At 63.9% G+C, this 56,891-nt stretch carries 55 protein-coding genes and 1 tRNA gene (2 of these 56 only partly in view); 44 read left to right on the top strand and 12 right to left on the bottom strand.

Features of this window, described 5'->3' with window-relative positions; genetic code table 11:
* Both QYR03_RS02735 and QYR03_RS02730 read right to left on the bottom strand, forming a co-directional pair.
* Positions 1 to 685 carry the 5' portion of a DoxX family membrane protein gene (locus tag QYR03_RS02735; RefSeq protein WP_259851412.1) on the bottom strand. 335 nt of this gene lie to the left of the window's left edge, so only the first 685 of its 1,020 coding nucleotides appear in the window; its start codon is at positions 683 to 685; its stop codon lies off the left edge, out of view.
* A 90-nt stretch (positions 686 to 775) separates the two neighbouring features.
* Positions 776 to 1,375: an MBL fold metallo-hydrolase gene (locus QYR03_RS02730; RefSeq protein ID WP_301712927.1), complete on the bottom strand. Its 600-nt coding sequence runs from the start codon at positions 1,373 to 1,375 to the stop codon at positions 776 to 778.
* A gap of 69 nt (positions 1,376 to 1,444) precedes the next feature.
* Here QYR03_RS02730 and uvrA point away from each other — a divergent pair, with 69 nt between their 5' ends.
* Complete coding sequence (gene uvrA, locus QYR03_RS02725) at positions 1,445 to 4,294, top strand: excinuclease ABC subunit UvrA (RefSeq protein ID WP_301712928.1); 2,850 nt, start codon at positions 1,445 to 1,447, stop codon at positions 4,292 to 4,294.
* Here the strand turns inward: uvrA and QYR03_RS02720 are convergent.
* Positions 4,278 to 5,273, bottom strand: a complete 996-nt coding sequence (locus QYR03_RS02720) for a hypothetical protein (protein WP_301712929.1) — start codon at positions 5,271 to 5,273, stop codon at positions 4,278 to 4,280. The two genes, uvrA and QYR03_RS02720, sit on opposite strands and share 17 nt — an antisense overlap.
* A 378-nt stretch (positions 5,274 to 5,651) precedes the next feature.
* Here QYR03_RS02720 and infC point away from each other — a divergent pair, with 378 nt between their 5' ends.
* The 5 genes from infC (at position 5,652) to QYR03_RS02695 (ending at position 7,755) form a co-directional block, all read left to right on the top strand.
* A complete protein-coding gene (infC, locus tag QYR03_RS02715; protein ID WP_259851499.1) occupies positions 5,652 to 6,173 on the top strand; it encodes a translation initiation factor IF-3 in 522 nt (173 codons plus the stop codon).
* A 53-nt stretch (positions 6,174 to 6,226) separates the two neighbouring features.
* Complete coding sequence (rpmI, locus tag QYR03_RS02710) at positions 6,227 to 6,421, top strand: 50S ribosomal protein L35 (protein WP_259851416.1); 195 nt, start codon at positions 6,227 to 6,229, stop codon at positions 6,419 to 6,421.
* Between the two features lie 57 nt (positions 6,422 to 6,478).
* The gene (rplT, locus tag QYR03_RS02705) at positions 6,479 to 6,862 is read left to right on the top strand and encodes a 50S ribosomal protein L20 (RefSeq protein WP_259851417.1); all 384 of its coding nucleotides are present in this window, start codon (positions 6,479 to 6,481) and stop codon (positions 6,860 to 6,862) included.
* 102 nt (positions 6,863 to 6,964) lie between these two features.
* On the top strand, positions 6,965 to 7,345 hold the full coding sequence (locus QYR03_RS02700) for a hypothetical protein (RefSeq protein WP_301712930.1): 381 nt from the start codon (positions 6,965 to 6,967) through the stop codon (positions 7,343 to 7,345).
* The gene (locus tag QYR03_RS02695; RefSeq protein WP_301712931.1) at positions 7,342 to 7,755 is read left to right on the top strand and encodes a hypothetical protein; all 414 of its coding nucleotides are present in this window, start codon (positions 7,342 to 7,344) and stop codon (positions 7,753 to 7,755) included. Before QYR03_RS02700 ends, QYR03_RS02695 begins: the two co-directional genes overlap by 4 nt.
* A gap of 104 nt (positions 7,756 to 7,859) precedes the next feature.
* On the opposite strand, the gene QYR03_RS02690 is transcribed toward QYR03_RS02695, so the two are convergent.
* From QYR03_RS02690 to QYR03_RS02675, 4 genes are all read right to left on the bottom strand, one after another.
* Complete coding sequence (locus QYR03_RS02690; RefSeq protein WP_301712932.1) at positions 7,860 to 9,320, bottom strand: hypothetical protein; 1,461 nt, start codon at positions 9,318 to 9,320, stop codon at positions 7,860 to 7,862.
* Between the two features lie 234 nt (positions 9,321 to 9,554).
* On the bottom strand, positions 9,555 to 10,223 hold the full coding sequence (locus QYR03_RS02685) for a response regulator transcription factor (RefSeq protein WP_301712933.1): 669 nt from the start codon (positions 10,221 to 10,223) through the stop codon (positions 9,555 to 9,557).
* Positions 10,224 to 10,259: 36 nt separating this feature from the next.
* Complete coding sequence (locus tag QYR03_RS02680; RefSeq protein ID WP_301712934.1) at positions 10,260 to 10,490, bottom strand: hypothetical protein; 231 nt, start codon at positions 10,488 to 10,490, stop codon at positions 10,260 to 10,262.
* A 151-nt stretch (positions 10,491 to 10,641) separates the two neighbouring features.
* Positions 10,642 to 11,808 carry a sensor histidine kinase gene (locus QYR03_RS02675; protein WP_301712935.1) on the bottom strand — a complete coding sequence of 389 codons (1,167 nt, stop codon included), beginning with the start codon at positions 11,806 to 11,808 and terminating at the stop codon, positions 10,642 to 10,644.
* A 50-nt stretch (positions 11,809 to 11,858) separates the two neighbouring features.
* Between QYR03_RS02675 and QYR03_RS02670 the strand changes: the two genes are divergently transcribed.
* Positions 11,859 to 12,671, top strand: a complete 813-nt coding sequence (locus QYR03_RS02670; protein WP_301712936.1) for an RNA methyltransferase — start codon at positions 11,859 to 11,861, stop codon at positions 12,669 to 12,671.
* On the opposite strand, the gene QYR03_RS02665 is transcribed toward QYR03_RS02670, so the two are convergent.
* The gene (locus QYR03_RS02665; protein WP_301712976.1) at positions 12,668 to 13,687 is read right to left on the bottom strand and encodes an intradiol ring-cleavage dioxygenase; all 1,020 of its coding nucleotides are present in this window, start codon (positions 13,685 to 13,687) and stop codon (positions 12,668 to 12,670) included. The two genes, QYR03_RS02670 and QYR03_RS02665, sit on opposite strands and share 4 nt — an antisense overlap.
* Before the next feature lie 277 nt (positions 13,688 to 13,964).
* Here QYR03_RS02665 and pheS point away from each other — a divergent pair, with 277 nt between their 5' ends.
* The 30 genes from pheS to der all read left to right on the top strand — a co-directional run bounded on the left by pheS (position 13,965) and on the right by der (position 45,786).
* Positions 13,965 to 15,005: a phenylalanine--tRNA ligase subunit alpha gene (gene pheS / locus QYR03_RS02660; RefSeq protein ID WP_259851425.1), complete on the top strand. Its 1,041-nt coding sequence runs from the start codon at positions 13,965 to 13,967 to the stop codon at positions 15,003 to 15,005.
* Between the two features lie 26 nt (positions 15,006 to 15,031).
* On the top strand, positions 15,032 to 17,566 hold the full coding sequence (gene pheT, locus QYR03_RS02655) for a phenylalanine--tRNA ligase subunit beta (RefSeq protein ID WP_259851426.1): 2,535 nt from the start codon (positions 15,032 to 15,034) through the stop codon (positions 17,564 to 17,566).
* Positions 17,567 to 17,621: 55 nt separating this feature from the next.
* A complete protein-coding gene (gene argC, locus QYR03_RS02650; RefSeq protein ID WP_259851427.1) occupies positions 17,622 to 18,665 on the top strand; it encodes an N-acetyl-gamma-glutamyl-phosphate reductase in 1,044 nt (347 codons plus the stop codon).
* A gap of 27 nt (positions 18,666 to 18,692) precedes the next feature.
* Positions 18,693 to 19,853, top strand: coding sequence for a bifunctional glutamate N-acetyltransferase/amino-acid acetyltransferase ArgJ (gene argJ / locus QYR03_RS02645; protein WP_259851428.1), 1,161 nt, complete (start codon positions 18,693 to 18,695; stop codon positions 19,851 to 19,853).
* Positions 19,854 to 19,871: 18 nt separating this feature from the next.
* A complete protein-coding gene (gene argB / locus QYR03_RS02640) occupies positions 19,872 to 20,804 on the top strand; it encodes an acetylglutamate kinase (protein WP_259851429.1) in 933 nt (310 codons plus the stop codon).
* On the top strand, positions 20,804 to 21,991 hold the full coding sequence (locus QYR03_RS02635) for an acetylornithine transaminase (protein WP_259851430.1): 1,188 nt from the start codon (positions 20,804 to 20,806) through the stop codon (positions 21,989 to 21,991). The genes argB and QYR03_RS02635 overlap by 1 nt, the downstream gene beginning before the upstream one ends.
* Positions 21,988 to 22,491 carry an arginine repressor gene (locus QYR03_RS02630; RefSeq protein WP_259851431.1) on the top strand — a complete coding sequence of 168 codons (504 nt, stop codon included), beginning with the start codon at positions 21,988 to 21,990 and terminating at the stop codon, positions 22,489 to 22,491. Before QYR03_RS02635 ends, QYR03_RS02630 begins: the two co-directional genes overlap by 4 nt.
* A gap of 66 nt (positions 22,492 to 22,557) precedes the next feature.
* Positions 22,558 to 23,760: an argininosuccinate synthase gene (locus tag QYR03_RS02625; protein ID WP_259851432.1), complete on the top strand. Its 1,203-nt coding sequence runs from the start codon at positions 22,558 to 22,560 to the stop codon at positions 23,758 to 23,760.
* Between the two features lie 33 nt (positions 23,761 to 23,793).
* A complete protein-coding gene (argH, locus tag QYR03_RS02620; protein ID WP_259851433.1) occupies positions 23,794 to 25,230 on the top strand; it encodes an argininosuccinate lyase in 1,437 nt (478 codons plus the stop codon).
* A 96-nt stretch (positions 25,231 to 25,326) separates the two neighbouring features.
* A complete protein-coding gene (locus tag QYR03_RS02615; RefSeq protein ID WP_301712937.1) occupies positions 25,327 to 26,511 on the top strand; it encodes a hypothetical protein in 1,185 nt (394 codons plus the stop codon).
* Complete coding sequence (locus QYR03_RS02610; RefSeq protein WP_301712938.1) at positions 26,508 to 28,091, top strand: VWA domain-containing protein; 1,584 nt, start codon at positions 26,508 to 26,510, stop codon at positions 28,089 to 28,091. Before QYR03_RS02615 ends, QYR03_RS02610 begins: the two co-directional genes overlap by 4 nt.
* Positions 28,078 to 28,716: a hypothetical protein gene (locus QYR03_RS02605; RefSeq protein WP_301712939.1), complete on the top strand. Its 639-nt coding sequence runs from the start codon at positions 28,078 to 28,080 to the stop codon at positions 28,714 to 28,716. Before QYR03_RS02610 ends, QYR03_RS02605 begins: the two co-directional genes overlap by 14 nt.
* Positions 28,717 to 28,736: 20 nt before the next feature.
* On the top strand, positions 28,737 to 28,931 hold the full coding sequence (locus QYR03_RS02600; protein WP_259851437.1) for a Trm112 family protein: 195 nt from the start codon (positions 28,737 to 28,739) through the stop codon (positions 28,929 to 28,931).
* A gap of 73 nt (positions 28,932 to 29,004) precedes the next feature.
* Positions 29,005 to 30,279 carry a tyrosine--tRNA ligase gene (tyrS, locus tag QYR03_RS02595; protein ID WP_301712940.1) on the top strand — a complete coding sequence of 425 codons (1,275 nt, stop codon included), beginning with the start codon at positions 29,005 to 29,007 and terminating at the stop codon, positions 30,277 to 30,279.
* A gap of 36 nt (positions 30,280 to 30,315) precedes the next feature.
* Complete coding sequence (locus QYR03_RS02590) at positions 30,316 to 31,188, top strand: hypothetical protein (protein ID WP_301712977.1); 873 nt, start codon at positions 30,316 to 30,318, stop codon at positions 31,186 to 31,188.
* Positions 31,189 to 31,216: 28 nt separating this feature from the next.
* A complete protein-coding gene (locus QYR03_RS02585) occupies positions 31,217 to 32,227 on the top strand; it encodes an HAD-IIA family hydrolase (RefSeq protein ID WP_301712941.1) in 1,011 nt (336 codons plus the stop codon).
* Between the two features lie 5 nt (positions 32,228 to 32,232).
* Positions 32,233 to 32,418 carry a hypothetical protein gene (locus QYR03_RS02580; RefSeq protein ID WP_259851441.1) on the top strand — a complete coding sequence of 62 codons (186 nt, stop codon included), beginning with the start codon at positions 32,233 to 32,235 and terminating at the stop codon, positions 32,416 to 32,418.
* A 3-nt stretch (positions 32,419 to 32,421) separates the two neighbouring features.
* Complete coding sequence (locus QYR03_RS02575; protein ID WP_301712942.1) at positions 32,422 to 33,249, top strand: TlyA family RNA methyltransferase; 828 nt, start codon at positions 32,422 to 32,424, stop codon at positions 33,247 to 33,249.
* Positions 33,249 to 34,253: an NAD kinase gene (locus QYR03_RS02570; protein ID WP_301712943.1), complete on the top strand. Its 1,005-nt coding sequence runs from the start codon at positions 33,249 to 33,251 to the stop codon at positions 34,251 to 34,253. The genes QYR03_RS02575 and QYR03_RS02570 overlap by 1 nt, the downstream gene beginning before the upstream one ends.
* A gap of 8 nt (positions 34,254 to 34,261) precedes the next feature.
* The gene (gene recN / locus QYR03_RS02565) at positions 34,262 to 35,989 is read left to right on the top strand and encodes a DNA repair protein RecN (protein WP_301712945.1); all 1,728 of its coding nucleotides are present in this window, start codon (positions 34,262 to 34,264) and stop codon (positions 35,987 to 35,989) included.
* Between the two features lie 78 nt (positions 35,990 to 36,067).
* Positions 36,068 to 37,303 (top strand): putative cytokinetic ring protein SteA, encoded by a 1,236-nt coding sequence (gene steA / locus QYR03_RS02560; RefSeq protein WP_301712946.1) that lies wholly within the window; start codon positions 36,068 to 36,070, stop codon positions 37,301 to 37,303.
* Positions 37,304 to 37,344: 41 nt separating this feature from the next.
* The gene (locus QYR03_RS02555) at positions 37,345 to 38,364 is read left to right on the top strand and encodes a copper transporter (protein ID WP_301712947.1); all 1,020 of its coding nucleotides are present in this window, start codon (positions 37,345 to 37,347) and stop codon (positions 38,362 to 38,364) included.
* A 47-nt stretch (positions 38,365 to 38,411) separates the two neighbouring features.
* Positions 38,412 to 39,095, top strand: a complete 684-nt coding sequence (locus QYR03_RS02550) for an NUDIX hydrolase (RefSeq protein WP_301712948.1) — start codon at positions 38,412 to 38,414, stop codon at positions 39,093 to 39,095.
* 10 nt (positions 39,096 to 39,105) lie between these two features.
* Positions 39,106 to 40,011, top strand: a complete 906-nt coding sequence (gene xerD / locus QYR03_RS02545; protein ID WP_301712949.1) for a site-specific tyrosine recombinase XerD — start codon at positions 39,106 to 39,108, stop codon at positions 40,009 to 40,011.
* 112 nt (positions 40,012 to 40,123) lie between these two features.
* Positions 40,124 to 40,993 carry a ParA family protein gene (locus QYR03_RS02540; protein WP_259851448.1) on the top strand — a complete coding sequence of 290 codons (870 nt, stop codon included), beginning with the start codon at positions 40,124 to 40,126 and terminating at the stop codon, positions 40,991 to 40,993.
* 28 nt (positions 40,994 to 41,021) lie between these two features.
* Entirely contained in the window at positions 41,022 to 41,870 is an 849-nt protein-coding gene (locus tag QYR03_RS02535; RefSeq protein ID WP_301712950.1) for a ScpA family protein, read from the top strand.
* Between the two features lie 34 nt (positions 41,871 to 41,904).
* Positions 41,905 to 42,444, top strand: a complete 540-nt coding sequence (gene scpB, locus QYR03_RS02530; RefSeq protein WP_259851502.1) for an SMC-Scp complex subunit ScpB — start codon at positions 41,905 to 41,907, stop codon at positions 42,442 to 42,444.
* A gap of 11 nt (positions 42,445 to 42,455) precedes the next feature.
* On the top strand, positions 42,456 to 43,460 hold the full coding sequence (locus tag QYR03_RS02525; protein ID WP_259851450.1) for a pseudouridine synthase: 1,005 nt from the start codon (positions 42,456 to 42,458) through the stop codon (positions 43,458 to 43,460).
* Positions 43,460 to 44,170: a (d)CMP kinase gene (gene cmk / locus QYR03_RS02520; protein WP_259851451.1), complete on the top strand. Its 711-nt coding sequence runs from the start codon at positions 43,460 to 43,462 to the stop codon at positions 44,168 to 44,170. Before QYR03_RS02525 ends, cmk begins: the two co-directional genes overlap by 1 nt.
* Positions 44,167 to 45,786 (top strand): ribosome biogenesis GTPase Der, encoded by a 1,620-nt coding sequence (gene der / locus QYR03_RS02515; RefSeq protein ID WP_259851452.1) that lies wholly within the window; start codon positions 44,167 to 44,169, stop codon positions 45,784 to 45,786. Before cmk ends, der begins: the two co-directional genes overlap by 4 nt.
* A gap of 1 nt (position 45,787) precedes the next feature.
* On the opposite strand, the gene QYR03_RS02510 is transcribed toward der, so the two are convergent.
* A complete protein-coding gene (locus QYR03_RS02510; RefSeq protein WP_259851453.1) occupies positions 45,788 to 46,591 on the bottom strand; it encodes a class I SAM-dependent methyltransferase in 804 nt (267 codons plus the stop codon).
* Between the two features lie 143 nt (positions 46,592 to 46,734).
* On the opposite strand from QYR03_RS02510, the gene QYR03_RS02505 reads away from it, so the two are divergent.
* The gene (locus tag QYR03_RS02505) at positions 46,735 to 47,688 is read left to right on the top strand and encodes a PHB depolymerase family esterase (protein WP_259851454.1); all 954 of its coding nucleotides are present in this window, start codon (positions 46,735 to 46,737) and stop codon (positions 47,686 to 47,688) included.
* 71 nt (positions 47,689 to 47,759) lie between these two features.
* Entirely contained in the window at positions 47,760 to 48,470 is a 711-nt protein-coding gene (locus QYR03_RS02500) for a 3-hydroxyacyl-CoA dehydrogenase NAD-binding domain-containing protein (RefSeq protein ID WP_301978980.1), read from the top strand.
* Between the two features lie 543 nt (positions 48,471 to 49,013).
* Here the strand turns inward: QYR03_RS02500 and QYR03_RS02495 are convergent.
* A tRNA-Pro gene (locus QYR03_RS02495) sits at positions 49,014 to 49,090 on the bottom strand.
* 107 nt (positions 49,091 to 49,197) lie between these two features.
* Here QYR03_RS02495 and secA2 point away from each other — a divergent pair.
* From secA2 to QYR03_RS02470, 5 genes are all read left to right on the top strand, one after another.
* A complete protein-coding gene (gene secA2 / locus QYR03_RS02490; protein ID WP_301712951.1) occupies positions 49,198 to 51,495 on the top strand; it encodes an accessory Sec system translocase SecA2 in 2,298 nt (765 codons plus the stop codon).
* A gap of 109 nt (positions 51,496 to 51,604) precedes the next feature.
* Positions 51,605 to 52,036, top strand: coding sequence for an oxoglutarate dehydrogenase inhibitor Odhl (odhI, locus tag QYR03_RS02485; protein ID WP_301712952.1), 432 nt, complete (start codon positions 51,605 to 51,607; stop codon positions 52,034 to 52,036).
* A gap of 181 nt (positions 52,037 to 52,217) precedes the next feature.
* Positions 52,218 to 52,964, top strand: a complete 747-nt coding sequence (locus tag QYR03_RS02480; RefSeq protein WP_311197622.1) for a MerR family transcriptional regulator — start codon at positions 52,218 to 52,220, stop codon at positions 52,962 to 52,964.
* A 22-nt stretch (positions 52,965 to 52,986) separates the two neighbouring features.
* Positions 52,987 to 53,742: a bifunctional nuclease family protein gene (locus QYR03_RS02475; RefSeq protein ID WP_301712953.1), complete on the top strand. Its 756-nt coding sequence runs from the start codon at positions 52,987 to 52,989 to the stop codon at positions 53,740 to 53,742.
* Positions 53,743 to 53,873: 131 nt separating this feature from the next.
* Positions 53,874 to 54,446 (top strand): MerR family transcriptional regulator, encoded by a 573-nt coding sequence (locus tag QYR03_RS02470; protein ID WP_259851504.1) that lies wholly within the window; start codon positions 53,874 to 53,876, stop codon positions 54,444 to 54,446.
* A 205-nt stretch (positions 54,447 to 54,651) separates the two neighbouring features.
* Here QYR03_RS02470 and QYR03_RS02465 read toward each other — a convergent pair whose 3' ends face one another.
* Entirely contained in the window at positions 54,652 to 56,115 is a 1,464-nt protein-coding gene (locus tag QYR03_RS02465) for a VWA domain-containing protein (RefSeq protein ID WP_301712954.1), read from the bottom strand.
* 39 nt (positions 56,116 to 56,154) lie between these two features.
* On the bottom strand, positions 56,155 to 56,891 hold the 3' portion of the coding sequence (locus QYR03_RS02460; RefSeq protein WP_301712955.1) for a 3-methyladenine DNA glycosylase. It continues 127 nt past the right edge of the window; only the last 737 of its 864 coding nucleotides appear in the window; its start codon lies off the right edge, out of view; its stop codon occupies positions 56,155 to 56,157.

The following is a 56,891-nucleotide window of genomic DNA, read 5'->3' as shown; positions in this document are numbered from 1 at the left end:
AGTCGCTGGCGTCGTCGGCGAAAGTGGACGCAGTGTCCGCGGCCTTGTCGGCGAACTTGGTCGCGGTCTTCTTCCAGTCGTCCTTGTTGTCGTCGACGTAGTCGGTGACCTGGTCGGCCACTTGCTGGGCGCGCTCCGACACGGTCTCCGCGGTGTCCTGGAACCAGTCGCTGGCCTTCTTCTTGGCCTTGTCGGTCTCGGACTGAGTCGGGAGAGCCTGCTGGATGTTCTTGTTCGCGCGCTTCGCGGCGTCCTGCGCACGCCATGCCAGGCCCGGCTTGCCTTCGGTGTCGGCGCTAGCCAGAAGGACACCGCCGAGGAGGGCGACGTTAGTCATCGCGCCGTTGCGGCGGCGAGTCTTTTCGTCCTCGTTCTTGGCCTCCCAGAAGGCATTGCGGCCGAGCAGGGTGCCCACGGTGGAGGCGGCGAGCAGGCCAGCGGACAGGCGCGGAGCCTTGCCCAGGGCGAAGGTGCTGCCGGCACCGATCTTCAGGCCGCCGTTGATCTTTGCCACAGTCTCCGGGTCCGACGGGATGTACTGCGCATACTGGCTGGGCAGCACGGACTTAATGGTGTTGACGACGCGCTCGGCGTCGCCAGCGTACTCGGACGAGTTCGTCACCGTTTTGACGCCGTCTGCGATGTACACAGAGGCGAGCATCGGACGAGCAAGTTTGCGGATCATACTCACTTTTTCCTTACTTCAATCAGCGGATGTTCCATACCCACTGTAGACATGTGTGGGCCTTCGGCGGGCGGACCGAGGAGGAAATTTTCACCAGCGGCGATCCCACCACGCGTCCAAGTTCGGGCGCTCGGCCCCCAGGGTCGTGGGCTTGCCGTGGCCGGGGCGGACGATGGAGGAGTCGGGGTAGACGTCGAAAAGCCGCTGCTTCACGTCGTTGAACAGCCGCACGAAGTCGCCCTCGCTGTGGGTCTTGCCCACGCCGCCGGGAAAGAGGGAGTCCCCGACGAACAGATTGACCTCGCCGTCGATCTTCGCGGCGATGGCGGCACCGCCAGGGGTGTGGCCGCGCAGAATGTGGACGGGGAACTCATGGCCGGCGAAAGAAAGGGCGTCGCCCTCGTTCAGTTCCACATCGGGAGCGGCGGGCAGCGCCGGAGCATCAAGGTACGACGCCCAGTGCTTCGCTCCAGTCTGAGCGAGCACGTCCTCGAGCGCGCCGACATGGTCCCAGTGGCGGTGGGTCGTCAGCACGTCGGTGATTCGCACACCCGCGGTTTCGGCCATGGAGAGGAGGGTGGCGGGCTCGGCGGCGGCGTCGACAAGCAAGCCCTGGCCGCCGGCGCAGATGAGGTAGCAGTTGTTGTCCATGCTGGACACGGAAACGTGGTGGAGTGAGAGGGAATTCATAGCGCCCCAGAGTAGTTGTGTATGTGTTGGTAGGTTTGTTCGAAGGAATTGCCGTGGGAAGGGATGAACGTGGCTGAGAAATTGACGGTGCGCGGAGCGCGCGAGCACAACCTCAAAGGCGTCGACGTGGAACTGCCGCGCGACAAGATGGTCGTGTTCACGGGTTTGTCCGGGTCCGGCAAGTCGTCGCTGGCGTTCGACACGATCTTCGCAGAGGGACAGCGCCGCTACGTCGAGTCGCTGAGCTCGTATGCGCGCATGTTCCTCGGGCAGATGGACAAGCCGGACGTCGAGTACATCGACGGGCTGAGTCCAGCCGTGTCCATCGACCAGAAGTCGACGAACCGCAACCCGCGCTCGACAGTTGGCACGATCACGGAGATTTACGACTACCTCCGTCTCCTGTATTCGCGCGCCGGCACGCCGCACTGTCCGGTGTGCGACGCCGTGATCGAGCGCCAGACGCCGCAGCAGATCGTCGACCGCGTGATGGAGCGCCCGGAGCGCACGAAATTCCAGGTGCTCGCGCCGATCGTGCGCAAGCGCAAGGGTGAATTCGTCGACCTTTTCGCGGACTTGTCGGCGCAGGGCTACGCGCGCGTGACAGTTGACGGGGAGACGCACCAGCTTTCAGATCCGCCGAAGCTGGAGAAGCAGGTCAAGCACAACATCGACGTTGTCGTGGATCGCCTGACCGTCAAGGAGAGCCAGAAGCAGCGCCTCACCGACTCCGTGGAAACTGCCCTGAAGCTCGCCGACGGGCTGGTCGGCTTCGATTGGGTCGAGCTCGACCAGGACGATCCGGGGCGCGTGGAGATCTTCTCCGAGAAGACCGCCTGCCCGAACGGCCACAAGCTCAGCGTCGAGGAGTACGAGCCGCGCGCATTCTCCTTCAACTCGCCATTCGGCGCCTGCCCGGCCTGCGACGGTCTGGGCACCCGCTCCGAAATCGACGAAGACCTCGTCATTCCCGATCCCGACGCGCCAGCCGTCGATGCATTCCAGCCGTGGAATTCCTCGCCGAACAAGGGGTACTTCGAAAAGCTCGTGGTTGCGCTCGCCGACGCGGAGGGTTTCGACGCGCACGCGCCGCTGTCGTCCTTGAGCGCGAAGCACCGCAAGGCGCTTATCGACGGCTCCTCCACCAAAGTCTCCGTCCGTTACAAGAACCGCTACGGCCGCCAGCGCTCCTTCACTTCCGCCTTCGAGGGCGTGAAGGGCTACCTTCAGCGCAAGATCGAGCAGTCCGAATCCGAGCACGCCAAAGAGCGCTACCTGGCGTACACCCGCGAGGTGGCTTGCCCGACGTGCGGCGGCACGCGCCTAAAGCCGGAGATCCTCGCCGTGCGCCTGGATTCGACCACCCACGGTGAAAAATCCATTGCCGGGCTGACGGAACTGTCCATCGAGGACGCGTCGGAGTACCTCGACCACCTCGTGCTGGGTTACCGCGAGGAAATGATTGCCGGCGCGGTGCTGCGCGAGATCCAGGCGCGTCTGCACTTCCTGCTCGACGTCGGCCTGAATTACCTGACGCTGTCCCGTTCCGCGGGCACTCTGTCCGGTGGCGAGGCACAGCGCATCCGTCTCGCCACCCAGATCGGCTCCGGTCTCGCAGGCGTGCTCTACGTCCTCGACGAGCCGTCCATCGGACTGCACCAGCGCGACAACCAGCGGCTGATCTCCACGCTGCAGAAGCTGCGCGATATCGGCAACACTCTCGTCGTCGTCGAGCACGACGAGGACACCATCCGCGCCTCCGATTGGCTTGTCGACGTTGGCCCCCTCGCCGGTGAATATGGCGGCGAAATCGTCTATCAGGGTGAACCGGAGGGCATCCTGAAAGCGAAGAATTCTCTCACCGGCGACTACCTTTCGGGCCGGAAGGTGATTGAGGTGCCGGAGGAGCGGCGGGGCGTCGATAAGCAGCGGATGCTGAAGATCGTCGGTGCGCGCGAGAACAACCTCGACAACGTCTCGGTGAATGTGCCGCTCGGCGTGCTCACCGCTGTGACGGGCGTGTCCGGCTCGGGTAAGTCGACCCTGGTCAACCAGATTCTGGCGAAGACCCTGCAGAACCGTCTCAATGGTGCGCGCCAGGTGCCGGGACGCGTGAAGAAGGTCGAGGGACTCGAGCACCTGGACAAGCTCGTGCAGGTGGACCAGTCACCGATCGGTCGCACGCCGCGGTCGAACCCGGCGACGTACACCGGCGTGTTCGACAAGATCCGCAACCTATTCGCGGAGACCCAGGAAGCGAAAGTCCGGGGCTACAAGGCCGGGCGGTTCTCTTTCAACGTCAAGGGCGGCCGCTGCGAGGCGTGCCGCGGCGACGGAACCATCAAGATCGAGATGAACTTCCTTCCCGATGTCTATGTTCCGTGCGAGGTCTGCGGAGGTGCGCGCTACAACCGCGAAACCCTCGAGGTGCGCTACAAGGGCAAGAACATCGCCGAGGTCCTCGACATGCCGATCAGCGAGGCCACCGAGTTCTTCGAACCCATCACCTCGATTCACCGCTATCTGCAGACGCTGTGCGACGTCGGCCTGGGCTACGTCCGCCTCGGACAGTCCGCGACGACTCTCTCCGGCGGCGAGGCCCAGCGCGTGAAGTTGGCCGCGGAGCTGCAGAAGCGCTCCAACGGCCGCACCATCTACATCCTCGATGAGCCGACCACCGGCCTCCACTTCGAGGACATCCGGAAACTCATGCTCGTCCTCAACGGCCTTGTGGACAAGGGCAACTCAGTCCTCGTCATCGAGCACAACCTCGATGTGATCAAGTGCGCCGACTGGATCATCGACATGGGCCCCGAGGGTGGCTCCGGCGGCGGTACCGTCGTCGCTCAGGGAACCCCGGAGGATGTGGCGAAGGTGGACGGCTCTTTCACCGGCCAGTTCCTCACCGAGATCCTGTAGCCCTCATCGGGGCCGGGGCGCTGTCGGGCCCGGGCCGTGGGGTATTTCGTCGCGCTCCGAGGATCGCCGCGGCGGCAATCAGCAGGCTGAAGAGGATGAAGGCTGCCGTGCGCCAGGCGCCACCCAGCAGCGTCATGTCGATATGGACCAGTTTGCCTACCGCGACCACGGCAACTACCAGGCCTGCAACACGCGAAGTCGTGTAGTCACCGCTCTGGCCGGGGCGGCGGAGTAACAACCACGCAGCGAAAGCTAGCCACGTGACGGAGGAGACCATGTGTCCGATGTGGAAACCGACCGCGTAACCGTGCAGCCTCCGGTAGAAGGGCTCCTGCACCGACGGAAGCTGTGACGGGTCAGTCACAGTGACCGGGGCGATAAGATCGCCTGCTGCAGCGCAGGTGACCGTGATTCCGATGAGCGCGACGATCAATCCCACGCCGCCGAAGAAGATGCACGCTCCGGCATCCAGACTGCGCCACAAGGGCAGCTGGCCGAACAGAAAGAGGAGGAAGATGAGGATTGCGATGCCCTGTAGCACATCGAAAACCGAGAACGGGTGATTCCATCCCGCCCCAAACGGCACCGACACCAGATGCATGACGGCGAAAAAGAACGCCGCCGTCCAGGTGGCCAGCACTGGCACGGCGTGGAGCTTCCGGTAGCGCACGATCAAAACGGCTGCGGCGAACAGAACGAGGAAGATAATCGTCACAGCGGCCTGCTGGGGGTCCTCGTGCTTCCGGAGTACCCGCCTTGAGACGGCAAGCAGCAGGAATGCTCCGGCGGTAGCGATCAAACAACCGGTGAGTGCCCGGGAGTTGGCGTGTGGCGGATGCTCATCGCGCCGCGGTGACGAAACAAAGGCAGTGAACGCGGTCGCGGCGACAGCGACGGCGACGGGGATCCACAAAATGAGATCTGCGATATCAACAGGTATGTGCCTGAACTGGGCGGCAGTGTGGGCGTTGCTGGTCATTGCTCTCCTCAAGGCAGAAAGATGGTCAGCTATTAGACTGCGACGCAGCGCGAGCGGTTCCCGGCGCGGAAGAAAATCCCCGAAATTTTGCGTATTGGTTCCTGGGTGATACTCTTTAACGCACTACCGCCTGGCGCGCTAGAAAGCGTGCGGGTCGCAAGTGGAGTTTCTCCCACCTGATGCCGCCGGCCATACCGGAAGGCTAAGGGTCAAAAACAACGGTACGGCGCACACAACGGGTGTGCGGTGTCACGTGTTTGAGGACGAACTCCCACGCCACTGAGTAACGAGACAGTGAGCGTGGGTTTTTGTTTGGGCGAGCAACGCGAGCGATTCGGTAGCGAACAGCACACGTCTTTCTCACCACTAGGAGTTCTCATCAGCGCTGAAGCTCGGATCAACGATCGCATCCGTGTTCCCGAAGTTCGTCTCGTCGGCCCGTCCGGCGAGCAGGTTGGAATTGTCCGTACCGACGATGCACGCAAGCTCGCGTACGAAGCCGACCTTGACCTAGTCGAGGTGGCTCCGAACGCAAAGCCTCCGGTGTGCAAGATCATGGATTACGGCAAGTACAAGTACGAGCAGGCCCAGAAGGCCCGCGAGTCCCGTAAGAACCAGCAGCAGACCGTGGTCAAGGAGCAGAAGTTCCGGCCGAAGATTGATGAGCACGACTACCAGACGAAGAAGAGCAACGTCGAGCGCTTCTTGGAGAAGGGCAACAAGGTCAAGGTGACCATCATGTTCCGCGGCCGCGAACAGTCGCGTCCGGAGCTGGGCTACCGCCTGCTGGAGCGCCTCGCCGAGGACATCCAGGAGGTCGGCCAGGTCGAGTCCCGTCCGAAGCAGGACGGCCGCAACATGACCATGGTTCTTGGGCCTGTTCGCAAGGGTAAGAAGTAGAGTTCCGCGGGCATACGCCGGCGAAACGATAGAACGCTAAAGGAACTATCACTATGAAGCAGAAGACCCACAAGGGCACCGCAAAGCGCATCAAGGTTTCCGGCTCCGGCAAGCTGCGCCGCGAGCAGGCTGGTAAGCGCCACCTGAACGAGAAGCTGTCGGCTAAGCGCCGCCGCAAGCTCTCCGGCACCACCGACGTTGCTAAGAGCGACGTCAAGCGCACGAAGCGTCTCCTCGGCAAGGCTTAATCGAGCACCTGCCTTTCAGAAATAATCCGTTAAAACTCAAAGTAAGGAAGTATCACTGTGGCACGTGTCAAGCGCTCAGTTAACGCCAAGAAGAAGCGTCGCGCCATCCTCAAGTCCGCGAAGGGCTACCGTGGCCAGCGTTCCCGCCTGTACCGCAAGGCGAAGGAGCAGTGGCTGCACTCTCAGACCTACGCTTACCGCGACCGCCGCGCCCGCAAGTCTGAGTTCCGCAAGCTGTGGATTCAGCGCATCAACGCTGCAGCCCGCCAGAACGACATCACCTACAACCGTCTCATCCACGGCCTGAAGCTGGCTGAGGTCGAGGTGGACCGCAAGATCCTCGCCGACCTAGCTGTGAACGATTTCGCCGCGTTCTCCGCTATCTGCGAGGTCGCGAAGAACGCTCTGCCGGAGGATGTCAACGCTCCGAAGGCCGCCTAAGAGCCTTTCGCTTATCGACGCCCCGTTGTTCCCGGTTTCACCCCGGGACAGCGGGGCTTCGTGCTTGAATTGGTTGCATTCGTGTCCGCTCGGAGGTGACTGATGGTGTTGCGTGTGGGGAAACCGCCCTCGGCGGGTGCGTGGTTATTCTTCGATCGCGCTTTTGAGACTGCCTCGCAGGACCCGGATCGCTTCAGCCAGCCTAATCCGTTTGAGGATTCCCGGAGGTTCGAAGAAGAGCGCGCGAAGCGGATGCACCTAATGAAGTTCGATCTGGCTTTACTCGGCGCTTTCTGCGCTCTTATGTTGGTAGTGAATATCGTGGGCAGGATCGTTGTTGCGGGGTGGGGACGATGGCTGGTGCTGGGGCTAGGAATAGTGGCTGGGCTAGCGGCAGTCGGCTTTTTCTTTTGGTTCCGCTTCCGGTTGAGGAACAACCTCGCCCACTTAGCGGGAAATCTGGATGCCCTTACCCGCTGGTGAAGCAAGCTCAGCGCGGAACGTTCAACGGGCTTGATGCGTACCCTCACATGCGGACATTTGCGGAGGCAATTTACCGCCGACAGCAGATTGTTCTCGACCTGGAGAACGCGCTCCCGTTCGAGGTGCAGATCGCCCACGATATCGAAGTCCGGCCGGGAAGAGTGTCCTCATTGACGCGCGTGCGGGAAAATGAATTGCGGGCAGTCAAGCCGGTCATCTTCTCCGGTCTGGACTTTTCCACTCCTCAGGCGCAGGAGAGGAACCGTTTTCTGGGCTCGATGTTTGAACAATCCGAGAAGCGGAAGCCTTTGCCGGTGGGCGAGCTCATGCACTTGGACGCGAAGAAGACGGTGGTGCCTCCTGTCGGGATCGCCGAGATTCTCGAAAGGACGCCGGTAGACAGAAGCTAGGTCGTCGTTGAAATGCGGAACCCCGCCCACACAGTTCGAGTGTGAGCGGGGGTGTGTAGCGCTATCCCGTGGATCTACACCGCAAATCCATTTGATGATGGTGCTTAGAACAGACCGTCGTGCGGCTTGCCGAAGTCGTTGAGCGTCGCCTTGCGGGAGTCGACGTTCTGGTCGTTAGCCGTGGAGGTGTCTCCCTCGAGACGGCCGGTCTGGGTGACCGTCATGTAGTTGGTCAGGCGGCCTTCCTTGGTGTTGCCGTCGCCGAAGGAGAAGGCGCCGAGGAGGACATCGTCACCGGCATTGACCGGGTTGGACAGGGTGACCTCGAAGGTGCGCACGCCCTTGTCGTGGTTGTAGCCCAGATCGCGGATGTGTGCGCCGTTAGCCTTGGTGGTGGTGACCAGGCGGTCGACGCCCTCCGGGCCGTCCTCGGTGCGGACCTCGACGCGGAAGGTGATCGCTGGGAACTCGCCCCAGTAGCGGTCGGTGCCGCTGTTTTTGACGCGCAGAGCGACGGAGCCGGCGTAGCCCTTAGCCTTGGCGTCGGAGGTGGTGAAGTACGGCTCGAGGTCGAGCTTCGCGCCGTCGGACTTCTTCTCGGACGGGTCTGTGTCCGCGTCCTTGTTCTCAGCAGCGGCCGAGTCCTCGACGGTCTTGACTTCCTTCTTCTCAGCGGCATCCATCTTGTTGTCCGCCTCAGCCCTGTCGGCCTTCGGGGCGTTGAGGTCGATCTCCTTGTTGGTCACGGTGGCGGCCTCGGAGTCTGCGACCTTGTTGACGTCGTCAAGCGATTCGCCCTCGTTGAGCTTCTCGACGTCTGCGTTGTAGGACGGGTTCGGGTTCTCGACCGGCTTGGTGACCTGCGCGCCCTTGTTGGGTGCCCAGGAATCAGCAGGCGTGGAGTAATTCTTGACGCGGACCTCGTTCTTGACCGGCATGTTGGCCACCCATGCGGTCGGAGTGCCCCACGTGCCGTTCGGCTTGCAGTGCTGCTGCGTGCCCGTCATGGTGACGGTGCGGAAGCCGTAGGATGCCTCACCGGTGTTGCCGGCCGGGACCTTGTACGGGCCGATCTGCTGACCGACAGTCCAGCTCAAAGATCCGGAGACGTCCCAGCCGAGGGTCTTCGCGATGGAGTAGCCGATGTTGCCCTGCATTCCCTTCTTGGATGCTTGACCACCGAGCTCAAGTGTCTCTGTCTTGGAGCCGTTGACGCTCGCGGAGATTTCCTGCGTGCGGGACAGCTCCTGCTGCAGCGGGATCTCCTTGTCAGACAGGTTGGTGGTGGAGATGGTGCCCACCGGCAGGAAGTTGTCGGTCACCTTGTACACGACGGTGCGGAAGTCCTCGGCGGAGTTGCACACCGGGCGCGGGTTCAAGATGTTGGCCTTGAGGTGGTCGCTGCCGCGGTAGGTGTGGATGATCGGCAACTTGTCGTTGGTGGCTGGGGTCTCCGGTGCGGACTCCTCGAGAGTCTGTGCGGAGGCGGTGCCGGTGGTGGCGGCGGTCGCCGTGAGCAGAGCGGCGAGCGCCGCTGCTGCGGCACGGCGGCTGTAGCGGGTCATGGCAGGTCGTTCCTTTCTCGGGGTGAAAACTTCGGCAGCGCGCGCCGAGGAGGAATCCTCAGCTGTGAACGCTGATGAGACTCAACCTAGGGCCCATTTGGGGTGAAAAACAAGGAAAAACAAGCCTCTTGGCACCTAAGTTTGCAGGTCAGGGACGTTCGTGCATGGACGCCGGGAAACGACCTGTGAAAAGGAACGAAAGTAGAAAGCGTGTCAGCAACCCGACTACCGCGACTATTTTCCGTTGAGGACAGTGACGACGAGATCCAAACGCGAAGAAACGCCGTAGAGGGTCAAAAGGCGCGAGACGTGTTTCTTCACCGTGGATTCGGAATAGCTCAACCGGCGGGCGATGTCGGCGTTGCTCAGCCCTTCGCAGAGGAGCTCCAGTACATCGATCTCGCCGTCGGTGATCCCTTCGGGGTACGTGCGCTGTGGCATGGCTGCTGCAGCCGGCTTCTCAGACGGGGAAAGGTAGCGCACCAGGTTGGTCATCGCGGTAGGGGAGACAACTGTGCCGCCTGTAACAGCCTGGCGCACGGACAAGATGATCTCCTCGGGCGGCTGGCTCTTCAGGATGTAGCCGCGCCCCCCAAGGGCCAGCACATCCAGCATTTTCTTGTCGTTTTCCAGCGAGGTGATCGCCAGGAACGCCGGTGTGCCCGGGCGTTCGTTGAGGTGCGCGAGGAGAGTCGGCCCGTCCATCTCCGGCATGTACACGTCCGAGAGGACAAGATCTGTCTCCGCCGGGTCAATGAGCTCGAGGGCTTCCGGCCCGCTCGAGGCCGTGCCGACGACGTCAATGTCTTCGGCCGACGTGAGGTAGCGGTTCAGCACATCGCGCACCAGCGGGTCGTCGTCGACCAAGAAAACCCGGATGTGCTGGTTGGTGCCGCTAGTCATGGGTGCCTGAACGTGAAATTGGTCAGTGCGGGATGTTTATTTCTTGCACCAAAGCTGAGCGATGGTGCCTCCGCAATTGAGCATGTCGCCCATGGCGCCGGTGTAGAAAGTCAGCGTCGGGGCCGCATCGTCTTCGGCCGTCGTTGTGGCGGATGCTTGCGTGTCAGCGTTCGAAAGCGGGGCTTCCGTAGATGCATTCGCGGTCGGCGCAACGGTAACGGCAGCGGCGGCAAGGATGGTGGCGCTCAGGGCAGAGATTTTCTTCACGGGTTGTCCTTTCGGGAAAGACAGGGGCGCAGAGGATAAGGCTTATATTGGTTGCTTCAACGATTATGAATCTCCAGTCACCGGAGAACAAGTTTATGGGCAGCGTTTTTGAAAGACGGTACGAAAGTAGATTGACGTGGCCTGGGGAAAGCTACTTTCGTGCATTCCGTTGGTCCAGTTTTGCGAGCGGAAACGCTAGTTCGGTTCGCCAGGTGGATTCGGCCTTGGTGAAAGTCAAGGTTCCTCCGTCGCTTTTGACCAGACTCATCGCGTCGTTGAGTCCAATTTCGGTGGTCATATTCAGGTCAGGGGAGCTTGTGGCGATGGTGTTCTGAATCGCGATAGTCACAGAGTCTTCGTCGCGAACCGCAGCTACGATGATGGGTTCAGACTGGTCAGCGTACTTGAGGATGTTCGTTTTAAGCTCTCGGGTCACCGCGTAACCGTGCCGCATTTGGATGCCTGACAACACTGTCTCATTAATTCCGGACTCGACGACGGTGAATCCATGGCTACGAATCTTCCCGATGATGGTGATCAGGTCATTGAGCAATTCTGTCGGCCCTTGAAAATTGTCTAAGGCGAAGTCTGATTTGTCGCTAGTTTTCATGAAGTGGATAAGTTCGCGGACCTCGCGCATAGCGCGTCGCGCATCTTCTGCGATGAGCAGTGATTCCCGGCGCGTTTTTTCGGGCGCGTTCATTGCCATGGATTCGCTGCGAAGAACGACAGACGTGAGTGAAGCCGCCACGGATCCGTGCAGCGCTCTCACTGCACGCTCCCGTTCGTCTTCGATTTGCTGCTGAAATCTCTCCGATTCTCTTCTTCTGATTACCAACGTCTCGCGGATGGCGAGTGCGCCAGTCCAAACGAGGATGATGAATACGCCGAGTATCGCACTTGGCTCCGGGTCATCCGGGATTAATTCGCCAGCGACGACCTGTGTTAACGCGAGGTACCACAGTGAGAAAGCGCAGAGTGCGCTTATCGCCGGACGCAAACAAAGCGCGAGATTCGTCACAACAGCCAGCGTTCCGAAGAAGACGACGGGGCTTTCCAGCTCGGGGCGGGTCGCCACAATCTGGAGTAATACCGCGAAGGCGAAGGCCGACGGAAGGGGACTCAACAGCGCGCAAACTGCGACGATGGGCACGACGAAACGAAGAGTGGTTGCGATCGTACTATCGGGGATGCCAGCGGCGAGTAGCCCCACAACGACGCTGACCGCGCACACGACAAGGGCGCTCCCCGCGGCGAACCACCGGGGCGGAACCGGGGCTTCGGGGAACGCCTTGATCCACTGGCGTAACGATGTCACACGGTTAGCGTAATAGCGTGCCTGCTTTGGCGCTTATAGGCTGTGTCACTATGAGTCTCGATTTCTCCCAGCCTTTCACTGAACGCACTCCGCGGGTGGTCAACGCGGCGAAGTTGAACCGTGCGGCGGGGCGTCGTAAAGCGAAAGCTTTCTTGGCGGAAGGGGAGAACTCCGTTGAGGCGGCTGTGGCGACGGGCGCGGCGACGGACCTGTTCGTGACGGAGGCTGCGACTGACCGCTTCGCGGATATTGTGACCGCGGCGGGCTATATGGACGTGTTCACGCATGCGATCACGGACAAGGCGGCGCAATCGCTGACGGACACAGTGCACACGACCGGTATCTTCGCGGTGTGCAGGCCGGTGACGTGGACGCTGGGCGCGATTTTGAAGGGGCGCCCGAAGCTGGTCGCGGTGTGCGTGGAGACGAATGATCCGGGCAATGCCGGAACGATTATTCGCCTCGTCGACGCGCTTGGTGCCGATGCAGTCGTCTTCGCCGGCGACACCGTCGACCCGGAATCCCCGAAGGTCGTGCGCTCATCCGCTGGCTCGCTGTTCCACGTCCCGGTCGCCCGAGAGCGCGACATCAAGGGGGCGCTCGGGCAGCTGAGAGCAGCAGGCTTATCGACGTTCGCCACCACCATGCACGGCGAGCTCGACTTGGCAGCTCCCGGTGGTGCCTTGGACCAGCCCACCGCGTGGCTGTTCGGCAACGAAGCCCGCGGACTGCCCGAGGGTGTGCTGGAAGCTGCCGACCACACTGTCTCCATCCCGATCACCGGCTCCGCCGAATCGCTGAATCTGTCCACTGCGGCGTCGATCTGTTTGTGGGAGTCGGCGAAGGCGCTCGCAGAGGATTAGGCACTCGGCGGGACGGGGGCACCACTCGGCGCGGCACCACCAGATCCTGCCGGGCCACCGGGGCCACCGGGTCCACCGGGTCCACCGCCCATGCCGGGTGCAGCGCCGCCGGAATTCGGTGTCGTGGTGTCGATGGGGACATCGATGGTCGCGTTGTAACCAGACCGGACATCTCCGGATACCGCAGGGGTTTGCTGTTCCCAGCCGTCGCTGAAGATATTGTCGGTCTCCAGCGTGATTCGGGAATAGGGCGTTCCGGAGTCGGTGTAGTTGTCAGTTTCGTACACCGCGTCGCAGACCTCTTCCGGAATAGCGATCTGCGAAGTGAGAATCGCGTTCGTGCTGTCGGCGATATCGTCCACTGAGGGGAACACCTCGAAGTGGATATGAGGCCAGCGACCTTCGTAGCACCCCGGAACGATGGTCGTGAACTCTACGTATCCGTCATCGCCGGTGACTTGGACACCACGCAGGTACGTTTCGTCTTCCAGGCCGGATGAATACATGGAGTAGCGGCCGGCAGCGTCGCAATGCCAAATATAGACAGCGGCACCCACCATCGGGGAGTTGTTGTTGACCATGTCGACGATGTTCATCCGCAACTTCAGCGGTACACCACTTGCGGTTGCGCCGCCGCCGATTGAGCCGCGGATATCGCTGCGCTCAACACCGACCTTCTCTAGAACGTCTGGCCCGTTGGAGCCGTCGCCCGGATATGGCCCGGCCGTTTCGCTGTTCATCTCAGTGAGGTTTTCAGCTGTACTGGTGGGAGAAGCAGACGACGTACTTGTCGGGGAGGTCGTAGTCAAGGATGCGGTGTTCTCTTCGCCCGGGGCGCACGCCGCAAGGGCGACTGATCCGGCGCCTAGGCCGAAGATACTCAACAGTTTGCGCCGTGACAAGCGGTTTTCAATAGTGGCGATGTCGAAGATCAGACCTTGGTCTTCGGGATCCTCTGCTTGGTTTGGCAGTACGCGGCCCTCGAAAGTTCTCGGAACTTCATTGACGCCATTCACTGTGTTGTTTTCACGGGTGCCCAATTTCAATGTCCTTCTCTGTACTGGGCGGAGCCGGGGATGTCTTGTCCCTCGTGGGATACCGGCAAGAGCACTGTAAAAAACATTTCTGTGGTGGCACCCCTATTGATGTGTCAGGACGCGCAAAACATGGCCACAGTTAGGCAATGTTTCAACTGCGAGTTGGCTGTTCGAGATCACTGCGGGGTGCGCGGGACCGCGCAGGTATGCTTGTCACCGTTCTATATCGCTGCCGGGAAAGAAAGGTGCGGGTGTAGTGAGCACCGAAATTGAACTGACCGAGGACGCCCTGAACAAGGCTGCGGACGAGGCTATCGCTGCTTTTGAGGCGGCGCCGGACCTGGCGTCGCTGGAGGAAGCGAAGCGCGGGCACTTGGGCGAGCAGTCGCCGATCATGCAGGCGCGCAAGTCGCTCGGGTCGATTCCGAAGGAGCAGCGCAAGGACGCGGGCCGCTTCGTGAACATGGCGCGCGGACGCGCCGAGAAACGCTACGGGCAGCTCCACGCCGAGCGGGAAGCCGAGCACCGTGAGCAACAGCTGCGCGAGGAGAAGGTCGACGTCACGCTGCCGACGTCGCGTACGCAGGCGGGCGCGATGCACCCGATCACGACTCTGAGCGAGCAGATCGCCGACATCTTCGTTGGCATGGGCTGGGAGGTCGCAGAAGGCCCGGAAGTCGAGGCGGAGTACTTCAACTTCGACGCCCTGAACTTCATCCCGGACCACCCGGCGCGCACGCTGCAGGACACGTTCTACATCGGTGAGGAAGGCTCCCGCCAGGTCATGCGCACTCACACGTCGCCGGTGCAGGTGCGCACGATGCTCGAGCGCGATCTTCCTATTTACATCGCCTGCCCGGGCCGTGTGTTCCGTACAGACGAGCTCGATGCCACGCACACTCCGGTCTTCCACCAGGTGGAGGGTCTCGCCGTGGACAAAGGGCTCACCATGGCGCACTTGCGTGGCACGCTCGACCACTTAGCCAAGGTGCTGTTCGGCCCGGAGACGGAGACGCGTATCCGCACTAACTATTTCCCGTTCACTGAGCCGTCCGCGGAGGTGGATGTGTGGTTCCCGAACAAGAAGGGCGGCGCCGGCTGGATCGAGTGGGGCGGCTGCGGCATGGTCAACCCGAATGTTCTCCGCGCGATGGGGATCGACCCGGAGGAGTACTCCGGCTTCGCATTCGGCATGGGCATTGAGCGCACCCTGCAGTTCCGCAACGGGCTCACGGACATGCGCGACATGGTTGAGGGCGATGTGCGCTTCACGCTGCCGTTCGGTGTCCAGGCGTAAATAGGGAAGGTCTTAGGAGAAACAGAATGCTTATTTCCCAGAAGTGGTTGACGTCCCTGCTGAACAACGCCGGTAACCCCGGCTGGTCGGTGAGCCCAGAGGAGCTCGACGCCGGTTTTGTGCGCGTCGGCTTCGAAACGGAGGGCTACGAGCCGCTGCCGGAGGTCACCGGTCCGCTCGTCGTGGGGCGAGTCGAGGAGATCGAGGAGCTTACCGGGTTCAAGAAGCCGATCCGCTACTGCCAGGTCAACGTCGGCGACGCCAACGGCACGGGCGAGCTGCAGGGGATTATCTGCGGCGCCCGCAACTTCGCACTGAACGATCTCGTCGTCGTCTCCCTGCCGGGCGCAGTGCTGCCGGGCGGGTTCGAGATCTCCGCGCGCAAAACGTACGACCATATTTCCAACGGCATGATGGCCTCCGAGGCGGAGCTCGGCCTCACGACCAAGAGCGACGGCATCATCGTCCTGCCGGAGGGTGCGGGCGAGCCGGGCCAGGACGCGCGCGAGGTGCTCGGCGGCTTCGACGACACTGTTTTCGAGGTCAACGTCACTCCCGACCGCGGCTACGCGCTCTCGGCGCGCGGGCTCGGCAGGGAAGTGGCCTCCGCCTTCGGGCTGGAGTACAAGGACGTGGCGGAGGATGCGTCGATAAGCGGTGTCGATCTGTCTGCCGTGCCGGAGCCAACAGGCGACGTTCTGCCCGTGACGGTTGAGGAATCGACGAAAGCCGTGCGCTTCGGCGTGCGGAAGGTGGAAGGCATCGACCCGGCCGCGCCGACGCCGTTCTGGATGAAGCGCGCGCTGCTGCTCAGCGGAGTGCGTTCCGTCAACGCGGCGACGGATGTGACCAACTACGTCATGCTGCTGCTCGGCCAGCCGATGCACGCATTCGACGCTAAGAAGATTGCCGGCGGGCTGCGCATCCACAATGCTGATGGTGGCGAGGAATTCGAGACCCTCGACCACGTGAAGCGCACCCTCACCCCGGGCGACGTGGTCATTTCCGACGACAACGGTATTCAGTCGCTCGCAGCGATCATGGGCGGCACGACCTCCGAGATCGCCGATGACACGACCGAGGTCTATTTCGAGGCCGCGACGTGGGATGCGCTCACCGTCGCGCGCTCCGCACGCCACCACAAGCTCAGCTCCGAAGCTTCTCGACGCTTCGAGCGCGGCGTCGATCCCGCCCTCGTCGAGGTCGCCCTTGATATGGCATGCGCCCTGCTGGTCTCCATCGCCGGCGGCACCGTGGCGGACAAGCGGACGATCGTCGGCGAGACCCCGCAGCGTACGACAATCCGTCTGCGCGCGGCGCGGCCTTCCGAGTTGATCGGTGTGGATTACTCGCTCGAGACCGTGGTTGGTCGTCTCGAGGAGGTCGGCTGCCGTGTGGAGCAGAGCACGGAGGACGGAGAGACTGTGCTGTCCGTGACCCCGCCGACGTGGCGCACCGACCTGAACGAGCCCGTTGAGCTCATCGAGGAGATTGTGCGTCTTGAGGGCCTCGACGACATTCCCCTCGAGATGCCGACTCCCCGCGGCGGCCGCGGCCTGTCGCCCCTCCAGCGCCGCCGCCGTGCGGTGACGCACGCGCTGGCGTACTCCGGCTACGCCGAGGTCATCCCGACACCGTTCATGTCCAACACCGTGCTGGACACCTGGGGTCTGGACGCCGACGATGCACGCCGCAACGTAGTCTCCGTGCAGAACCCGCTCGACGCCGACTACTCCGTTCTGGCCACGACACTGCTTCCGGCAATGCTGGAGGCTGTCGGCCGCAACGTCGCACGCGGCCGCCACGACCTTTCCCTGTTCTCCGTGGCGCAGGTGGCGTTCAAGACTGCCGATACCTCCCCGATGCCGAGCGTCGCGCAGCGTCCTGAGGACGCGGTGGTCGAAGAGCTGATCGCGTCCCTGCCGGAGCAGAACCTGCACGCCGCGACTGTTGCAACCGGCAACACCGAGCTCACCGGTCCGTGGGGCGACGGCCGCGCGTACACGTGGGCCGATGCAGTGGAGGCGGCCCAGGTTGTCGCCCGTGCCGCGGGCGTGGACCTCGAGCTTTCCGCCGCGGAGGAGCTGCCGTGGCACCCGGGTCGCTGCGCTGCGCTGTCTGTCGCAGTTGAGGGAGAATCCCGTGTCGTCGGCTACGCAGGCGAATTGCACCCGCAGGTGCTCGAGGCACTGGGTCTGCCGGCGCGCACGTGCGCGATGGAAATCGACCTCACCGTGCTGCCGCTGGCGGAGAAGCTTCCGGCCCCGGTGCTGTCGTCCTTCCCCGCCCTGCACCAGGATGTCGCGCTCGTCGTCGACGAGGAGATCCCGGCAGAGGCCGTGCGGAAGACTCTGGAGGACAATGCCGGGGAGCTCATCGAAGAGGTCACGCTTTTCGACGTCTACCGTTCCGGTTCCCTCGGCGACGGCAAGAAGTCCCTCGCCTTCGGTCTTGTGTTCCGCGCTCCCGACCGGACCCTCACCGAGGATGAAGCATCCGAGGGTCGTCTGGCAGCCGCGAAGGCCGCGGAACAGAAGTTCGGCGCACAGATGCGCGCATAAAATGATTTGCGTGTAATAAATTGCAATCGGTGTCGGTGCTGTGTAGCCTGACGCTATGAGCTACTCAGTCGCTGTCGCAGGTGCCACCGGCTACGCAGGCGGGGAAATCCTCCGCCTGCTGGTCGGCCACCCCCGTTTCCTGGACGGAACGTTGGAAATCGGTGCGCTGACCGGAAATTCGAATGCCGGACAATCTGCCTCTGACGTGCTGCCGCACGTTCCCCAGCTCGCTGACCGCGTGATCGAGGAGACCACCGTCGAGGTGCTGGCGAAGCACGACGTGGTGTTCCTTGGCCTCCCGCACGGATTCTCCGCCGAGATCGGTGCCGCGCTGCCCCAAGAAGCGCTGGTGCTGGACTGCGCGGCCGATTTCCGCCTCCGCAACGCCGAGGACTGGACTGCATATTACGGATCCGATCACGCTGGTTCCTGGCCCTACGGAATACCCGAGATGCCTGGCCACCGAGAGGAGATCGCGGCCTCGCGGCGCATCGCCGTACCGGGGTGCTTTCCCACGGGCGCGACGCTCGCCGCTCTGCCTGCCGCGGCTAAGGGTCTGGTGGAACCGACCTTCAACGTCGTCTCCGTGACTGGTGTATCCGGTGCCGGTAAGAAGGCGAACGTGGACCTGCTCGGCGCGGAGACCATGGGCTCGTTGAAGGCCTACAGCACCGCCGGCAAGCACCGCCACACCCCGGAGATGGTGCAGAACCTTTCCGAGGTCGCCGAAGGGGACGTCTCGGTGGGCTTCACTCCGGTCCTGGCTCCGCTCACCCGCGGCATTCTCTCCACCGTCACCGCACCGGTGGCACCCGGTGTCACCGAAGAAATAGCGCGCGAGGCATACGAGGAGTTCTACGACCGCGAACCGTTCGTGCGTCTGCTCCCGCAGGGGCGCCAGCCCCAGACCCAGCACATCGTGGGCAGCAATATGTGCCTGATGCAGGTCGAGGTTGATGAAGCGGCGGGCGTTCTGCTGGCGACCTCGGTGATCGACAACCTGACGAAGGGAACCGGCGGGGCAGCGGTCCAGTGCATGAACCTCGCCCTCGGATTCGATGAAACCGAGGGACTGCCGCAAGCGGCGGTGGCCCCCTAAGCGTTTGAAGCAAAGGAAGACGAAGACATGTCTACGACAGGTGTGACAGCCCCAGCCGGGTTTTCCGCTGCTGGCGTCACGGCAGGAATCAAGCAGTCCGGTAAGCCGGACATGGCGCTGGTGGTCAACAACGGCCCGCGTTTCGACGCCGCTGCGGTGACCACCCGCAATAAAGTCGTCGCGGCCCCAGTGAAGGTCACCCGCCAGGCACTCAACAACGGTGCGTTGACGGCTGTGGTGTACAACTCTGGCAACGCGAATGCCTGCAACGGCAAGCAGGGCGATGTCGACGCCCAGGAGATGCAGGTCGCCACTGCCCGCGAGCTCGGCGTGGATCCGCAGGAGGTCGCGGTGTGCTCCACCGGGCTTATCGGGGACCTGCTGCCCATGGACGTGATCCGTGGCGGGATCACCAAGCTCGGCGCGAATCTGGGCGACAACGGTGCCGCAGCGGCCGAAGCCATTTTGACCACGGACCTGGTGGCTAAGGAAGCGGTCGTGGAGCGCGACGGCTGGAAGATCGGCGGCATGGCCAAGGGCGTCGGCATGATGGCGCCGTCACTGGCGACGATGCTGGTGTGCATCACCACCGATGCCGTGGTCAGTTCGGCGGTCCTGGATTCGGCGCTCCGTGAAGCCGCCGGGTCCACCTTCAACACCCTCGACATCGATGGCGCCACCTCCACCAACGACACGGTGATCGCCATGGCTTCAGGCGCATCCGGTGTACAGCCGGACGCACAGCAGTTCGCCGAGGCCGTCACCGAGCTGAGCGAAGAGCTGTCGCGCCAGCTGCAGGCGGACGCGGAGGGTGTGACCAAGCGCGTCGTCATCACGGTCGAAGGGACCGCCGACGACGTACAGGCCCTCAACGCAGCCCGCACGATCGGCCGAGACAACCTGGTCAAGTGCGCCATGTTCGGATCCGACCCGAACTGGGGCCGCGTGCTCGCCGCTGTGGGGATGGCAAACGCGGAGATGGACCCGGAGAAGATCACGGTGTCCTTCAACGGCACCCCGGTGTGCGTCGACAGCACGGGCACGCCAGGTGCGCGCGACGTGGACCTGAGCGGTGCCGACGTGGAGGTGCTCGTCGATCTGGGCACCGGTGGTCCGGGACGGGCGAGCGTCCGCACGACGGATCTGTCGTACTCCTACGTGGAAATCAACTCGGAATACTCGACCTAGGAACAGGGGGTACGTGAGATGAAACTGAGCAACCGGGACCGGGCGCACGTCCTTGCCGAGGCGCTGCCGTGGCTGCAGCACTACCGCGACAAGATCGTAGTGGTGAAGTACGGCGGCAACGCCATGATCGACGATGACTTGAAGTCCGCGTTCGCCGCGGACATGGTCTTCCTGCGCACCGTGGGCGCGAAGCCGGTCGTCGTGCACGGCGGCGGTCCGCAGATCACTGCGATGCTGGGCCAGCTGGGCCTCGACGGGGGCGAGTTCATCGGCGGTTTCCGTGTGACGACGCCGGAAATTCTCGACGTTGTCCGCATGGTGCTTTTCGGCCAGGTCGGCCGCGACCTGCTCGGCCGCATCAACTCCCACGGCCCCTATGCGGTGGGCACGTCGGGCGAGGATGCCGGGCTGTTCACCGCGCAGAAGCGCTACGTGGAGGTCGGCGGCGAGAAAAAGGACATCGGTCTCGTCGGCGAGATCGTCGATGTGAACCCGTCGGCAGTCATGGACATTATCGAGGCCGGGCGCATTCCGGTCGTCTCCAGCATCGCGCCCGGGACCGACGGCAACGTGTACAACGTCAACGCGGACTCGGCGGCTGGTGCGCTCGCGGCGGCGCTCAAAGCGGAGCGTCTCGTCGTGCTCACCAACGTGGAGGGCCTCTACACGGACTGGCCGAATAAGGACTCCCTGCTGTCCAAGATCACGTTGAGCCAACTCGAGCGCATAGTCCCGGGTTTGGATTCGGGCATGATCCCGAAAATGGAGGCCTGCATGACGGCGGTGCGCGGGGGAGTAAGCGCCTCGCACGTCATCGACGGCCGCATCCCGCACGCGGTGCTGCTCGAGCTGCTGACCATGGGCGGTGTGGGCACCATGGTGCTGCCGGACGATTATGAGAAAGAGAACTACCCCGAAGGAACCGTTTTCAGGAAGGATGATCCGCAGTGATGAGCAACCGTGATGCACTGGACCAGTGGTCGGACGTGTTCATGAACACGTACGGCACGCCGCAACTCCACCTCGTCAAAGGGGAGGGCGCGACGGTCACCGACGCGGACGGTGAAACGTACGTGGACATGCTCGCCGGTATCGCGGTCAACTCGTTGGGGCACGGGCACCCCGCGCTTGTCGACGCCGTCTCCTCCCAAGCCGCCACACTTGGACACATCTCGAATTTCTTCGGCTCCGCCCCGACGCTTCAGGCGGCATCCACGCTGCGGCAACGTTTCGGCGACCCCGAGGCGAAGGTCTTCTTCTGCAACTCCGGCGCAGAAGCCAACGAAGCCGCGTTCAAGCTCTCGCGCTTGACTGGCCGCTCGGTTGTGCTCGCTGCGGAGAACGGCTTCCACGGCCGGACGATGGGCGCGTTGTCGCTCACCGGCCAGCCGGGCAAACGGGAGCCCTTCGCGCCGCTCGTCCCGGGTGTCGAGTACTACCGTTACGGCGATATCGGGCATGTGCGGCAGCTCGTCGATAAGCATGCCGGTGATGTCGCCGCGATCTTCCTCGAGCCCATTCAAGGCGAGGTCGGAGTCGTCCCCGCGCCGGAGGGGTTCCTCGCAGAGCTCAGGCAGCTGTGCGATGCCCACGGCATCCTCATGGTCGTCGACGAAGTGCAGACAGGCGTGGGGCGCACCGGCACCTTCTTCGCGCACACGCAGTCGGGAGTGCGGCCGGATGTGGTCACTATGGCGAAAGGCCTGGCGGGCGGGATGCCGATCGGCGCTGTCATCGCAAACGCGAAAACCTCGGCTCTATTCACGCCCGGTGCCCACGGCACGACTTTCGGCGGGAACCCGCTCGTCTGCGCTGCCGCTAACGCGGTGCTGGACATCGTCGACGAAGAATTCTGTGCCGCGGTGAAGACTAAGGGCGAGGGGTTGGCGCGCGACGTCGGCAAGCTTGCCGGCGTCGACCACGTGCGCGGCCGCGGCCTGATGCTCGGAGTCGTGCTGACCAAGCCCGTGGCGAAGGAGGCGGTGCGCGTCGGCCTGGAGCACGGCGTGATCCTGAATGCGCCGACCGACACCGTGATCCGCCTGACCCCGCCGCTGGTGATCAGCGACGAGGAATTGTCAGGCGCTGTCGGTGCCATCAGGGCGACCCTCAACGAGTGCCTGGAGGAGAAGCGATGACCGCGCCCAATTCGCGCACTGTGCGCCAGGCGAAAATCCTGGCCATCCTCGACCACACCCGTGTGTCGTCGCAGGTGCAGCTGTCCGAGCTGTTGCTCGACGAAGGAATCGATATCACCCAGGCGACCTTATCCCGCGACCTGGACGAGCTCGGCGCGCGCAAGGTGCGTCCGTCCGGCGGCGGACGCTCGTACTACGCGGTGGGGGAGGAAGCGCAGTCCTTCCAGGCCTCGCCGAAGGGACCGCGCGACAAGCTGCGCCGCATGTTGGCGGAGCTCGTCGTGTCCATCGACCACACCGGCAACATTGCTGTGCTACGGACCCCTGCGGGCGCGGCGCAGTACTTGGCAAGCTACATTGACCGGGTGGCACTAGAAAAGGTCGTGGGCACGATCGCGGGAGACGACACAGTGTTCGTCCTCGCACGTGAACCGCTCACGGGAGCCGATCTCGCCGCGGAATTCATGGGCGAGGTGCAAAACGAGCCCCACGACGACTAGCTCGACAACTGAATTTTAGAAGACCTGACACTTTCAAACTGCTGATGTGAAGGAGCATTGCCTGTCATGACTAACCGTGTTGTTCTCGCGTATTCCGGTGGCCTGGACACCTCCGTGGCCATCCCGTACCTCGCCGAAATGACCGGCGGCGAGGTCGTCGCCGTCTCCCTCGACCTGGGCCAGGGCGGCGAAGACCTGGAGTCCGTGCGCCAGCGTGCGCTCGATTGCGGCGCTGTGGAATCCATCGTCGTGGATGCCCGCGACGAGTTCGCCGAGGAATACTGCCTGCCCACCATCAAGGCGAACGGCATGTACATGAAGCAGTACCCGCTGGTCTCCGCGATCTCCCGCCCGCTGATTGTCAAGCACCTCGTCGAAGCGGCGAAGGAGCACGGCGGTACCCACGTCGCGCACGGTTGCACCGGTAAGGGCAACGACCAGGTGCGCTTCGAGGTCGGTTTTGTCAACCAAGACCCGGACCTGGAGATCATTGCACCGGCCCGCGACTACGCGTGGACCCGCGACAAGGCGATCGAGTACGCGGAGGGCAAGGACTTGCCGATCGAGCAGTCCGCCTCATCGCCGTTCTCCATCGACCAGAACGTGTGGGGCCGCGCCGTCGAGACCGGCTTCCTCGAGGACCTGTGGAACCCGCCGACAAAGGACCTCTACGCCTACACCGAGGACCCGGCGCTGGGCAACGCCCCCGACGAGGTCATCATTTCCTTCGAGGGCGGCAAGCCGGTCGCGATCGACGGCCGCAAGGTCACCGTGCTCGAGGCCATCGAGGAGATGAACCGCCGCGCAGGTGCCCAGGGTATCGGCCGTCTGGACATGGTCGAAGACCGCCTGGTGGGCATCAAGTCCCGCGAAGTCTACGAGGCACCGGGCGCAGTCGCCCTGATCACCGCCCACGAGGCGCTGGAGGACGTCACGGTGGAGCGCGAACTCGCCCGCTACAAGCGCCTTATCGACGCCCGCTGGTCCGAGGAGGTCTACGACGGCCTCTGGTTCGCACCGCTGAAGCGCTCTCTGGACGCTTTCATCGAGTCCACCCAGGAGCACGTCACCGGCGATATTCGCATGGTGCTGCACGCAGGTTCCATCACCGTCAACGGCCGCCGCTCCAACCACTCCCTGTACGACTTCAACCTGGCCACCTACGACACGGGCGACACCTTCGACCAATCCCACGCCAAGGGCTTTGTCAAGCTTCACGGCCTGTCCTCGCAGATCGCCAACAAGCGCGACCGCGAGGCGGGCAAATAAGCCGCCAGGCTTATCGACGAAAGGACGGTTGGAATGGAACAGCACGGCACCAATGAGGGCGCACTGTGGGGCGGCCGCTTCTCCGGCGGCCCCTCGGAGGCGATGTTCGCGCTGAGCGTGTCCACTCACTTCGACTGGATTCTCGCGCCGTACGACGTGCTCGCCTCGAAGGCCCACGCGAAGGTCCTGAATCGGGCCGGTTTGCTCACGGACTCCGACCTTGAGGCAATGCTGGCCGGGCTCGACCAGCTCGGCCGTGATGTCGCCGACGGCTCTTTCGGGCCGCTGCCCACCGACGAGGACGTGCACGGCGCAATGGAGCGCGGCCTCATCGACCGCGTCGGCCCCGAGCTGGGCGGCCGGCTGCGTGCCGGGCGTTCCCGCAACGACCAGGTGGCCGCGATGTTCCGCATGTGGTTGCGCGATGCACTCCGCGATGTCTCGCAGGACCTCTGCGATCTCGTTGAGGCGCTGAGCAACCAGGCCGCGGCACACCCGGATGCGATCATGCCGGGCAAGACCCACTTCCAGGCCGCCCAGCCGATCCTGCTCGCGCACTCCCTGCTGGCACACGCCCAGCCTCTGTTGCGCGACCTGGAACGAATCCGCGACCTGGACAAGCGCGTGGCTGTCTCGCCATACGGCTCCGGCGCTTTGGCGGGCTCCTCGCTGCAGCTCGACCCGGAGGCAATCGCGGAGGAACTCGGCTTCGATTCCGCCGCCGATAATTCCCTGGACGGCACGTCCTCCCGCGACTTCGTCTCCGAGGGGGCGTTCGTGCTGGCGCAGATCGCCGTGGATATCTCCCGCCTATCGGAGGAGATCATCGCCTGGTCCACGCCGGAATTCGGCTACGTCACGCTCGATGACGCCTGGTCCACCGGCTCATCGATCATGCCCCAGAAGAAGAACCCGGACGTCCCGGAGCTGGCCCGCGGCAAAGCTGGCCGCCTGATCGGTAACCTGACCGGGCTGCTCGCCACCTTCAAGGCGCTTCCTCTGGCGTACAACCGTGACCTGCAGGAGGACAAGGAGCCGATCGTCGACTCCGTCAACCAGCTGCGCATCCTGCTGCCGGCCATGACCGGCCTGGTGTCCACGCTGACTTTCCACGAGGACCGCATGCGCGAACTCGCGCCAGCTGGCTTCACCCTGGCCACCGATCTCGCCGAGTGGATGGTCCGCCAAGGCGTTCCGTTCCGCGAAGCCCACGAGGCATCCGGCGCATGCGTCCGTATCGCCGAGGCCCGCGGAGTGGATCTGGTGGACTTGACGGATGAGGAGCTGGCGGGCGTCGATAAGCGGCTCACACCCGATGTGCGTGAGGTGCTCACGATCGATGGTGCCGTGGCCTCGCGCGCGACACGGGGCGGAACCGCCGGCGTGCGTGTCGCCGAGCAGCGCGCGCGTGTCGACGAAGCCAACGCAGCCGCGCGCACATGGGCGAAAACCCCGGTGCGCGGGGAGTGAACCCGCACCTGAACCGCAGATGAACACTGACTGTTCCAGCATTGCTGGGCAGCCAGTTTCACTGCGACGGTAGAGTTTGCGCCATAAACTTTGCCCATGACCGAACAACAGGCCACTAGCAGCTCCGGCAAAGGTACCCGCGGCTGCTCCGTCATCGTTGGTGTTGTTTTGGCGATCGTCGCCGTCGCCGCTGTCTTGATCGGACGGGGAGTCATTCCCGGCCTAGGCGGCGACGATTCCTTGGACGCGTTGAAGAGGGACATCGAGAACGCGAAATATATTCACGGCGTGATCGGTTCCGAGAAGCGCGAATACTTCGAAGACCACGAAGTTCAGCAACGGCTGATTGAACTCGGCTACGTCGTGGAGGTTTCCACCGCCGGCTCCCGGCGCATCGCCAGCGAAGTGGACCTGGAAAAGGAAGACTTCGTCTTCCCGTCGTCGAGTCCAGCTACGCAGAAAATCACCGACCAGGGGTCCGGATACTCCGTCGACTACCCGTTCTTCTCCCCGATGGCGGTGGCCACCTTCCAACCGATTGTCGACCTGCTCGAGCAAGCTGGTGCGGTGCGCAAGGACGGGGAGAGCTACATCTTGGACGTCAACGCGTTCATCGACATGACCAAGGAGGGGAAGCGTTGGCGCGACCTTGGCGATACCTTCCCTTCGCCGCGCAATGTGCAGATCTCAACGACGGATATTCGCACCTCCAACTCTGCGGCCATGTTCCTGTCCATCCTCGCGTGGCAGTTCGGCGAGCGGGAACCGGACAAGGCCGACGATGTGCAGTGGCTGACCGAGCAGATCTCTCCGTTTTTCACCGGGCAGGGCTACACGCAGTCGTCTTCCGCCGGCCCGTTCAGCGACTATTTGAGCCAGGGCATAGGATCCGCGCCCATGGTGCTGGTCTACGAGGCGCAGTTCCTGGGGGAGCAGATGAAGCCGAATTCCCGCATCAAGGACGACATGGTGCTGCTGCAACTCGAGCCAACCGTGCTGGCGAACCACGGGCTGGTGGGTATCAGCGACGCTGGCAAGGAGCTCGGCCGCTTGCTGTCCACCGACGAGCAACTGCAGAAGCTCGCCGCCGCGCATGGCTTCCGCCCGTCCAGCAACGACTACTTGACACAGACGCTGCAGGACAATGGCTTGCCCGCACCCTCCAACTACGTCAACTCGGTGGACCCGCCGAATTACGACAGGCTGGAGGCGCTTATCGACGGCGTCGGCATGCGCTACGGCACCGTCCCGCCCCGCAACCAGGAGGAGCAGGAGAAATGAGGAGACTACTAGCACTGCTGGTCACGCTGTTGACCGGCGCGGCACTCACCGCGTGCGGGGGCAACGGTGGTACCGGCGGCAACGGAAACGGGGGCGGGTCGAGTGACAGCGGCGGCCTGAACATCATGGCGGCCACCGAACTCAAGGATTTGGAACCGCTCGTCGAACAGGCCTCGAAGGAACTCGGTTTTCCGATCACCCTGGAATTTCCCGGCGGAACTCTGCAGAACTCCCAGGACCTGAAGCACGGGAAGCTGGATAACCAGATTGACGCGACCTGGCTGGCCACGAACCGCTACGTCGACCTGATCGGTGCCCGCGGCAAGCTCGACGACGAGACAAAGATCGCCACCAGCCCCGTCGCCTTCGGCGTGCAGGAGGCGAAGGCGCGCGAGCTCGGCTGGGACACCAAGCAGCCAACGTGGGGCGAATTCGCCGACGCAGCACGCGAAGGAAAATTCACCTTCGGCACGACCGATCCTTCCGCGTCCAACTCAGGCTTTTCCGCGCTCGTCTCTGTTGCGACAGCGATGGCAGACACTGGCTCGGCGTTGACGGACGGGGACATCGAGAAAGTCGGCCCGCGCCTGCACGAACTCTTCCAAGCGCAGTCGATGGTCTCCGGTTCCTCCGGCTGGCTCGCCGAGGCCTTCCAAGACGACCCAGAAAAGGCCGACGCCATCGTCAATTACGAATCGACCTTGCACCAGATGCGGGGCCAGGGAGCGGCCATTGAGGTCATCGTCCCCGCCGACGGCGTGATTTCCGCCGACTACCCGCTGTCCACCTTGGCGGAGCCCGCCCACGGGGACGCGTCAGAGAACGTCAAAGCCTTGGCGGATTGGATGCTCGGCCACCAGCAGGAGATCGCCGACTCGTTCCGCCGCCCGGTCGGCGGTGTCGACAACCTGCCCGGAGAACTGAGCGGGCAGACTGTCATCGAGCTGCCGTTCCCTGCCAGCTACGGCACCGTCAACGCCTTGGTGGATCGGTACAACAACGAGTTCCGTAAACGTGGCGCGACCACCTTCGTGCTGGACACGTCCGGGTCGATGCAGGGTGAGCGGTTGGATTCGCTGAAACAGATCATGACTTCGTTCGTCGACGGTTCAGCCTCCACGGACACCGGCAATGTGGCGCTGCGTGATGGGGAGCAGGTGAGCTTCCAGTCTTTCTCCAGCGAACCGCACCTGCCGGTTTCCGGCACCTTCAATAGATCGGATCCGGAGGCGAACCAGAAGTTCCAGAGCTACATCGACAACCTCTCAGCGGGCGGCAAGACCAATATCTACGACACGCTGATCGGTGTCACCGAGAAAGCGGATCCGAACGCCGGAATCAGTTCGATCGTTCTGCTCAGCGACGGCGCTGTCACCGCCGGGCGCGACCTGAACGTGTTCAAGGAGGATTACGCCGCCGCGACAAAGGGGAAGGGGAGTATCCCCGTCTTCGTCATCCTCTACGGTGAATCCAACGCCGCAGAAATGGAGGAGGTTGCCGAACTGACCGGTGGCGCAGTTTTCGATGCGCTCGACGGCGATCTCGACGAAGCGTTCAAGGAGATCCGTGGCTACCAGTAACCCCAAACACGCGGCTCCCGACGACGACGGGAGCGGCTCCTTCTTCACTTCCCGCAAGAACTTGGTGGGCATGATCCTCGCGGTGCTCGTCATCGTGGTCCACCTGGTCGTCGGGATCGGATTCTTGTGGCCGGTCGCGGCACTCGCCGCCTGGGGAGCGGGAGTCGCCCTGACACCGTCGCCGGAGCACAAGGAACTGGCCCAGAAGCCGCAGGAGATGCTGCCGGCGCCGGTGGAGCTGAACAACAACCTGACCGATGTGCTGGCACCGTTGCAGCGGGCACGCCCACCGCAGAAAGTGTCGATTCAGGCGCGCGAAATGGAAGAGAGCTTGCGCTTCGTGCTCGCTCACTGGGACGACCTCGATTCCGCGCCGCAGCACCAGCAGACCATCTGGAACATCGTGAACATCTACCTGCCGGAGGTGGTCAACACCTACGTCGACGCCCCGCAGTTCCGCAGTCCGGAGGCGGCGGAAGTCATGACCGGGTCGTTGGGCACGCTCACATCGGCCGCGGAGAAGGTGAAGCAGGGAATCCTCGACCAGAATCTGCGTGCGATGGATTCACAGGCACGAACGCTGCGGGAAGCCTTCGGCGACCTGCCTGGGCTGGACGACACCTGAACAAGGTACGATGAACGACCATGACGGCCGACACACCGACGCTTGACCCGCAACTTCTGGATATTCTCGCGTGCCCGCAGGACAAGGGACCGCTGGAATACCTCCACGACGAGCAATTGCTGGTCAACCGCCGGCTCGGTGTCGCGTACCGCATCGACGACGGAATCCCGGTTCTGCTTATCGACGAAGCGCAGCCGTATCCCGGCGGCGCCTAGCCTGTCTTAACGGCTGACCAACTCGAATAGTGAACACCCACCTTTAGTGAACGAGGCTTGAAAGAACTGCTTTATGGCTGACAGCGCAACGATCATCGACGAACTGCAGTGGCGTGGACTGATCAACCAGTCCACCGATCTGGACGCACTCAAAGAGGTGACGAAGAACCCGATCACGCTGTACGCCGGCTTCGATCCGACGGGCCCGTCGCTGCACGCGGGGCACCTCGTTCCTCTTCTGATGCTGCGCCGTTTCCAGGAGGCCGGTCACCGTCCGATCGTGCTGGCAGGCGGCGCTACCGGCATGATCGGCGATCCCCGCGATGTAGGTGAGCGCACCATGAACTCCGCCGACACGGTCTGCGACTGGGCGGAGCGAATCTCCGGACAGCTCAAGCGTTTCGTCAACTTCGAAGGCGAGAACGCCGCCATCCTGGCGAACAACGCGGAGTGGATCAACGAGATGACCGTCGTCGACTTCTTGCGCGATGTGGGCAAGCACTTCTCCCTGGCGACCATGCTGTCCCGTGAGACAGTGAAGCGCCGCCTCGACAACGACGGCATCTCCTACACCGAGTTCTCCTACATGCTCCTGCAGGCCAACGACTTTGTGCAGCTGCGCCGACGCCTCGACTGCACGCTGCAGGTCGGCGGCTCGGACCAGTGGGGCAACCTCGTCGCAGGTGTGGACTTGAACCGTCGCATGGACGGTGAGTCCGTGCACGCCCTGACCGTTCCGCTGGTGACTGACTCGGAGGGCAAGAAATTCGGTAAATCCACCGGCGGCGGCTCCCTGTGGCTCGACCCGGAGATGACCAGTCCGTACCGCTGGTACCAGTACTTCGTCAACACGGCCGACGCCGATGTGATCCGCTACCTGCGGTGGTTTACCTTCCTGACCAAGGAGGAGCTGGACGAGCTGGAGACCGAGGTCGCAGAGCGCCCGTTCAAGCGCGAGGCACAGAAGCGACTGGCCCGCGAAATGACGGACCTCGTCCACGGCCCGGAGGCCACCAAGGCAGTCGAGCTCGCCTCCCAGGCCCTCTTCGGGCGTGCGGAGCTCTCCGATCTGGACGAGCCGACGCTAGCGGCCGCTGTCTCCGAGACCGATGTCTTCACGGTCGAGCCTGGTCAACCGCGCACCATCGTGGATCTCTTGGTGGGCACGGGTCTCGTCGACTCGAAGGGAGCCGCGCGCCGCGCTATCAAGGAAGGTGGCGCTTACGTGAACAACGCGCGCGTCGAGTCCGAGGACTGGGAGCCGGGCCCCGATGACCTGCTTCACGGCCAGTGGATCGTGCTGCGCCGCGGCAAGAAGAATTTCGCCGGCGTGAAGATCGCCGACTAGGACACCGGGGCAGCCGACAGGGAGAACGTGGAACGCATGAGCTACGACAACCGCAACCACAACCACAACCAGCGCCGCGGTCGCGGCCGCGACGACGACCGCAGGGGCGGCAACCGCGGAAACCGTGATCAGCGCCGGGGCAACGACCGGCGCGGCGGCGGTGACTGGCGCGACGAGAAGAAGGTCCGCCACGACCGCTCCAACCCATACCGTCAGGGTTTCCGCGAAGACCGCATGGCTATGAAAGACAATGAGCCGTCGATCCCCGACGACATCGACGTCGCCGACCTCGATCCGTCTGTGCTGCAGGATTTGCGCGTGCTGTCCAAGGACAATGCGGACCGTGTGGCCAAGCACATGATCATGGCGGCGACGTGGATGGCCGACGACCCGAAGCTCGCGCTGAGCCACGCCCGCGCGGCAAAGAACCGTGCCGGCCGTGTTGGCGTCGTGCGCGAAGCCGCAGGCATCGCCGCGTACCACGCGGGGGAGTGGAAGGAAGCCCTCTCGGAGTTGCGCGCCGCGCGCCGCATGAGCGGCGGGCCGGGTCTGCTCGCCGTGATGGCCGACGCGGAGCGCGGTCTCGGCCGTCCCGAAAAGGCACTCGAGATCGGGCGCAGCCCAGAGGCGCGCGAGCTCGACGACGACTCCAAGATCGAGCTCGCCATCGTCATGGCCGGCGCCCGGCACGACATGGGGCAGCATGAGTCCGCTTTGGCGACGCTGCAGCAGCTCAACCCGTCGATGAAGATCGACAGCTTCGAGCACCTCCGCCTCGCCTACGCGTACGCCGATGCGCTCGCCCAAGTCGATCGCACCGGTGAGGCGAAGCAGTGGTTCGAGAAGGTGGCGAAAACCGATTCGGATAACCTGACCGATGCCGCCGAGCGACTCAAAGAACTCAACTAGGAAGCGAAGGGGGAGGTCCGCTGTGGGCATGTCCGCACGTTACGACGCTTTACTGCTCGACCTCGACGGCACCGTCTGGGCCGGAGACACCGCTATCCCGAACGCGGTGGAGGCTGTCTCGGCGGCCAAGAAGCAGGGCATCGCCGCCGCATTCGTGACCAATAACGCGTCCAAAGCCCCGGCGGACGTGGCGGCAAAGCTCAGCGGAATGGGGCTCGCCACCGAACCGTCTGCCGTGATGACGTCGGCGCAGGCGGCCGTTCTGCTCGCTGCGCAGTACGCGCGCCCGGGGGAGAAGATTCTCGTGGTCGGTGCGCCATCGTTCGTTGAGCTGGTTCGCGCCGCCGGGTTTGAACCTGTGTTTTCCGCCGACGACATGCCGGTCGCTGTCGTGCACGGGCATTCTCCGGACAACGGGTGGAAGCAGCTTTCGGAAGCGGCGCTCGCGATCCGCCAGGGTGCCAGGTACATCGCCAGCAATCTGGACACCACGTTGCCGATGGACCGTGGCTTCATGGTCGGAAACGGCTCCATGGTCGCCGCTGTCACGAGTGCCACAGGGGTTGTTCCGCAGGCCGCAGGTAAACCAGAACCTGCAATGTTCGATTTGGCCGCGAAGAATCTCGGCGCGAAGCGTCCATTGGTGGTGGGCGACCGCCTCGACACCGATATTGCGGGCGGCGTCGCGGCTAAGATGGACGTCCTGCACGTGCTCACAGGAGTGTCCGGCCCGCTGGCTCTCATCGCGGCGCCGCCGGAGCAGCGCCCGACGTTCATCGCTGAAGACCTGGGCGTGCTTGTCGACGACGTCGATCCCTCAACTCTCTGCCCCGCCCAGCAAGGTGGCTTCACTGCTACCCGCGACGGCGAAGAGATCATCCTGGACGGTGGGGACGAGGCGGGAACACCGCTGCAGGCTCTCCGTACAGTTCTCGCTGTGGCGTGGGCTGATTCGGATGCGGGTGCGGGGCAGGGCGGTCCAGCCGTCGTCAAGCCGGTCTCTGATGCGGCACGTGCCGCGACCCAGGCGTGGTGGTGATGCGCATGGCACAGGCCCCGAAACCGCACGACCCGAGAATGCCGTCGCTCAGCGTCGACGCGCTCAATGAGCAGTACGCTGCCGCGCTGGCGGCTGAGCCGCAGGAAACCGGGGACGAACTTGGCGCCGAGTTGACGCGCTTTGAGGCGGCCTACGGTGTCCTCGCCGCCGCGCTGCAGGACGGGGAGTAGATCATGCCACCAGCTAGAAGACGACTCGATGCGGAACTCGTGCGCCGCAAAATCGCGCGGTCCCGCGAGCAGGCCGTCGAGTGGATCAAAGCAGGCCGCGTGGAAGTCGGCGGGTTCGTGGCCACGAAACCCGCGACGATCGTGGAACCCGACGTGTCCATCAAGGTCGCCAAAGCGGATGCCGATGACTGGGCGTCCCGCGGCGCCCACAAGCTGCTCGGCGCTCTCGAAGCGTTCGAACCGCTGGGCTTGAGCGTTCAAGGAAAGCGCGCTCTGGACGCCGGTGCGTCGACAGGCGGTTTCACCGATGTGCTGCTGCGCCGCGGTGCTCGCGAGGTCGTCGCCGTGGACGTGGGGTACGGGCAGCTCGTGTGGCGCCTGCAAAACGACGACCGCGTGAACGTACTCGACCGCACCAACATCCGTCATCTGAGCCCGGAAATGATGGGCGGGACCGCGGAGCTTATGGTGGGGGACCTTTCGTTCATCTCGCTTGAACTGGTGCTTCCAGCGATCGCCGAATGCATGTCGGACGGTGCGGACCTGCTGCCGATGGTCAAGCCGCAGTTCGAGGTAGGAAAAGACCGACTCGGCAGCGGCGGCGTGGTCCGGTCGGCGGAATTGCGCGGGGAAGTCACTCTCGACGTTGCGCGAAAAGCCCTCGAGCTCGGCTTGAGTTGCAGGGCCGCGACCGCATCTCCGCTTCCCGGCCCGAGCGGAAACGTAGAATACTTCCTATGGCTCGTCCGCGACGGTGGCGCAAGCGCCCCGAGCGACGATGAACTAGCCCGGATGATTCACCGGGCGGTAGAGGAAGGACCGGAGAACTGATGGCCGCAGACGTTGACCACAACGCGGGCGGTGCCGCGGTGGGCGGCGCCGTAGACAACAGCGACCGCCTCGTCCTTCTCGTCCCCCACACCCGCCGCGAGGGGAACATCGCCTCAGCCGCCCGTGCCACGGAACTGCTGTTGGAGGCAGGTCTCACGGTGCGCTTGCTCGGCGACCGCGATGTGCCGTTCACGGACAATTACCCGTCGCTCGCGGGCCTCGACACTGTCGACCCCGGTCCGGAGGCGGCGAAAGGGTGCGAGCTCGTTCTCGTGCTCGGCGGCGACGGCACATTCCTCGGCGCCGCCGGTATGGCCCGCGAGCAGGACGTGCCGGTACTGGGCATCAACTTGGGCCACATCGGCTTCCTCGCCGAGTGGGAGGAAGACAGCCTGGAAACGGCGATCCGCCGCGTGATCGACCGCAACTACCGTGTGGTGGACCGCATGACGATCGACATCACCGTGCACGACTCCAACAACGGCCTCGTGGGGGAGAGCTGGGCGCTCAACGAGGCCAGCCTGGAAAACCTCGACCGCCGGGGCGTGCTAGACGCGATCCTGGAGGTCGACTTCCGGCCGGTGAGCTCGTTCGGCTGCGACGGCGTGCTCATTTCCACCCCGACGGGTTCCACCGCCTACGCGTTCTCAGCCGGCGGCCCGATTCTGTGGCCGGAGCTCGACGCCATTTTGGTGGTGCCCAATAACGCGCACGCGCTGTTCACCACCCCGCTGGTCGTCGCGCCGACGTCGACGGTGGCCGTGGAGTCGCTCATCACCACCACTCACGGCAAGGTGGTGCTCGATGGTCTGCGTGAAGTGGACATGCCGCCGGGGTCACGCCTCGAGGTCGTGCATGGCCACCGCCCGGTGCGCCTGGTCCGCCTCGACGATAGCCCGTTCACCGACCGCCTCGTACGCAAGCTCCACTTGCCCGTCAACGGGTGGCGCGGCCCGGTCGTCAAAGACGACAACTCGTACTCGGATTCTGTTACCCGCCGCTGAAGGTCTGCATGCTCGTAGAAATCTCGATCGACAACCTCGGCGTCATCCCGCATTCGCACGTCGAGTTCGCCCCCGGCCTCAACGTCCTCACCGGCGAGACAGGCGCCGGCAAGACGATGGTCGTCACTGGATTGCGCCTGCTCACCGGCGGCCGCGCCGACGCGTCTAAGGTACGCACGGGCGCGCAGCAGGCGGGAGTCGAGGGAGCGTTCAACGCAGATTCGCTTGACGACGTCGCCCGCGCCGCCGTCACAGAGCTTCTCGACGAAGCGGGAGCCGCCGCCGACGAGAACGGCGAGTACCTCGTGGCCCGCACCGTGAAATCAACTGGCCGCTCCCGCGCGCACCTCGGCGGCCGCACAGTGCCCGCCGCGACTCTGAGCCGGTTCACCGGGGAACTGCTCGCCATTCACGGGCAGAACGACCAACTGCGCCTGCTGTCGCCGGCGGAACAGCTGGCTGCCTTGGATTCCTATGACCCGAAGATCGCGCCGCTGAAGGAGCACTACCGGGAGGCCTACACGCACTGGCGGAAGGTGAGCAAGGACCTCGAAGAGCGCGTGAACAAGCGCCGCGAGCTCGCCCAGGAAGTTGACCGCCTCACTTTTGCCGTGGCGGAGATCGACGAGGTCGCGCCTGAGGTCGGCGAGGACACCGAGCTGGTCGCGTCGGTCAACCGCCTGCAGGACGTTGACGCGCTGCGGGAAGCGGCCCAGGAAGCGATCGTCTCGATCGACGGGGCGGGCGCAATCGGCGAGTTCGCCGCTGAAGAGGACACCGCCTCCGACCTCGTCGGCCGCGCCGCTAGCGCGCTGAGCGGATCCAGCGACGAGCAGCTCCGCGCACTCGGAGGGCAGTTGAACGATGTCGCCTCAGTGCTGTCGGACGTGTCGGGGGAGCTGGGAATGTACCTGTCGGAGCTGCCTAGCGACCCGGAGGAACTCGAGCGCCTCTTGCAACGCCAACAGGAACTCAAAAACCTGACGCGCAAATATGCCCCGGATATCGCCGGTGTGCTGAAGTGGCGGGATAGAGCACAGGCGCGCCTGGAATCGATCGACACCTCGGCCGAAGCACTGGAAAAGCTGAAGAAGGAAGTAGCCACTGCCAACAAAGCGATGGTGTCCCGCGCGGCGAAGCTCACCAAGGCGCGCACGGCCGCAGCGGGAAAGCTCGCCGAGGCGGTCACAGGGGAGTTGCGCGGCTTGGCGATGCCGAAGGCGCGGCTGACGGTGGACGTCGGCAAGCAGGACTACGACCGCGACGGGGCTGATGCCGTCGAGCTGCGCCTCGCCCCGAACGACGCCCTGGAACCGCAACCACTGGCGTCGAGCGCTTCCGGCGGCGAACTCTCCCGCGTCATGCTCGCCCTCGAGGTAATTCTCTCTGCCCGGCGCGGCGGTGCCTCCCTGGTCTTCGACGAGGTCGATGCCGGTGTCGGCGGGCGCGCTGCCGTGGAGATCGGCCGGCGGCTCGCGCGCTTGGCGCTGAACAACCAAGTCATTGTGGTCACGCACCTGCCGCAGGTCGCCGCGTACGCCGATAACCACCTGCACGTGTCCAAGAACGTTGGGGACGAGACCGTCACGTCCGGTGTCCGTGAACTGTCCGGCGAGGAGCGCGTCGACGAACTAGCGCGCATGCTGGCGGGTATGGACGATTCCGCGTCCGGGCGCGCGCACGCGGCGGAGCTGCTCGACAAGGCCCGCGCCGACGTCGAGGCTTTCCGCGCTTAACCAGTCGCCTGTTTTATCCGGGGCTTTCTCCGCGCGCCTTCACCGAATACCCTGCGCCAACGGGCACAATCGTGACCCATGAGCTCAACTTCCCGTACTTCCTCCGCCGCGAAGCTGGCAAAACCGGCAAAAACGGCGAAGCCCGCTATCGCCGAGACCATTACCGGCGCGCTGCGCGACTGCACCCCGCAGGGTAAAGGTCTGCGCAAACTCAGCGAGGGCGACATCGCGATCGTCGATGCGCCGGACATGACGCGCCGCGAAGCCCAGACGCTTGTGGACAAACGCCCTGCCGCGGTGGTCAATATCGCGCAGTTCTCCACCGGTAGCATCCCGAATTACGGCCCGCAGCTGCTTCTCGATGCCGGCATCCCCCTCCTCGAGAATGCCGGCGCAGCCACCCGCGGTGCTTTCCGCGACGGCAAGAAGGGGTCGGTGACCACCGACGGCGAGGTGCTGGCCGGCAAGAAGTCGATCGCCCGCGCCGATGCACTCGATCGTGCCGTGGCCGACTCCGCTTTCGACGAGTCGCAGCAGCACCTCGTCGACCACATGGAGGCGTACTTCGGCAACACCATCGAGTTCATCCACACTGAATCGCCCTTGCTTGTCGACGGTGTCGGCGTCCCCGAACTCGGTGATTCCATGGACGGCCGAAAGGTGCTGGTTGTCAGCCCGTCTGACGGCACCCGTGAGCGTGTCGAGCACCTGCGCCACTTCATCCGTGAATTCCAGCCTGTGATCATCGGTGTCGGCGCCGCGGCGGACACGCTGCTGGACTTGGGCTACACATGCGACTTCATCGTCGGGGATCCGGCAGATATCTCCTCGGACAACTTGCGCGGCGATGCCCGGGTGATTCTCCCGGCTGATCCGGATGGGCACGCGGCGGGTCTCGAGCGCATCCAGGACCTCGGCGTCGGTGCTGTGACCTTCCCGGCCGCGACGGATTCCCCGACGGACCTGGCAATCCTGCTCGCGGTTTTCCACGGCGCGGAGACCATCATCACCGCGGGGGACAGTGTGGACCTCGACCGCATTTTCGCCGGTTCCGGGGATGCCACCCCAGCGGCGATGCTCACGCGGCTCAAGGCGGGCAACCGGATCGTGGATTCCCGGGTCATCGAGAACCTCTACGTCAAGACATCGTCCGGTGCAGGCATCGCTTGGGCGTGGGCCATCCTCGGCCTGCTTGTGGCAGTGGCGACCGTGATCCTCATCGTCGGGCTGGTGGGCAACGGTTCCTTCGTGGACAACCTCGTCGACACCTGGAATAACTTCGCACTGACGGTCCAGAACGTCTTCACACGCTAAAAGCACGCTAGAAGCTCGCTAAAAGGAGGAATCGCGTCACCATGCCGAAGAATAGAAAGAGCGGCGCACCGGGTTGGGCGTTCAGCGGCCTCACATGGGGTATCGCGGCAGGTATCGCCATCGGTGCTCTTGTCGTGGCCCCGTCGATGGCCCCGATCGCGGACAACAGTTTCAATCAGATCACCGGCAGTGAGTCCGGTGAGTCCCGCGGCAAGGCGGATGAGGCCACCGAGGAAGCACAACGCCAGGTGGATTCCGCCAATGCGCTGCTGGGCAATTCTTCGACGGCGATTGTTGCCGGGGCACTGGAGCAGCGCCCCTACTTGATCATCCGTACCCCGGACGCCAACGCGGAGGACGTCGACGTCACCAACTGGCTGGCTGAGCAGGCTGGCGGCATCGCGTCCGGGCAGATCACCCTGACGGACAAATTCCTGTCCTCCGACGGCGCGGACGAGCTGCGCTCGATTATCGCAACGACTCTTCCGGCCGGTGCCCAGCTCTCCGTGGACAACCAGGAGCCGGGTGTGCACGCCGGTGAGTCGCTGGGTGCGGCGTTGATGTTCGACCCGAAGGGCGACCAACCGCTCGCAACAGTCGACGACCGCGCAGTCGTGCTCCAGGCGCTCCGCGACGCCGGCTTCATCGAGTACGAGGACGGCACCATCACGCCGGCTCAGGGCATCATCCTGATCACCGGCGGTCAGGACAGCGGGGCCGAAGCCGAGCAGAACAAGGACGACCAGGACAGCCAGGACGGCAATGCCTACTCGTCGACTGTGCTCGCCGACTTCGCCCGCGCGCTCGACTCCAAGGGCGACGCGGTCGTTCTTGCAGGCCGCCGCGGCGCCGCTGCTGAGAAGGGCTCGCTCGGCCAAGTGCGCGCCGACGACAAGTCCCCGGTTTCCACCGTCGACTCCCTCGAGTCGGAGACCGGCCGCATCTCCACGGTTTTGGCTCTCGCCGAGCAGATCAATGGCGGTTCCGGCGCGTACGGTTCCGCGTCCACGGCCAACGCGGAGATGCCGGCTCCGAAACCGGCCCCGCGGCGGGACGCGTAGCGTCGATAAGCGTTGGCGCTGCGGTCCGCGGCGCTATCGTGGGTGCCATGTCTGAGTCCGCAACCAACGCCAGCACGCAGCGCCAAGAGTTCACAGTCACGGACTCGGAGCTGCTTATCGACGCCCCGATCCTCTCCCTCCGCCGAGACACCGTCACCATGCCGGGCGGTTCCACCGCCACCCGCGAGGTCGTCGAGCATTTCGGGGCTGTCGCGGTGGTCGCCGTCGACGTGGAAGGGCGAATCGCGATGGTGGAGCAGTACCGCCACACCGTCGGCCGCCGCCTGTGGGAACTGCCCGCGGGCCTGCTTGACATCGCCGGCGAGGACGCGCTCACCACTGCCGAGCGGGAGCTCGTTGAGGAGGCGGGCTTGAAAGCCGCGGACTGGTCTGTGCTCGTCGACCTGGTGACTTCGCCTGGTTTTGCGGAGGAGGCTGTGCGCATTTTCCTCGCCACCGGACTCACTGAGACCGAGCGGCCGGAGGCGGAGGACGAAGAAGCGGACATGGACTTCGCGTGGGTGCCGCTGGAACAGGCGCGCCGCGGCGTTATGGAAGGCCGGATTACTAATTCCATCGCCATCGCCGGAATTCTGTCCGCCTCCGAGGTGCTCGCCGGCCGGGCCGAGGCCCGCGGAACCGATACGCCCTTCGAGCTTCGTCCGGTCCACCTTCCAGATCGTCGCCGCGCTCAAGGCGTCATTCCCGACATGAAGAAGATCCCCAAATAGAAAGCCTCACGTGGACGCACGAACGGTCGGCCAGCTCTGGCTGGACCACCTCGCAGTCGAGCGGGGAGTCTCCGCCAACACGCTCAGCAACTACCGCCGCGACGTGCACCGTTACCTCGACTGGCTCGAAGCAGCGGGCACAACGGACCTAGACGATGTCACGGCGGCGACGCTCGAAGACTACGTCGCGGACCTGCGGCGTGGGGGAGAGGGCAGGAGAGGGCTGGCGGCGTCGTCGGCAAGCCGTGCGCTCGTTGTGGCGCGAGGACTGCACAAATTCGCTGTGTCCGAAGGTGCCGTTGCTGCTGACGTCGCTGCAGGTGTCTCGCCGCCGAAGCTGGGGGAGAAGCTCCCGGACACGCTCAGCATCGCCGAGGTGGGCACGCTTCTCGACGCCTGCCCCACCGACACCCCCACCCAACTACGCGACAAGGCCCTGCTCGAAGTCCTCTACGCGACAGGTGCCCGCATTTCCGAGGTGCTCGCGCTCGTCGTCGATGACATCGCCGAAACCCGCGACTTCATCAAAGTGACCGGCAAAGGCGACAAGCAGCGCATCGTACCAGTCGGCGGGGCCGCGCAGCGGGCGCTGGAGGCGTACCTCGTCCGCGCGCGACCGGCGCTGTCTGCGGGCAAGACCCACGCCGTGTTTCTGAACAAGCGCGGCGGTGCGCTCTCGCGGCAGAGCGCCTGGACGATCATCAAGGACGCAGCGGCTCGCGCGGGAATCGACAAAGACATCTCGCCCCACACAATGCGCCACTCCTTCGCGACACACCTGCTTGAGGGGGGAGCCGATGTTCGCACCGTCCAGGAGTTACTCGGCCATGCGTCTGTCACCACGACACAGATATACACCCACGTCACACCAGAAAACTTGCGCGAGGTCTGGAGCACCGCGCATCCGCGTTCGTGAGCGCAGGCAAATGACAGCCGTGTAAGATGACGGTCAATAGGAAGCACATCTGCAAGCTCATCTGCAAAAAGATGGGAAGTGCGGCTAACCGCGGGACAACGAAGGAGTGGCGGTGACGGAGGACGGACTTTTCAGCGCTTCGGAGACGGAAGTCGGGCTGACTGGCCGGCCAGTGCGCGAGTTTCCGCAGCCTAAGCCGCTGGACAAGCACGGCCCCGCGACCATCATCTCGATGGTCAACCAGAAGGGCGGGGTAGGCAAGACCACCTCGTCGATCAACCTCGGAGCGTGCCTGGCCGAGCAAGGTCGCAAGGTGCTGCTCGTCGACCTCGACCCACAGGGTGCCCTGTCCGCCGGTCTGAATGTCAGCCACGACGAGGACCAAGTCACGGTCTACGACCTGATGCTGGACAACACCTCGTCGATCCACGCCGCGATCAAGCACACCAATGTCTCCGGCCTGGACATGGTTCCGGCGAATATCGACCTTTCCGCCGCCGAAATCCAGTTGGTCAACGAAGTCGGCCGCGAGCAGACACTCGGCCGTGCCCTGCGACCGGTTCGCGGCGAGTACGACTTCATCATCATCGACTGCCAGCCGTCCCTCGGTCTGTTGACAGTCAACGCGCTGGCCTGCTCCCAGGGTGTCATCATCCCGATGGAGTGCGAGTACTTCTCCCTGCGCGGGCTGGCCCTGCTCACCGACACCGTGGAGAAGGTGCGAGACCGCATTAACTTCGACCTCGACATCGTGGGCATCCTGGTCACCATGTTCGACCGACGCACGACCCACGCGCGCGAGGTCATGGACCGCGTCGTGGAAGTCTTCGGCGACCGGGTCTTCGACACCGTGATCACCCGCACCGTCCGTTTCCCCGAGACCTCTGTGGCGGGCGAGCCGATCATCACGTGGGCGCCGAATTCGCCGGGTGCGGAACAATACCGCAACCTCGCCCTCGAGGTCATCGAGCGCACGTCCTAGGCGCGCACGCAGGGCGTGTGATGTAACAGTGACCACAGCGAAACCGATCGACCCCCGCTATGCCGCGTATGCGGGCGAGGGCTACCAGCCGGAGATCACGGGATTCACCCTCGTCCTTAACAATTTCGAGGGTCCGTACGACCTGCTGCTCAACCTGATCAGCTCCCACAAGCTGGATGTGACCGAAGTGGCGCTGGCGGAGGTGACCGACGAGTTCATCGCCTACGTGAAGCAGCTGGGGGAGACCGCGGAGCTCGACGAGATCACAGAATTCCTCGTCACCGCCGCGACCCTGTTGAATCTGAAGGCGCAGCGGCTTCTTCCGCGCAACGGCGACAATGATGAAGAAGACCTCGAGCTGCTGTCTTCCCGGGATCTTCTCTTCGCGCGCCTGTTGCAGTACCGCGCGTACCAGAAGGTGGCGGACCAGTTCGAGATGTGGCAGGCAAGCGCGCGTCGCCGGTACCCGCGCGCGGTAGGCATGGAAAAGGCCTTCGCGGACGTGCTGCCGCCGGTGTCGCTTGGCCACACGCCGGGGTCGTTCGCCGAGTTGGCCGCCTCCGTCTTCCGGCCGAAGCCACCGGAAGAGGTCCGGGTCGACCACCTGCACATCCAGGCCGTCTCGGTTCCGGAGCAAGCGGGCAAGCTGCTGGAGACACTCAAGCTGGCCGGGCCACAGCATTGGCTGACGTTCAGGGCACTCACCCGCGACTGCACCCGCTCGATGGAGATCGTCGGCAGGTTCCTGGCAGTGCTGGAGCTGTACAAGGCCCACGCGATCGACGCCCAGCAGGAAGAAGCGCTCGGACAACTCGACATTTCCTGGACTGGCAAGGACGTGGACCCGGCGGTGGTCGCCGCCGCGAACTGGGAGTAGGAAAGGAATCCGCACCGTGAGTGAATCCATGCCGATGGTGAGTCAATTGCGCTCCCAGATCGAGTCCATTCTGCTGGTCATCGACACACCTGCCTTCGCCGCCGATATCGCCGGCGCGCTCAACGCCGCGGAGTCGGATGTCTCGGCGTGCTTGCAAGAATGGTCGGACGAGCTCAACGCCCGCGGCTCGGGCCTGGACCTGCGGGAAACCGCTGAGGGGTGGCGGCTGTACACCCGCACCGACAACGCCGACGCGGTGGAAGCGTTCCTCGTCGACAGCTCCCACACCAAGCTCAGCCGCGCCGCCATGGAGACGCTCGCCGTGGTCGCGTACCGGCAGCCGGTCACCCGCGCGCAAGTCGCGGGGGTGCGCGGGGTCAACGTCGACGGTGTAATGCGCACGCTCACTCTGCGCGGCCTCATTGCCGAAGTCGATCCGGACGAGGCGACGGGAGCCCACCGCTACGTCACCACCGAGCTGTTTCTTGAGCAGCTCGGCATCGATTCACTCGACCGGCTCCCGGACCTGGCGCCGCTGCTCCCGGAAGTCGATTCCATCGAGGAGAGCTGGTAGTTTAGGGAGCCATGACTCCACCCGCTCGCCGCGAAGGCACACCGGACAACAACAACGCCAATAACAGGGAGGAGAGGTTCTTCCTCTCCAACGCGAAGCCCGCCAAGCACCAGAACGTCAGCTTGAGCAAACGGCGCGAGAACGCCGAGAAAAACGAGAATAACGAGCCGCACCCGCTCGCCGACAACTGGTGGGACGAGCGCGAAGATCCCGTCGCCCCGCTCGGCAAGGAGATTGAGCACGGCGACGAGGACGGAAAGCGCACTCCACGCCGCAAGCCGAACGAGGGGATCCGTTTGCAGAAGGTGCTCGCCCAGGCGGGCGTGGCCTCCCGCCGCCACTCCGAGGTCATGATCGACGAGGGCCGCATCGAGGTCAACGGGAAAATCATCCGCAAGCAGGGCGTGCGCGTGGACCCGAACGTGGACATCATCCGCGTCGACGGAGTGCGCGTGAACGTCAACGAGGAGCACCAGTATTTCGCGCTGAACAAACCGCGTGGCATGCACACCACCATGGAGGACGACATGGGCCGTCCGTGCGTGGGCGACCTAGTGGCGGACCGTGTTGTGGCGGGGCAGCGCCTCTTCCACGTCGGGCGCCTCGACGCTGACACGGAGGGCCTGCTCCTGCTCACCAACGACGGCGAACTGGCCAACCGTCTCATGCACCCGAAATACGAGGTGTCCAAGACTTACCTCGCAACAGTGCTCGGTGAGGCGAAACCGGCGCTCGTGCGCGATCTGAAGAAGGGCATCGAGCTTGACGACGGCGTGGCGAAGGCCGACTTCGCCCAGATCGTCGACACCTACCAGGGGCAGTCCCTGGTCCGCCTGGAGATCCACGAAGGGCGCAAGCACGTCGTGCGCCGCATGCTCAAGGCTGCCGGCTTCCCAGTGCAGCGGCTCGTGCGCACCAAGATTCACACTGTGCAGCTCGGCGAGCTCAAACCGGGCACTATGCGCGCACTCAACGACTCGGAGCTGACTGCTCTCTACAAGGCGGTGGACATGTAATGAGCGAATCTGCGAACATTCTCACGAATATGCCTGACGGGGGCCTGATTCTCGCCGTCGACGGCCCGTCAGGCACCGGCAAGTCCACCACTTGCCGCGCATTAGCGAAGCAGCTCGACGCGAAATACGTGGACACCGGTGCCATGTACCGGGTGGCGACACTCGCTGTGCTTCGCGCGGGCATCGACCCGGCTGATAACGAGGCAGTCATCGCAGCGACGCGCGAGTTGCCGCTCGAGGTGTCCGAAGACCCCGATTCCACCGACGTCATTCTCGACGGCGAGAACGTCGCGGGCGAGATCCGCGGCCGCGAGGTCACCCAAAACGTCTCGGCGGTCTCCGCCATCCCGGAAGTCCGCACCAACCTCGTCGAACTGCAGCGCAAGCTCGCGCGTGAAGCGCACCGCGCGATTGTCGAAGGCCGCGACATTGGCACCGTCGTGCTTGTCGACGCCCCCGCCAAAGCCTTCCTCACCGCTTCCCCCGAGGTCCGGGCCACTCGCCGTTACGACCAGGACATCGCGGCCGGCCGCGACGCCGACTACGACACTGTCCTAGCCGATGTCATCCGTCGCGACGAGCTGGATTCCTCCCGCGCAACGAGCCCACTGCGCCCGGCCGAAGACGCGGAGATCATCGACACCTCCGACATGGACAAAGGCGAGGTCTTGGACGCTTTGATCTCGTTGATCGAAAGGAGCGCGCGATGACGGATCCGAATAGCCCGCGCACGAACGACGGCTCTGATGCACACTCCGAGGCCGACGAGACCCAGTTCCAATACACCCAGTTCAACCCCGAGGATTACGAGGGCGAAGTCATCTCTGAGTATGACGCGTACGAGGAAGCTTTCGAAGAAGACCTCGAGGAGGTCGGTGGCGAGTTCGACGATTCCGAATTCGGCCCCGCAGACTACGGCGAGGATGAGCGCGACGGCTTTACCGACGAGGAATGGGAAGAACTGGGGGAGGCCTACGGCATCACGCCGGACGGTCACCTGGAGGAGGCGCTGCCGACAGTGGCGATTGTGGGGCGGCCGAACGTCGGCAAGTCCACGCTCGTCAACCGTTTCCTCGGGCGGCGCGAAGCTGTTGTGGAGGACCACCCGGGCGTGACGCGCGACCGCGTGAGCTACCTGGCGGACTGGAATGGGCAACGGTTCTGGGTGCAGGACACCGGCGGCTGGGATCCGGACGCGAAGGGGATCCACGCCTCCATCGCGCACCAGTCGGAAGCGGCCATGGAAGACGCGGACGTCATCGTCATGGTCGTCGACGCGCACGTGGGCGTCACCGATTCAGACGCGTTCATGGCGCGCAACCTGCAGCGTTCCAATGTTCCGGTCCTGCTCGTGGCCAACAAATTCGAGTCCGAGTCGCAGTGGGGCGACGTCGCCGAGTTCTATTCGCTCGGCCTCGGCGACCCCTGGCCGGTCTCCGCCCTGCACGGGCGCGGGGGTGCGGATGTCCTCGATGAGATCGTCAAGGTCTTCCCCGAGGAGCCGAAGTCCGCGCGGTCGATCACGGAGGGGCCGCGGCGTGTGGCGCTCGTTGGCAAGCCAAACGTCGGCAAGTCCAGCCTGCTGAACAAGCTATCCAAGTCGAAGCGCGCTGTCGTCGACAATGTCGCCGGCACCACCGTCGACCCAGTGGATGAACTTATCCAGCTCGACGAACGTCTCTGGCGTTTCATCGATACGGCAGGCCTGCGCAAGAAAGTCAAGAACGCGACGGGCCACGAGTACTACGCGTCGCTGCGCACGCGCGGCACGATCGACGCGGCCGAGGTCTGCGTCGTCCTGATCGACGCCTCCCAGGAGATCACAGAGCAAGACCAACGCGTCATCTCCATGGTGCTCGAATCCGGCAAGGCCATGGTGATCGCCTTCAACAAGTGGGACCTCATGGACGAGGACCGCCGCTACTACTTCGACCGTGAATTCGACATGCAGCTCAACCAGCTGCCGTGGGTCTCCAAGATCAACATCTCCGCCGAGACAGGCCGCGGCCTGCACCGCCTGGAGAAAGAAATGATCACCGCGCTGGACAACTGGGACAAGCGCATCTCCACCGGCCAGTTGAACAACTGGCTGCGCGAGGCGATCGCGGCGAACCCGCCGCCAATGAAGAACAACCGTCTGCCGAAGGTGCTTTTCGCCACGATGGTCAGCACCCGCCCGCCGACAATCGTGCTATTCACCACCGGCTTCCTCGACAGCGGGTATCGCCGCTACCTGGAGCGTAAATTCCGCGAGCAGTTCGGCTACCACGGCACTCCGGTGCGTTTCGCGGTGCGCGTTCGCGAGCGCAACCCGCGGAGGCGCTAGGTCACCGGCGGCCGCGGCGGTACAGGAACGCGTCTGTGCGGTAGGGGAGCGGAACAGGCTGCCCCCGATCGAAGCCGAGGCGCTCGTAAAGGTACCAGCTCAAATTCGCCTCCACCTTCTGCTGTGTCGCGGCGTTCGCCCGCAGCCAGTACGAGCGCGTCCGCGCGAGTGCGAACAGGTCCTCAGGCGTGACCGCCTGGAACCACCGTGTGCGCACCTCGCGTTCGAGTCGCCAGGGCGCGGCGACAGCAGGGTAGAAGCCCTCCCTGTGCACATCCCCGGAATGGCTGATGCGCGACAGGCGCAGCACCCACGGGTGGGACACGTCGAGGGTGTTCCAACACAGCATCAGTGAACCGCCGGGAGCGACCACACGGTCGGCTTCGGCACTTGCGGCATCCGCGTCCACCCAGTGCCACGTCTGCGCGCTGACATACGCGTCGACGACTCCGTCACGCAGGCCCGTCGCTTCCGCCGTCGCACGCCAGACAGGTACGTCCGGGCACGCCGCGCGCAGCACGCGAAGCATGCTTATCGACGGATCCACCGCCCACACCCGCCGCCCCCGTCCGCGCTCCAACAACGTGGAGGTGAGTTTGCCGGTGCCGGCGCCGACGTCGATAAGCGAAACCGCGCCGCTGACGAGCGCCGCGACTTCCGGCGGGTACGACGGGCGCACAGCGTCGTAGTCCGTCGCACCGGCCGTGAAAGCTCCGGCCGTGAATGCGCGGGCCGCGGCATCCGCGAACCCGGGCGCCTCCTTGCCGCTAGGTTTGAAATGCCGCGGGTCCGGGTGCTCCTCCATGACGTGAAATCTACCTCCTTGACAGAACCCGGTGAATTCGGCGTGAACGGTGCCTGCATGCCACGCGGGAAACAGACGCGGCTTGTACGATGGCGTAGGCTTCTCACCTCACCCACGTCGATCGAAGGATGACTCGCAGACCAGTGAAACGCACACGCACAGCTGCCGCTTCAGCCGTGTTTCTGCTCACCCTCGCCGGCCTTGGCGCGTGCGGCGAAAACAACGAGGACCTGCACGTCTCCGATGCCGCCGACGAGGCCCGGGAAGAAATCGCTGAGGTAGAAGCCGATTTCAGCGGGGAACCGAGCACCTTCAACCAGACCGTCAAGATCGGCGACCGCTCGCGCGAGTACCTCGTGACAACACCACCCGAAGTTGAAGACCGCGAAAATCTTCCCCTGATCTTCGTCTTCCACGGCTACAGAATGACCGACTCCTCCATGCGGAAGATGACCGAACTGGACAAGGCCAACGCCGTCGTCGTGTACATGCAGGGAGTCAACACAGCTTGGGCTCCCGCTCCCTACGCGACAACGACCGGCGACGAAGATCTCGCTTTCTTCGACGCAGTGCGCCAAGAGATGATCGACACGTACCCGATCAACCCCGCCCGCGTCTTCGCCTTCGGTCTCTCCAACGGCGGTGGCTTCGCCGCGTACACCGCCTGCCACCGCGCCCACCAGATCACCGGAATCGCGACGGTGTCCGCCGCCTACTACGAGCGTGTATTGGAAAACTGCGCGCCCATTCCCACCAAGCAGATCGACTTCCACGGGACATCCGACAAGACCATCAACTACGACGGGGGAGTGCGCTACGGCACGAACTACGATGCCCTCTCCTTCGTCATGGACGAGGCCGCCCGCAGAAACCACTGCGCACCGGACCCGTCGACGGAGAACCTGGACCGGCCCGGCGAAGAGTTCATCTGGGAGCATTGCGACGCCCCGTTGCGCCACTACCGCCTCGACGGCAGCTCCCACATCTGGCCCGGAAGCGACAGCGACAAAGGGCCCGGGGAGCACACCACCGATGACTTCGCCACACGGGAGATACTCGATTTTTTCGGTATTTCTTCGCGCGAAAATTTAGGTTAAATACTGACCGTTCAACCCTGAAATAGGAGCAGAACAGTTTTTTCGCGGAGGTCACGACGCTCCGGAGTGGCATTAGTTGGTATCGAAATAGGAATTTCACAGTCCTTGCGGCCGGTGTTTTGGGTGCGCAGATCGCATTCATGGCCACCTATACCGGAATCAACGTGACGTCCTACGACATCAACGACGACGCCGTCGCGGCAGGGAAGAAGCGTTTCGACGCGATCGGCGGGCAAATGATCAAGGAGCTCTCCTCAGCAACGGAGGAGACCGTCGCCGCAGCCCGCTCCCACCTTTCGCAGACATCCGATCTCGCCGAGGCGGTCGGTGCTGCCGACGTGATCATCGAGGCAGTCCCAGAACGCCTCGACCTGAAGCGCGACGTGTGGGCCAAGGTCGGCGAGTTGGCTCCCAAACACACCATCTTCGCGACCAACACCTCAACGTTGCTCCCGAGCGACATCGCGGATGCTTCGGGTGCTCCGGAGCGCTTCCTCAACGCAGGCATGGAACTAGCGCAGCTTGATATTGCGGACATTGCGGACATGGACAGGGATTGGCGCAACTCCACCGGCTCACCTATGGGGCTGTTCCAGATCATCGACGAGGTGGGCCTCCGTACCGTCGCGGCCATCCTCCAGAGTGAACAGGACGCGCCCGAGTGGAAGAAGCAATTCCTCGCCGAGACGATTGTCCCGATGATCGAAGCCGGCAAAACCGGACGCGAAGCTGGCGAAGGGATCTACACCTACGACGCGGACGGCAAGCCGCGCGCGGTTTAATCCAGTTCCGCCGTGTGCGGCGATGCAGCCGCCGCCGGAGTGCTCCTGCTCAGCAGCGCCGAAAAACACGTTGATCTGGGAATCCTTCGAGACCCTAGCGATGTCCACGATCAAACGGATGTTCAGGCCCTCGGCCGTTTCGATGTTGCCTGCAAGAGCATCGATGTCGGAGGTGGCCTTGTTGCCGTCCTTGTCAAAGAGACCTTCGACACTGACAGCGTCAGCGGGGATCGGGGCTGCAGTCTGCGCGATGGCAGCGGGTGCGCCGAAGGGGGCGGCGGTCTCGACAACCTGGACGGTGGAAACTGCGAGACGCGCCGCAGCACCGCAAGCGCGGCCGGATCGTGAGCATCCGGGGCAGACCAGTGTGGAGGTCACCGCGGGGCTACCGGGTGATGAATGAACCGAACAAACAGGGCGCGATGCAGCAACTGTTCGGACCGTTGAGAATCTGTGCGTGAGAAATGGAACGGAGGATTAAACCGAGAGTATTCGACCGGAAAGAACCGGAAAGAAAAAGCCCGGGGAAGTGCCCCGGGAAATTGGTCGGGCTGACAGGATTTGAACCTGCGACCCCTACACCCCCAGTGTAGTGCGCTACCAAACTGCGCCACAGCCCGTTGTCCGCATTGCGGTGCATGCGCGGAGCATGCTCGCGTGGAACGTCGGTTAGATTACCGCACGGCCGGTTGATTGCTGTAATCGGCTGGTCACGTAAAGTTGCCCCATGGGCAAGTTTGACTGGTTCTGGAAGGCGATGGGCTCTTCGAGCGAGCGCAACGACAAGAAGTCGAAGGGCATCGTCGCGCAGGCGCACCAGCTGATCGGGGAGTACGAGCAGCGCAGCGACACGGAGCTTGTGGACACGATCCGGGGGACAGTCGACAGCGGCCAGATCAAGAAAAAGCCGGAGTTTCTAGCGGCGTTGACGGTGGCGTCGGCGCGCACGCTGGGAATGACTCCGTTCGAGGTGCAGAACCAGGCGGTGCTCCGCCTCCTCGAAGGCGACGTGATCCAGATGGCCACGGGCGAGGGCAAAACGCTCGTCGGAGCGATGGCAGCGACGGGCTTCGCGCTCACGGGGAAGCGCGTGCACGTGATCACGGTGAACGATTATTTGGCGGCGCGCGACGCGGACTGGATGCGCCCGCTGGTGGAGTTCTTCGGGTTGACGGTGGCGTCGGTGACGGAGGCGTCGTCACGCGAGGAGCGGGTGCGCGCCTACCGCTGCGATATCGTCTACGCGCCGGTCGCGGAGGTCGGTTTCGACCATCTGCGCGATAATCAGATCACTCACCGCGACCAGACCGTCCAGCCCGCCGCGGATGTCGCGCTCGTCGACGAAGCGGACAGCGTGCTTGTCGACGAAGCCTTGGTTCCCCTCGTCCTCGCCGGCGCGAAACCGGGGGAGCAGGCCACCGGGCAGATCACTGAGGCCGTGTCTCACCTGGTGGAGGACAAGGATTACACCATCGATTCCGACCGACGCAACGTCTTCCTCACCGACGACGGAGCAGCGAAAGTGGAGCGTGAGCTGGGCATCGATTCCCTGTACTCGGACGAGAATATTGGCACTGTCCTGGTGCGCGTGAACTTGGCGCTGCACGCGAAGGCTCTGCTGATCAGGGATGTCCACTACATCGTGCGCGACGGGAAGATCGATCTCGTCGACGCCTCCCGCGGGCGCGTCGCGGACCTGCAGCGCTGGCCCGACGGTCTGCAGGCGGCAGTGGAGTCGAAGGAGGGCCTCGACGTTTCCGAGGGCGGGCGCATTCTGGACCAGATCACTCTGCAGGCCCTGATGCGCCGGTACCCGCTGGTTTGCGGAATGACGGGTACGGCAGTGGAGGCGACGGACCAGCTGCGCCAGTTCTACGACCTCCACGTTTCAGTCATCGACCGTGCCAAGGAACTGAAGCGTTTCGACGAAGTCGACCGTATCTACGCCACCATGGAGGACAAGTTCGCCGCTCTCGTCGACGAGATTGCCCACATCCATTCAACCGGGCAGCCGGTGCTCGTGGGTACGCACGATGTGGCTGAATCGGAGGCGCTCGCAGAGGCGCTCGAGGAACGGGGGATCACGGTCAACGTCCTTAACGCGAAGAACGACGCGGAGGAGGCCCGCATCGTCGCTGAAGCGGGCGACCTCGGCCGCGTGACGGTGTCGACGCAGATGGCCGGCCGCGGCACTGACATCCGTCTCGGCGGCGCCGACGAGACGGACCGCGACGCAGTGGTCGAACTCGGTGGTCTCGCCGTCATCGGCACTGCCCGCCACCGCACCGCGCGCCTGGACAACCAGCTGCGCGGCCGCGCCGGCCGGCAGGGCGACCCAGGCTTAAGTGTCTTCTTCGTTGCTCTTGAGGACGACATCGTCGTGTCCGGCGGCGCTGACGAAAAAGTCACCGCACACCCCGACGAGAACGGCCTCATCGACACCAAACGCGTCCGCGATTTCATCGAGCACTGCCAGCGCGTCACCGAGGGGCAGCTCTTGGAGATCCACGCGCAGACGTGGAAGTACAACCAGTTGCTGGCGGACCACAGGGAGATCGTCGATAAGCGGCGTGCGTCGCTGCTGGACACCGGTCAAGCCTGGCGCGAGCTCTCTGAGCGCAGCCCTCAGCGCGCAGCCCAACTTCAGGCGCAGGGCATCGCCCCAGAGGTGCTCGAACAGGCCGCACGCGAGATCATGCTCTTCCACCTCGACGACGAATGGTCCGAGCACCTCGCCGTCATGGATGACGTGCGCGAATCCATCCACCTGCGCGCCATCGCCCGGGAAACGCCGATCACCGAATTTCACCGCATCGCCGTCCGGGAATTCAAAGAGCTGGCCAACCGTGCTGTCGACCGCGCAGTCGAAACCTTCGAAAGCGTGCATATCGACGCCGACGGTGCCCACCTCACCGATGCCGGCTGGAAGCGCCCCAACGCGACATGGACCTATATGGTTTCCGACAACCCGCTTTCTGGCGGCGGAAACTCCGTGATTTCGGGCATAGCCAGCATTTTCCGCTGAGCCCGGCCACTGCGCGAAGTGTCCCAACCGCGCAGTGCGGGCAGTTGTCAGTATGATGATCGTGGACTTTAATTGAGAGTTGTATCCGTCTAATACGTCAGGAGAAGAGATGAGCGAGAACACCGGTACACCGGAGGCACAGGTAGAAACCACCTCTGTCTTCCGTGCGGATCTTCTGAAAGAGATGGAGACGGGAGCCAACACCGCCTCTGACCACGTGGGCGGCGCCGACGGCCTGCCCGCCGATGCGGCACTTCTCGTGGTCAAGCGTGGCCCGAACGCAGGCGCACGCTTCCTGCTGGACCGCGACACCACCACAGCCGGCCGCCACCCGGAGGCCGACATCTTCCTCGACGATGTGACCGTTTCCCGCCGCCACGCAGAGTTCCGCCGCAACGACGGCGAATTCGAGGTCGTCGACGTCGGATCCCTCAACGGCACCTACGTCAACCGAGAGCCGCGTAACTCCCAGACGTTGTCCACTGGAGACGAGATTCAGATCGGCAAGTTCCGTCTCGTCTTCATCGCCGACGAAGACTAGAACCTAGAAACTGGATACTAGGGACCCGAGAGGACCCGAGCCAGAACGAGTCGCTGGCTATTCGAGTTTTCTCCCGTTGCGTGTGGCGCGTGCAGCACGTGTGGCAAGTGGGGGAAATGAAGCTGAATTAAGCTGGCCAAAGTTCAACAGAGCTAGACGAAGTTAGACAGAATTAGACACTGTGAGCGCAATCCGGAAAACGAAGCCGAGCGGTCAGGCACCCCGCTCGGGCACCAAGACCATGTCGATCGGCGTGGTGATCAAGTGCCTCAGCGAGGAGTTCCCGGATGTCACCGTGTCCAAAATCCGCTTCTTGGAGTCTGAGGGGCTGATTAGCCCTGAGCGAACGCAGTCCGGTTACCGCCGCTTCACGGAGGCGGATGTTGAACGGCTCCGCTACATCCTCATCACCCAACGCGACAACTACCTGCCGTTGAAGGTGATCCGCGAGCAGCTGGAAGCGATGGATTCGGGAAAGGTGAGCAAGGTCAGTGCCGTGATGGCCGGCCAGGGTGCCGCGGAGCCGCTGATCGCGCCCGAACAGTTCGCCGCGCCGCTCGCCACGCGCCTAAGCGACCAGGATGTCGCCGAGCAAGCCGACTGCTCTGCGGAGGTCGTTGCCCAGTGCATCGATGCCGGACTTATCGTGCCTGATTCTTCGGGCATGTTCACCGCAGACGATGTCCGCGTCGTGTCCACTGCCGTCTCACTTACCGAATTCGGTCTGGATACCCGCCATCTCAAGCGCATCCGCCAGTCGGCGTCCCGCCAGGCGGACTTGATTGAACAGGTGACGGAGCCCGTCGCCAAGTCCGGCCGCGCCGCTGCGAAGCAAGAGGCCGGCGAGATCAGCCAGCAGATGACTGCTTTGGTTGTGTCGCTCCACGCCGCCCTTGTGAAGAACGAGCTCCGCCGCGGACTCGCCTGAGAACACTGAAGCAGCTGATTTTATGAGCACCGTTCCTGTTTCCCTGTGCGGGGTATTTCCCGTCGGCCCCGAAAGCTTCCTCTGCGCAGTGCTGCTGTGGGAGGAACGCCGCCGCTTCCTGCCGATCTGGCTCCCGCCTGTCGGCGGCGCACAGGTTCTCGGCCGCATCGGGGAGTGGGAGCCCACCCGCCCAGATACGCACAATTTGCTTCTCGACGTCATCGAGCAGTCCACCACCGGCGTTTCCGCCATCGAGCTGACCGGTTATTACAACGGCGTCTACATGGCCCAGGTGACTATGGAGGACGGGGCCGAATTCGATTGCCGCCCCACCGACGCGCTCATTCTCGCGCTGATGCTCGACATGCCGATCGAGGTCGAAGAAGACGTGCTCAACCAGGCCTCCCTGTGGTTGAGCGCCGAGGATGCGGCCGATTATTTCGATATCGAGTTCAGCTCCGATTACGGCGGCTACGCCGATTTCGGGGACTTCAATAACCCTGACTTCGCTGGTGGCGACAAACAGGCTGACCTTGCCTTCGAGAACCTCATGAGGGAACTCGGAGTGGAGGAGAAGGACCTCGGCTTCGGCGAGGCCGACACTGATCACACCGATCGCACCGCCGACACCGATGGCAGCGCTACCAACACTGAGACCCCTGATACCACTGACGGATTTGGTAGTCCTGGTACCGCGGATGCCCATGGAGATCCCGGACTGCCTGATAGTCCTGATAACTCTGATAACCCTGATACTCAGGGTGACAATGAGGAATAGGAACTCTAAAGTTAAAGTTGAGGTTAAGATTCGGCGTGTCGACTGCCGAGGTCTTGACCGCAGCATATGCTTGCCCTTAAATAACCTTTAGGCACTTTCCTAAACTTCATGGGAGTAATTACGTGAGTACGATCGATAGCGTCACCGCCGCCGACGGTGCAGAAGCACCAGTTCAGGAGACCCTCTTCGACCTCGGGCCCTCCGACGAAGTCGGCTACCGCGTTCCGATCGCCTGCCAAGTCGCCGGCATCACCTACCGCCAGCTCGATTACTGGGCGCGCACCGACCTGGTCCGCCCCTCCATCCGAAACGCGACGGGCTCGGGCTCTCAGCGCCTATACTCCTTTAAGGACATCCTCGTCCTGAAGATCGTAAAGGGCCTTCTGGACACCGGCATCTCCCTGCAGAACATCCGCCTCGCCGTGGACAAGCTCCGCGACCGTGGCATCAACGAGATCTCCGAGATCACCCTCGTCTCCGACGGCACCACGGTGTACGAGTGCCGCTCCAACGACGAGATCATCGACCTGCTCGGCGGCGGTCAGGGCGTGTTCGGTATCGCCGTCCCGCAGATCGTCAAGGAACTCACCGGCACGATCTCCGCTTTCCCGTCCGAGCGCATCGGCGGCGCCAACGAGGAAGAAGACGACAACGTCGTGGCTCTCGACGAGCTGGCTGACCGCCGTCGCCGCCGCAGCTCCTAAAGCTCACCGCGCACTCCCTGAAGAACGCAGAAGGGGTGCGGTCCCGTAGCTGGGATCGCACCCCTTTTCGGTGTCTTCCTCTACTAGATATGGTCCCAGGCCCGATCCAAGATCAGGTGCAAAGTCAGTACCACACTAAGGTTGGGATCAGGCCAGAGTGAGGATCAGGTCAGAGTCAGGACCAGATCTCGGACCAGATCCCGGACTAGGAAAGCCCCGCAGCGGAGCGGACTGCCTCTGGGAGCGCAGCGGCGTCGGGGGCCTGGGAGGTGAAGGAGGCGGCGTCGATAAGCGCGTTGTCCGCTTCGCCGCTTCCGACCCGGACAATGGTGAGGTCGATGCCCTTGGCCTTGGCCTCTTTGAGCGCCTGGAGCGCGGAATCATCGGCGCTGTCCACGGATCCGGATGTGATCAGGACGATGCGGACAGGATTCTCCGGGGTCGCCTCGGTTTGCGCGTAGTCGACGGCGGCGGCGACTGCCTCACGGGTCTGCGGCTGGCCGTCGTTAACGAACCGGAAAGCGGTGCCGGTGGCATCGTCAGCATTGCCGGTGAAGGCGACGTTGGCGCGGTACCCCTTGTTCACGCCAGGCGTGAGCGGGGAGGAGTAGTTCCACAGCGCAACGGAGTGACCGCCGGACGTGATCTCGCCGATGGCCGCGTCAATCGCTTCTGCCGCCGGGTCGTTGAACTCCGCCATTCCGGCAGAGGTGTCGAGCAGGAACAGCGTGTCAGCCGGTTCGCCCGGAGCGCCCGCCTCCTGCGTGCCTGACGGTTGGTCGCTGCCGGCAGTTTGCGCCTCGGGATCGGTGACGCGCTTCCCGCCCTCCGGCTCGGCCGCGGACCAGACAGGCTCGCTCACATCGGACATGTCCTGGACGACATCGCCGTTGGCATCGGTGAATGTCTTGCCTGCGTAGTCGCCGAAAGCCTGCGCGGCGCGGGTCTGCTCCTCGTTGACCGAGTCGGTGGTGTTGAGGGGGATAGCGGAGTAGACGAGTTGTGCATCGTCGAGAGGCGTGAAGGTCGTTCCCTCCAGTGCGTTGTCTTCGGTAGTCGCGACAAGCTTGCCTTGTTGGGCTGCGGCGTCGGAGACAGCTGGGATGCGCTGCTTCTTCAGAGCATCAGCCGCTGCCTGATCGGATTCGGCGAGCTTCTGGGAGGCGATCGCAGAGGCCTCCGGCTGCGTGGCAGTGGTGAAGACGACGTCCGCCAGGGTAGGTGCGTCAGCCTTATCGGCGGGACCGGCGACACCGACGGCGGAGGCGTAGACGGCCGGGGGCTCGTTGTTCGCGGAGCTGCGGCCGGCCGCGGTTATCTCGTTGGTGGTGATCGGAGAAAGGGGGGCGACGTAGACGGCGGCGTCCTCAAGCTTTTCGACGTATTCCGGTGTCACGCAGTAGTCGCGCACCACGGGGTGGGACGCCGCGTAGTCCTCTACGAGCTGCTCGCCGACGGTCTTGTTAGCAGCTGCGATAGGCAGTGCGAGGTCGCCGGCGACGCACTCCTGCTCACCCGCGGCATTGGTGCCCGTTTCTCCCGAACCGGATCCGCCGCGCAGCACCAGCCACGCGATGACAGCGGCAATCAGCAACGCAATGACGGCCAGAACCGCTATGACCTCCTTGGACAAGGAGTAGTTGTTCTTTCCGGTGGAGTGCCGTCCCATGGCGCAGGCCCCTTTCGAGCAGAGATCTTCCCGCTCAGTCTAGTAGCCGAGGACGCTGTCGAGGATCGTGACAAGGCGGTGTCGCAAGGCTTCTCCGCGTCCCGTGAAGGCGCGTTGGCGGGCGACGTACTCGGCTTTGCCTTCCGGGGTTTCGACAGGCACGACTCCGTAGCCAAGCACACGGCAGTCGTACGGGGAGGCTTCCATGTCAAGCAGGCGGATGTCGCAGGCGAGCTCGAAGCAGTCGAGGAAGAGCTCGCCGGGCACGAGCGGCCCCATTTTTGCCGCCCATTTGAACAGGTCCATCCCGGCGTGCAGGCAGCCGGCTTGTTCATGGGAGGGGCGCGTTGTGCTCTCGAGCACCGTCAGATTCAACGGCTTCGCGGGCGGCGTGAAGAACCGGTACGCGTCGTAGTGCGTGCACTTGAGCTCGTGCTTATCGACGACCGCGTTCGTCCCCTCCGCCCCCAACCGCAACGGGAGACTGTGGCGGGGCTTCTCATCCCGGTAGACCATGGCCCATTCGTGCAGCCCGAAGCAGTCGAATTGCGTCCGGTTATCCTGTGTGGCGCGCAGAAGATGCCGGATACGCTCCAGATCTTCGCGCCGGTGGGCCAGGAAATCGTCCACATCGGCGGTGACCGAACCGTCGGGGGCGGTCGCGTAGTGGCGCCACTGGGTGTGGGGAGCGTGGGCGGCGTCGATAAGCGAAATGCCCGGCCCCGGATGCCACCGCAACACGTGCGCCGGGCGTACGGCGTAGTAGTCGAAGAGGA

The organism is Corynebacterium sp. P4-C1 (assembly GCF_030503595.1).
GTDB lineage: Bacteria > Actinomycetota > Actinomycetes > Mycobacteriales > Mycobacteriaceae > Corynebacterium.
Note: the sequence above shows the minus strand (reverse complement) of the source record. Positions and strands in the feature narration are given on the sequence as shown.

What these genes read in the sequence shown, in the direction of transcription:
- QYR03_RS02625 (WP_259851432.1), top strand. Translation starts at nt 22,558, where the DNA reads ATGACTAACCGTGTTGTTCTCGCGTATTCCGGTGGCCTGGACACCTCC.
- odhI (WP_301712952.1), top strand. Translation starts at nt 51,605, where the DNA reads ATGAGCGAGAACACCGGTACACCGGAGGCACAGGTAGAAACCACCTCT.
- secA2 (WP_301712951.1), top strand. Translation starts at nt 49,198, where the DNA reads ATGGGCAAGTTTGACTGGTTCTGGAAGGCGATGGGCTCTTCGAGCGAG.
- recN (WP_301712945.1), top strand. Translation starts at nt 34,262, where the DNA reads ATGCTCGTAGAAATCTCGATCGACAACCTCGGCGTCATCCCGCATTCG.
- steA (WP_301712946.1), top strand. Translation starts at nt 36,068, where the DNA reads ATGAGCTCAACTTCCCGTACTTCCTCCGCCGCGAAGCTGGCAAAACCG.
- QYR03_RS02630 (WP_259851431.1), top strand. Translation starts at nt 21,988, where the DNA reads ATGACCGCGCCCAATTCGCGCACTGTGCGCCAGGCGAAAATCCTGGCC.
- QYR03_RS02690 (WP_301712932.1), bottom strand. Translation starts at nt 9,320, where the DNA reads ATGACCCGCTACAGCCGCCGTGCCGCAGCAGCGGCGCTCGCCGCTCTG.
- pheT (WP_259851426.1), top strand. Translation starts at nt 15,032, where the DNA reads ATGCTTATTTCCCAGAAGTGGTTGACGTCCCTGCTGAACAACGCCGGT.
- QYR03_RS02475 (WP_301712953.1), top strand. Translation starts at nt 52,987, where the DNA reads ATGAGCACCGTTCCTGTTTCCCTGTGCGGGGTATTTCCCGTCGGCCCC.
- QYR03_RS02555 (WP_301712947.1), top strand. Translation starts at nt 37,345, where the DNA reads ATGCCGAAGAATAGAAAGAGCGGCGCACCGGGTTGGGCGTTCAGCGGC.
- der (WP_259851452.1), top strand. Translation starts at nt 44,167, where the DNA reads ATGACGGATCCGAATAGCCCGCGCACGAACGACGGCTCTGATGCACAC.
- QYR03_RS02610 (WP_301712938.1), top strand. Translation starts at nt 26,508, where the DNA reads ATGAGGAGACTACTAGCACTGCTGGTCACGCTGTTGACCGGCGCGGCA.
- QYR03_RS02585 (WP_301712941.1), top strand. Translation starts at nt 31,217, where the DNA reads ATGTCCGCACGTTACGACGCTTTACTGCTCGACCTCGACGGCACCGTC.
- QYR03_RS02700 (WP_301712930.1), top strand. Translation starts at nt 6,965, where the DNA reads ATGGTGTTGCGTGTGGGGAAACCGCCCTCGGCGGGTGCGTGGTTATTC.
- QYR03_RS02670 (WP_301712936.1), top strand. Translation starts at nt 11,859, where the DNA reads ATGAGTCTCGATTTCTCCCAGCCTTTCACTGAACGCACTCCGCGGGTG.
- QYR03_RS02575 (WP_301712942.1), top strand. Translation starts at nt 32,422, where the DNA reads ATGCCACCAGCTAGAAGACGACTCGATGCGGAACTCGTGCGCCGCAAA.
- QYR03_RS02685 (WP_301712933.1), bottom strand. Translation starts at nt 10,223, where the DNA reads ATGACTAGCGGCACCAACCAGCACATCCGGGTTTTCTTGGTCGACGAC.
- argB (WP_259851429.1), top strand. Translation starts at nt 19,872, where the DNA reads ATGAAACTGAGCAACCGGGACCGGGCGCACGTCCTTGCCGAGGCGCTG.
- QYR03_RS02615 (WP_301712937.1), top strand. Translation starts at nt 25,327, where the DNA reads ATGACCGAACAACAGGCCACTAGCAGCTCCGGCAAAGGTACCCGCGGC.
- QYR03_RS02600 (WP_259851437.1), top strand. Translation starts at nt 28,737, where the DNA reads ATGACGGCCGACACACCGACGCTTGACCCGCAACTTCTGGATATTCTC.
- QYR03_RS02550 (WP_301712948.1), top strand. Translation starts at nt 38,412, where the DNA reads ATGTCTGAGTCCGCAACCAACGCCAGCACGCAGCGCCAAGAGTTCACA.
- QYR03_RS02580 (WP_259851441.1), top strand. Translation starts at nt 32,233, where the DNA reads ATGGCACAGGCCCCGAAACCGCACGACCCGAGAATGCCGTCGCTCAGC.
- QYR03_RS02720 (WP_301712929.1), bottom strand. Translation starts at nt 5,273, where the DNA reads ATGACCAGCAACGCCCACACTGCCGCCCAGTTCAGGCACATACCTGTT.
- QYR03_RS02510 (WP_259851453.1), bottom strand. Translation starts at nt 46,591, where the DNA reads ATGGAGGAGCACCCGGACCCGCGGCATTTCAAACCTAGCGGCAAGGAG.
- scpB (WP_259851502.1), top strand. Translation starts at nt 41,905, where the DNA reads ATGGTGAGTCAATTGCGCTCCCAGATCGAGTCCATTCTGCTGGTCATC.
- cmk (WP_259851451.1), top strand. Translation starts at nt 43,460, where the DNA reads ATGAGCGAATCTGCGAACATTCTCACGAATATGCCTGACGGGGGCCTG.
- QYR03_RS02730 (WP_301712927.1), bottom strand. Translation starts at nt 1,375, where the DNA reads ATGAATTCCCTCTCACTCCACCACGTTTCCGTGTCCAGCATGGACAAC.
- tyrS (WP_301712940.1), top strand. Translation starts at nt 29,005, where the DNA reads ATGGCTGACAGCGCAACGATCATCGACGAACTGCAGTGGCGTGGACTG.
- QYR03_RS02635 (WP_259851430.1), top strand. Translation starts at nt 20,804, where the DNA reads ATGAGCAACCGTGATGCACTGGACCAGTGGTCGGACGTGTTCATGAAC.
- argC (WP_259851427.1), top strand. Translation starts at nt 17,622, where the DNA reads ATGAGCTACTCAGTCGCTGTCGCAGGTGCCACCGGCTACGCAGGCGGG.
- rpmI (WP_259851416.1), top strand. Translation starts at nt 6,227, where the DNA reads ATGAAGCAGAAGACCCACAAGGGCACCGCAAAGCGCATCAAGGTTTCC.
- QYR03_RS02525 (WP_259851450.1), top strand. Translation starts at nt 42,456, where the DNA reads ATGACTCCACCCGCTCGCCGCGAAGGCACACCGGACAACAACAACGCC.
- argJ (WP_259851428.1), top strand. Translation starts at nt 18,693, where the DNA reads ATGTCTACGACAGGTGTGACAGCCCCAGCCGGGTTTTCCGCTGCTGGC.
- QYR03_RS02590 (WP_301712977.1), top strand. Translation starts at nt 30,316, where the DNA reads ATGAGCTACGACAACCGCAACCACAACCACAACCAGCGCCGCGGTCGC.
- QYR03_RS02570 (WP_301712943.1), top strand. Translation starts at nt 33,249, where the DNA reads ATGGCCGCAGACGTTGACCACAACGCGGGCGGTGCCGCGGTGGGCGGC.
- QYR03_RS02465 (WP_301712954.1), bottom strand. Translation starts at nt 56,115, where the DNA reads ATGGGACGGCACTCCACCGGAAAGAACAACTACTCCTTGTCCAAGGAG.
- argH (WP_259851433.1), top strand. Translation starts at nt 23,794, where the DNA reads ATGGAACAGCACGGCACCAATGAGGGCGCACTGTGGGGCGGCCGCTTC.